This window comes from Deinococcus depolymerans, from assembly GCF_039522025.1.
Taxonomy (GTDB): domain Bacteria; phylum Deinococcota; class Deinococci; order Deinococcales; family Deinococcaceae; genus Deinococcus; species Deinococcus depolymerans.
This window is the reverse complement of sequence record NZ_BAAADB010000010.1, coordinates 1-54,818: the sequence shown is the minus strand read 5'-3', so window position 1 is coordinate 54,818 and position 54,818 is coordinate 1. Positions and strand designations below refer to the sequence as shown.

General features: G+C 71.2%; 55 protein-coding genes, 2 tRNA genes and 1 rRNA gene (1 of these 58 running past the window's edge). 26 read left to right on the top strand and 32 right to left on the bottom strand.

Going from position 1 to position 54,818, the window contains the following annotated elements; genetic code table 11:
* From ABDZ66_RS06200 to ABDZ66_RS06125, 16 genes are all read right to left on the bottom strand, one after another.
* Positions 1-522 carry the 5' portion of a V-type ATP synthase subunit D gene (locus tag ABDZ66_RS06200; RefSeq protein WP_088250127.1) on the bottom strand. The gene continues 153 nt to the left of window position 1, outside the view, so the window shows 522 of its 675 coding nt (coding positions 1-522); it begins with the start codon at positions 520-522; its stop codon lies beyond the left edge, outside the window.
* Positions 523-606: 84 nt separating this feature from the next.
* Complete coding sequence (locus ABDZ66_RS06195) at positions 607-2,016, bottom strand: V-type ATP synthase subunit B (RefSeq protein WP_078301214.1); 1,410 nt, start codon at positions 2,014-2,016, stop codon at positions 607-609.
* Entirely contained in the window at positions 2,013-3,761 is a 1,749-nt protein-coding gene (locus ABDZ66_RS06190; protein WP_343757203.1) for a V-type ATP synthase subunit A, read from the bottom strand. The genes ABDZ66_RS06195 and ABDZ66_RS06190 overlap by 4 nt, the downstream gene beginning before the upstream one ends.
* 122 nt (positions 3,762-3,883) lie before the next feature.
* Positions 3,884-4,228: a V-type ATP synthase subunit F gene (locus ABDZ66_RS06185; RefSeq protein WP_343757202.1), complete on the bottom strand. Its 345-nt coding sequence runs from the start codon at positions 4,226-4,228 to the stop codon at positions 3,884-3,886.
* Positions 4,225-5,202: a V0D/AC39 family V-type ATPase subunit gene (locus ABDZ66_RS06180; protein ID WP_343757201.1), complete on the bottom strand. Its 978-nt coding sequence runs from the start codon at positions 5,200-5,202 to the stop codon at positions 4,225-4,227. The genes ABDZ66_RS06185 and ABDZ66_RS06180 overlap by 4 nt, the downstream gene beginning before the upstream one ends.
* 8 nt (positions 5,203-5,210) lie before the next feature.
* Entirely contained in the window at positions 5,211-5,780 is a 570-nt protein-coding gene (locus ABDZ66_RS06175) for a V-type ATP synthase subunit E (RefSeq protein ID WP_343757200.1), read from the bottom strand.
* 1 nt (position 5,781) lies between these two features.
* Positions 5,782-6,093, bottom strand: a complete 312-nt coding sequence (locus ABDZ66_RS06170) for a V-type ATP synthase subunit K (RefSeq protein WP_343757199.1) — start codon at positions 6,091-6,093, stop codon at positions 5,782-5,784.
* A gap of 18 nt (positions 6,094-6,111) precedes the next feature.
* The gene (locus ABDZ66_RS06165) at positions 6,112-8,169 is read right to left on the bottom strand and encodes a V-type ATP synthase subunit I (protein ID WP_343757198.1); all 2,058 of its coding nucleotides are present in this window, start codon (positions 8,167-8,169) and stop codon (positions 6,112-6,114) included.
* Positions 8,166-8,483 (bottom strand): V-type ATPase subunit subunit G family protein, encoded by a 318-nt coding sequence (locus ABDZ66_RS06160; RefSeq protein WP_343757197.1) that lies wholly within the window; start codon positions 8,481-8,483, stop codon positions 8,166-8,168. The genes ABDZ66_RS06165 and ABDZ66_RS06160 overlap by 4 nt, the downstream gene beginning before the upstream one ends.
* 436 nt (positions 8,484-8,919) lie before the next feature.
* Positions 8,920-10,227, bottom strand: coding sequence for an ammonium transporter (locus ABDZ66_RS06155; protein ID WP_343757196.1), 1,308 nt, complete (start codon positions 10,225-10,227; stop codon positions 8,920-8,922).
* A gap of 23 nt (positions 10,228-10,250) precedes the next feature.
* The gene (locus ABDZ66_RS06150; RefSeq protein WP_343757195.1) at positions 10,251-10,622 is read right to left on the bottom strand and encodes a P-II family nitrogen regulator; all 372 of its coding nucleotides are present in this window, start codon (positions 10,620-10,622) and stop codon (positions 10,251-10,253) included.
* A 637-nt stretch (positions 10,623-11,259) separates the two neighbouring features.
* A complete protein-coding gene (locus ABDZ66_RS06145) occupies positions 11,260-11,817 on the bottom strand; it encodes a DUF4126 domain-containing protein (RefSeq protein ID WP_343757194.1) in 558 nt (185 codons plus the stop codon).
* 94 nt (positions 11,818-11,911) lie between these two features.
* Positions 11,912-12,778 carry a M42 family metallopeptidase gene (locus ABDZ66_RS06140; RefSeq protein ID WP_343757193.1) on the bottom strand — a complete coding sequence of 289 codons (867 nt, stop codon included), beginning with the start codon at positions 12,776-12,778 and terminating at the stop codon, positions 11,912-11,914.
* Positions 12,760-13,002, bottom strand: a complete 243-nt coding sequence (locus tag ABDZ66_RS06135; RefSeq protein ID WP_343757192.1) for a hypothetical protein — start codon at positions 13,000-13,002, stop codon at positions 12,760-12,762. The genes ABDZ66_RS06140 and ABDZ66_RS06135 overlap by 19 nt, the downstream gene beginning before the upstream one ends.
* Positions 12,977-13,687 carry an aminoacyl-tRNA hydrolase gene (gene pth / locus ABDZ66_RS06130; RefSeq protein WP_343757191.1) on the bottom strand — a complete coding sequence of 237 codons (711 nt, stop codon included), beginning with the start codon at positions 13,685-13,687 and terminating at the stop codon, positions 12,977-12,979. The genes ABDZ66_RS06135 and pth overlap by 26 nt, the downstream gene beginning before the upstream one ends.
* A 10-nt stretch (positions 13,688-13,697) precedes the next feature.
* Positions 13,698-14,102 (bottom strand): hypothetical protein, encoded by a 405-nt coding sequence (locus tag ABDZ66_RS06125; protein ID WP_343757190.1) that lies wholly within the window; start codon positions 14,100-14,102, stop codon positions 13,698-13,700.
* 151 nt (positions 14,103-14,253) lie between these two features.
* Between ABDZ66_RS06125 and ABDZ66_RS06120 the strand changes: the two genes are divergently transcribed.
* On the top strand, positions 14,254-14,829 hold the full coding sequence (locus ABDZ66_RS06120) for a hypothetical protein (protein WP_343757189.1): 576 nt from the start codon (positions 14,254-14,256) through the stop codon (positions 14,827-14,829).
* A 339-nt stretch (positions 14,830-15,168) separates the two neighbouring features.
* Here the strand turns inward: ABDZ66_RS06120 and ABDZ66_RS06115 are convergent, their stop codons facing one another.
* Positions 15,169-15,540 (bottom strand): HU family DNA-binding protein, encoded by a 372-nt coding sequence (locus ABDZ66_RS06115; RefSeq protein ID WP_343757188.1) that lies wholly within the window; start codon positions 15,538-15,540, stop codon positions 15,169-15,171.
* Positions 15,541-15,903: 363 nt separating this feature from the next.
* Positions 15,904-16,647 carry a HesA/MoeB/ThiF family protein gene (locus ABDZ66_RS06110; protein WP_343757187.1) on the bottom strand — a complete coding sequence of 248 codons (744 nt, stop codon included), beginning with the start codon at positions 16,645-16,647 and terminating at the stop codon, positions 15,904-15,906.
* Between the two features lie 54 nt (positions 16,648-16,701).
* Between ABDZ66_RS06110 and ABDZ66_RS06105 the strand changes: the two genes are divergently transcribed.
* From ABDZ66_RS06105 to ABDZ66_RS06085, 5 genes are all read left to right on the top strand, one after another.
* A complete protein-coding gene (locus ABDZ66_RS06105; protein WP_343757186.1) occupies positions 16,702-17,265 on the top strand; it encodes a glycerol-3-phosphate acyltransferase in 564 nt (187 codons plus the stop codon).
* Positions 17,262-19,379, top strand: a complete 2,118-nt coding sequence (locus tag ABDZ66_RS06100) for a hypothetical protein (protein WP_343757185.1) — start codon at positions 17,262-17,264, stop codon at positions 19,377-19,379. Before ABDZ66_RS06105 ends, ABDZ66_RS06100 begins: the two co-directional genes overlap by 4 nt.
* A 399-nt stretch (positions 19,380-19,778) precedes the next feature.
* Positions 19,779-20,345 carry a UbiX family flavin prenyltransferase gene (locus tag ABDZ66_RS06095; protein WP_343757184.1) on the top strand — a complete coding sequence of 189 codons (567 nt, stop codon included), beginning with the start codon at positions 19,779-19,781 and terminating at the stop codon, positions 20,343-20,345.
* Complete coding sequence (ispD, locus tag ABDZ66_RS06090) at positions 20,342-21,019, top strand: 2-C-methyl-D-erythritol 4-phosphate cytidylyltransferase (protein ID WP_343757183.1); 678 nt, start codon at positions 20,342-20,344, stop codon at positions 21,017-21,019. The genes ABDZ66_RS06095 and ispD overlap by 4 nt, the downstream gene beginning before the upstream one ends.
* Before the next feature lie 8 nt (positions 21,020-21,027).
* Positions 21,028-21,882: a 4-(cytidine 5'-diphospho)-2-C-methyl-D-erythritol kinase gene (locus tag ABDZ66_RS06085; protein ID WP_343757182.1), complete on the top strand. Its 855-nt coding sequence runs from the start codon at positions 21,028-21,030 to the stop codon at positions 21,880-21,882.
* A 153-nt stretch (positions 21,883-22,035) separates the two neighbouring features.
* Here the strand turns inward: ABDZ66_RS06085 and ABDZ66_RS06080 are convergent, their stop codons facing one another.
* Positions 22,036-23,211: an MFS transporter gene (locus ABDZ66_RS06080; RefSeq protein ID WP_343757181.1), complete on the bottom strand. Its 1,176-nt coding sequence runs from the start codon at positions 23,209-23,211 to the stop codon at positions 22,036-22,038.
* Positions 23,212-23,415: 204 nt separating this feature from the next.
* On the opposite strand from ABDZ66_RS06080, the gene ABDZ66_RS06075 reads away from it, so the two are divergent.
* From ABDZ66_RS06075 to ABDZ66_RS06025, 11 genes are all read left to right on the top strand, one after another.
* Complete coding sequence (locus tag ABDZ66_RS06075) at positions 23,416-23,784, top strand: hypothetical protein (RefSeq protein ID WP_343757180.1); 369 nt, start codon at positions 23,416-23,418, stop codon at positions 23,782-23,784.
* A gap of 351 nt (positions 23,785-24,135) precedes the next feature.
* The gene (locus tag ABDZ66_RS06070) at positions 24,136-26,547 is read left to right on the top strand and encodes a penicillin acylase family protein (protein WP_343757179.1); all 2,412 of its coding nucleotides are present in this window, start codon (positions 24,136-24,138) and stop codon (positions 26,545-26,547) included.
* Positions 26,548-26,612: 65 nt separating this feature from the next.
* Positions 26,613-27,212 (top strand): single-stranded DNA-binding protein, encoded by a 600-nt coding sequence (locus ABDZ66_RS06065; RefSeq protein WP_343757178.1) that lies wholly within the window; start codon positions 26,613-26,615, stop codon positions 27,210-27,212.
* 264 nt (positions 27,213-27,476) lie between these two features.
* On the top strand, positions 27,477-28,238 hold the full coding sequence (locus ABDZ66_RS06060) for a metallophosphoesterase family protein (RefSeq protein WP_343757177.1): 762 nt from the start codon (positions 27,477-27,479) through the stop codon (positions 28,236-28,238).
* Positions 28,239-28,331: 93 nt separating this feature from the next.
* Positions 28,332-28,407, top strand: a tRNA-Asp gene (locus tag ABDZ66_RS06055).
* 5 nt (positions 28,408-28,412) lie between these two features.
* Positions 28,413-28,488, top strand: a tRNA-Phe gene (locus ABDZ66_RS06050).
* Between the two features lie 199 nt (positions 28,489-28,687).
* On the top strand, positions 28,688-29,170 hold the full coding sequence (queF, locus tag ABDZ66_RS06045) for a preQ(1) synthase (protein ID WP_343757176.1): 483 nt from the start codon (positions 28,688-28,690) through the stop codon (positions 29,168-29,170).
* A 4-nt stretch (positions 29,171-29,174) separates the two neighbouring features.
* On the top strand, positions 29,175-29,585 hold the full coding sequence (locus ABDZ66_RS06040; RefSeq protein WP_343757175.1) for a 6-pyruvoyl trahydropterin synthase family protein: 411 nt from the start codon (positions 29,175-29,177) through the stop codon (positions 29,583-29,585).
* A 141-nt stretch (positions 29,586-29,726) separates the two neighbouring features.
* Positions 29,727-30,419 (top strand): 7-carboxy-7-deazaguanine synthase QueE, encoded by a 693-nt coding sequence (locus ABDZ66_RS06035; protein WP_343757174.1) that lies wholly within the window; start codon positions 29,727-29,729, stop codon positions 30,417-30,419.
* A gap of 272 nt (positions 30,420-30,691) precedes the next feature.
* The gene (gene queC, locus ABDZ66_RS06030; RefSeq protein WP_343757173.1) at positions 30,692-31,387 is read left to right on the top strand and encodes a 7-cyano-7-deazaguanine synthase QueC; all 696 of its coding nucleotides are present in this window, start codon (positions 30,692-30,694) and stop codon (positions 31,385-31,387) included.
* A gap of 97 nt (positions 31,388-31,484) precedes the next feature.
* On the top strand, positions 31,485-32,576 hold the full coding sequence (locus tag ABDZ66_RS06025) for an agmatine deiminase family protein (RefSeq protein WP_425544408.1): 1,092 nt from the start codon (positions 31,485-31,487) through the stop codon (positions 32,574-32,576).
* Positions 32,577-32,603: 27 nt separating this feature from the next.
* Here ABDZ66_RS06025 and ABDZ66_RS06020 read toward each other — a convergent pair whose 3' ends face one another.
* The 4 genes from ABDZ66_RS06020 to thrC all read right to left on the bottom strand — a co-directional run bounded on the left by ABDZ66_RS06020 (position 32,604) and on the right by thrC (position 36,765).
* Positions 32,604-33,485, bottom strand: a complete 882-nt coding sequence (locus ABDZ66_RS06020) for a VOC family protein (RefSeq protein ID WP_343757171.1) — start codon at positions 33,483-33,485, stop codon at positions 32,604-32,606.
* 81 nt (positions 33,486-33,566) lie between these two features.
* Positions 33,567-34,244, bottom strand: coding sequence for a DsbA family oxidoreductase (locus ABDZ66_RS06015; protein ID WP_343757170.1), 678 nt, complete (start codon positions 34,242-34,244; stop codon positions 33,567-33,569).
* A gap of 37 nt (positions 34,245-34,281) precedes the next feature.
* Positions 34,282-35,283: a potassium channel family protein gene (locus tag ABDZ66_RS06010; RefSeq protein WP_343757169.1), complete on the bottom strand. Its 1,002-nt coding sequence runs from the start codon at positions 35,281-35,283 to the stop codon at positions 34,282-34,284.
* A 36-nt stretch (positions 35,284-35,319) separates the two neighbouring features.
* The gene (thrC, locus tag ABDZ66_RS06005) at positions 35,320-36,765 is read right to left on the bottom strand and encodes a threonine synthase (protein ID WP_343757168.1); all 1,446 of its coding nucleotides are present in this window, start codon (positions 36,763-36,765) and stop codon (positions 35,320-35,322) included.
* A 125-nt stretch (positions 36,766-36,890) separates the two neighbouring features.
* Here thrC and aguB point away from each other — a divergent pair, with 125 nt between their 5' ends.
* On the top strand, positions 36,891-37,781 hold the full coding sequence (gene aguB / locus ABDZ66_RS06000) for an N-carbamoylputrescine amidase (RefSeq protein ID WP_343757167.1): 891 nt from the start codon (positions 36,891-36,893) through the stop codon (positions 37,779-37,781).
* 62 nt (positions 37,782-37,843) lie between these two features.
* On the opposite strand, the gene ABDZ66_RS05995 is transcribed toward aguB, so the two are convergent.
* Positions 37,844-38,491, bottom strand: coding sequence for a helix-turn-helix domain-containing protein (locus ABDZ66_RS05995; protein ID WP_343757166.1), 648 nt, complete (start codon positions 38,489-38,491; stop codon positions 37,844-37,846).
* Between the two features lie 82 nt (positions 38,492-38,573).
* Between ABDZ66_RS05995 and ABDZ66_RS05990 the strand changes: the two genes are divergently transcribed.
* Positions 38,574-39,833 carry a cytochrome P450 gene (locus tag ABDZ66_RS05990; protein ID WP_343757165.1) on the top strand — a complete coding sequence of 420 codons (1,260 nt, stop codon included), beginning with the start codon at positions 38,574-38,576 and terminating at the stop codon, positions 39,831-39,833.
* Here the strand turns inward: ABDZ66_RS05990 and ABDZ66_RS05985 are convergent.
* From ABDZ66_RS05985 to ABDZ66_RS05960, 6 genes are all read right to left on the bottom strand, one after another.
* Entirely contained in the window at positions 39,814-40,368 is a 555-nt protein-coding gene (locus ABDZ66_RS05985; RefSeq protein WP_343757164.1) for a hypothetical protein, read from the bottom strand. The two genes, ABDZ66_RS05990 and ABDZ66_RS05985, sit on opposite strands and share 20 nt — an antisense overlap.
* On the bottom strand, positions 40,365-41,159 hold the full coding sequence (truA, locus tag ABDZ66_RS05980; RefSeq protein ID WP_343757163.1) for a tRNA pseudouridine(38-40) synthase TruA: 795 nt from the start codon (positions 41,157-41,159) through the stop codon (positions 40,365-40,367). Before truA ends, ABDZ66_RS05985 begins: the two co-directional genes overlap by 4 nt.
* A gap of 4 nt (positions 41,160-41,163) precedes the next feature.
* Positions 41,164-42,141 (bottom strand): polysaccharide pyruvyl transferase CsaB, encoded by a 978-nt coding sequence (csaB, locus tag ABDZ66_RS05975; protein ID WP_343757162.1) that lies wholly within the window; start codon positions 42,139-42,141, stop codon positions 41,164-41,166.
* On the bottom strand, positions 42,138-43,988 hold the full coding sequence (locus ABDZ66_RS05970; protein WP_343757160.1) for a DUF5693 family protein: 1,851 nt from the start codon (positions 43,986-43,988) through the stop codon (positions 42,138-42,140). The genes csaB and ABDZ66_RS05970 overlap by 4 nt, the downstream gene beginning before the upstream one ends.
* A 128-nt stretch (positions 43,989-44,116) precedes the next feature.
* The gene (gene udk / locus ABDZ66_RS05965; protein WP_343757234.1) at positions 44,117-44,716 is read right to left on the bottom strand and encodes a uridine kinase; all 600 of its coding nucleotides are present in this window, start codon (positions 44,714-44,716) and stop codon (positions 44,117-44,119) included.
* An 11-nt stretch (positions 44,717-44,727) separates the two neighbouring features.
* Positions 44,728-45,798, bottom strand: a complete 1,071-nt coding sequence (locus ABDZ66_RS05960; RefSeq protein ID WP_343757158.1) for a Glu/Leu/Phe/Val dehydrogenase family protein — start codon at positions 45,796-45,798, stop codon at positions 44,728-44,730.
* Between the two features lie 316 nt (positions 45,799-46,114).
* Between ABDZ66_RS05960 and ABDZ66_RS05955 the strand changes: the two genes are divergently transcribed.
* Complete coding sequence (locus ABDZ66_RS05955; protein WP_343757156.1) at positions 46,115-48,175, top strand: E3 binding domain-containing protein; 2,061 nt, start codon at positions 46,115-46,117, stop codon at positions 48,173-48,175.
* A gap of 108 nt (positions 48,176-48,283) precedes the next feature.
* Here ABDZ66_RS05955 and ahbA read toward each other — a convergent pair whose 3' ends face one another.
* Positions 48,284-49,342 (bottom strand): siroheme decarboxylase subunit alpha, encoded by a 1,059-nt coding sequence (ahbA, locus tag ABDZ66_RS05950; RefSeq protein WP_343757154.1) that lies wholly within the window; start codon positions 49,340-49,342, stop codon positions 48,284-48,286.
* Between the two features lie 95 nt (positions 49,343-49,437).
* Between ahbA and ABDZ66_RS05945 the strand changes: the two genes are divergently transcribed.
* The 6 genes from ABDZ66_RS05945 to ABDZ66_RS05920 all read left to right on the top strand — a co-directional run bounded on the left by ABDZ66_RS05945 (position 49,438) and on the right by ABDZ66_RS05920 (position 54,430).
* Positions 49,438-49,731 (top strand): Lrp/AsnC family transcriptional regulator, encoded by a 294-nt coding sequence (locus tag ABDZ66_RS05945; protein WP_343757152.1) that lies wholly within the window; start codon positions 49,438-49,440, stop codon positions 49,729-49,731.
* A 107-nt stretch (positions 49,732-49,838) separates the two neighbouring features.
* Positions 49,839-50,753, top strand: a complete 915-nt coding sequence (locus tag ABDZ66_RS05940; protein WP_343757150.1) for a glycine betaine ABC transporter substrate-binding protein — start codon at positions 49,839-49,841, stop codon at positions 50,751-50,753.
* A gap of 40 nt (positions 50,754-50,793) precedes the next feature.
* Positions 50,794-51,993: an ABC transporter permease gene (locus ABDZ66_RS05935; protein WP_343757148.1), complete on the top strand. Its 1,200-nt coding sequence runs from the start codon at positions 50,794-50,796 to the stop codon at positions 51,991-51,993.
* Positions 51,990-52,934, top strand: coding sequence for an ABC transporter ATP-binding protein (locus tag ABDZ66_RS05930; RefSeq protein ID WP_343757146.1), 945 nt, complete (start codon positions 51,990-51,992; stop codon positions 52,932-52,934). Before ABDZ66_RS05935 ends, ABDZ66_RS05930 begins: the two co-directional genes overlap by 4 nt.
* 32 nt (positions 52,935-52,966) lie before the next feature.
* Complete coding sequence (locus ABDZ66_RS05925; RefSeq protein ID WP_343757144.1) at positions 52,967-53,653, top strand: ABC transporter permease; 687 nt, start codon at positions 52,967-52,969, stop codon at positions 53,651-53,653.
* A 270-nt stretch (positions 53,654-53,923) separates the two neighbouring features.
* On the top strand, positions 53,924-54,430 hold the full coding sequence (locus ABDZ66_RS05920) for a CarD family transcriptional regulator (RefSeq protein WP_343757142.1): 507 nt from the start codon (positions 53,924-53,926) through the stop codon (positions 54,428-54,430).
* A gap of 319 nt (positions 54,431-54,749) precedes the next feature.
* Here the strand turns inward: ABDZ66_RS05920 and ABDZ66_RS05915 are convergent.
* Positions 54,750-54,818 (bottom strand): 16S ribosomal RNA (locus tag ABDZ66_RS05915); the annotation flags it as partial.

The following is a 54,818-nucleotide window of genomic DNA, read 5'->3' as shown; positions in this document are numbered from 1 at the left end:
AATGCCCGGAATGCGGATCTGTTCCAGGGCGTTCACGCGGCGGCTGGTCTTCTTGATTTCCTCGCCGATGCGGCGCAGTTTCGTCTCGGTCGCGGCGACCTTGACGATGGCCTCCAGCACCCCGCCGAAGTCGGTGGCGGCCTGGATGGTGCGCGCGCCGACGTTGATGGGGCTGAACGTGGCGGCGTTGCGACGCTCCGGGATCTCGATCTTGGGGACCTTCACGCCGTAGATGCTCACGATCTGCATGTCGACGGCGTAGTCGCCGCTGCCGGCGAGGCTGAGGCTCTCGACGGCCTCGGGGCTGTCCCAGGCTTTCGCGCCGAACAGGCTGGTGTACGCGCCCTTGCTGACGCCGGCGAGTTCCTCGCGCGCGGCGAGGGCGTCCTTGACGAGCGCGAAGAATTCGCCGATGAGGGCGTCACGCTTGCGTTTCAGGAGGTCCGCGCCGCTCTGCGCGGTTTTCAGGCTGGCCTTGCTGGCCAGCATGGCGCTGCGGGTGGGGCTGATCTGTTCTGCCATAAGTATTCACCTCCCTGGTCGGTCGGTAATGACGGAAGGCGGGAGTTCCGGGCCACGCGGGCCGGGCCGCCTTCCGTCAGGGGGTCACATGCGGTTGCCTTTCCACATCTCGTCCATCTTGGTGCCGTAGTACTTGTCGATGGAGTCCTTGCCGAGGCGGGTCAGCTGGCTCTGGGGGAGTTTGCTCAGGATGCCCCAGGCGACGGTGAGGCTGTCGTCGATGGAGCGGTCCTGGTTGCCCTGGCCGATGAAGTAGTTCTCGAAGTCGTCCGCGAAGCGCAGGAACAGCTTGTCGGTTTCGCTCAGGGCGTCTTCACCGGTGATGGCGACCAGTTTGCGCAGGTCCAGGCCGTTGGCGTACGCGGCGAACAGCTGGTCCGAGACGTTCTTGTGGTCGGCGCGGGTCTTGCCCTTGCCGATGCCGTTGCCCTGAAGGCGGGACAGCGAAGGCAGGGGGTTGATCGGGGGGAACACGCCCTTGGCGTTCAGCGCGCGGTCCACCACGATCTGACCTTCGGTGATGTAGCCGGTCAGGTCGGGGATGGGGTGCGTGATGTCGTCGTCGGGCATGGACAGGATCGGGATCTGCGTGACCGAGCCGGGCTTGCCCTGCACCACGCCGGCGCGTTCGTACAGGCTCGCGAGGTCGGTGTACATGTAACCGGGGAAGCCACGGCGACCGGGGATCTCCTCGCGGGCGCCGCCGATTTCACGGAGGGCCTCGCAGTAGTTCGTCAGGTCGGTCAGGATCACCAGCACGTGGTAACCGTGCTCGAAGGCCAGGTACTCGGCGGTGGTCAGGGCCATGCGGGGGGTCAGCAGACGCTCCACGGCGGGATCGTCGGCCTTGTTCAGGAACAGCACAGAGCGGGCAAGGGCGCCGGTCCGCTCGAATTCCTGCGTGAAGAAGCTGACTTCGCGCTGGGTCAGGCCCATCGCGGCGAACACCACGGCGAAGTCACCCTCGTGGCCGGGCACCTTGGCCTGACGGGCGATCTGGGCGGCCAGTTCGTTGTGCGGCAGACCCGAGCCCGAGAAGATCGGGAGTTTCTGACCACGGATCAGGCTGGTGTTCACGTCGATGGTGCTGATGCCGGTCTGGATGAACTCCTCGGGCTTGGCGCGCGCGGCGGGGTTCATGGCCTGACCGTTGATGCTCAGGCGCTTCTCGGCGATCACCTCGGGCAGCCCGTCGATGGGGCGGCCCAGGCCGTCGAAGCGGCGGCCGATCATTTCCTTGCTGACGCCCAGGCGGGCCACGTCTTCGACGAGGCTGACGCTGGCGGTCGCGAGGTCCAGACCACGGGTTTCCTCGAACACCTGGATCACGGCGTTCTGGTCGGTCACGGAGATGACCTGACCGCCGCGCAGTTTGCCGGTGGCGTCCTTGATGTTCACGATGGCGCCGTACGCGAGGTCCGAGGCTGCGTTCACGAACAGCAGCGGCCCGGAGATGTACGCGACGTCGTTGTATTCCTTCTGGAGAAGGGTCACGCTTTCACTCCCTTGAAGGTGGTGTCGAGTTCGCTCAGCACGTCGTCGCGGTACGCGGCGAAGTCACCTTCGGCGGTGTAGCGGGCGCGGGCGAGTTTCTCGATGACGGGGCTCTGGACGATCTCGTCGATGGTCGCGCCGTCCTTGAGGGCCAGTTCGGCCTGGTCGTAGAACTTCAGGAACATCTGCATCAGGCCGTAGTTCTTGGGCATGCTGGCGCTGGCGTCGACCGGGTCGAAGCCGTTCTGCTGCAGGAAGTCCTGGCGCAGCATGCGGCCCGCCTCGATGATCAGGCGTTCGTTGTCCTGCAGGGCGTCGGGACCGACGAGCTGCACGACTTCCTGCAGCGCCGCTTCCTGCTGCAGCAGGTTGCCGATGCGCTGGCGCAGTTCCGGGAAGTCCTCGCCGACGTTGGCGCGGTACCAGGAGTCCAGGATGGGCGTGAACAGGCTGTAGGAGCCGTTCCAGTTGATGGCGGGGAAGTGACGGCGGCGGGCGAGGCCGGCGTCCAGACGCCAGAAGGCCCCCGTGATACGCAGGGTGGCCTGCGTGACGGGCTCGGACATGTCACCGCCGGCGGGGCTGACCGCGCCGATCACGCTGACCGCGCCGTCGTCGCCCGCGAGGGTCTTGACGGCCCCGGCGCGCTCGTAGAACGCGGCGAGCTTGGCGCCCAGGTAGGGCGGGTAGCCTTCCTCGGCGGGCATTTCTTCCAGGCGGGAAGAAATTTCGCGCAGCGCCTCGGCCCAGCGGCTGGTGGAGTCGGCCATCAGGGACACGGAGTAGCCCTGGTCGCGGAAGTACTCGGCCAGCGTGATGCCGGTGTAGACGCTCGCTTCACGGGCGGCCACGGGCATGTTGGAGGTGTTGGCGATCAGGATGGTGCGGTGCATCAGGGGCCCGCCGGTCTTGGGGTCTTCCAGTTCCGGGAACTCGACGAGCACGTCCGTCATCTCGTTGCCGCGCTCGCCGCAACCGACGTACACGACGATGTCGGCGTTGCCGTACTTCGCCACGCTCTGCTGCGTCACGGTCTTGCCGGAGCCGAAGGGACCGGGGATCGCGGCCGCGCCACCCATCACCAGGGGGAACAGGACGTCCAGGATGCGCATGCCCGTAAGGAACGGCAGGCTGGGGTCGAGTTTCTTGGCGACGGGACGGGGCGCACGCACGGGCCAGTAGTGGGCCATGCGCAGTTCGGTGCCGTCCTCGAGTTTCGCGATGGTGTCGTCGATGGTGTACTCACCGGCGGGCGCGATCCAGGCGAGCTTGCCGCTCTTGTCGGGGGGCGTCAGGACCTTGTGGGTGAAGGAGAACTCCGGCACGGTGCCCAGGATGGCGCTGCCCGTGACGGTGTCGCCGACCTGCACGGTGGGCGTGAAGCTCCACTTCTTGGTGCGGTCCAGGGAAGAGACCTCGATGCCGCGCGCGATGAAGTCGCCCGACGCCTCGCGGATCTTGTCCAGGGGGCGCTGAATGCCGTCGTAGATGCCGTTCAGCATGCCCGGCCCGAGCTCGACGCTCAGGGGCAGGCCGGTGGTTTCCACGGGCTCACCGACGGTCAGGCCGCTGGTGTCCTCGTACACCTGCACGAAGGCGGTGTTGCCGTCGAGGCGGATGATCTCGCCCACGAGGCGCTCCTGGCCCACGCGCACGATGTCGTACATTTTCGCGCCGTACATGCCGTCAGCGATGACGGCCGGTCCGGCGATGCTCTGCACGACGCCAGTCTTGTTCTGCGTCATTTGGTACTCCTTGGGAGGGGCAGAAGGCGGAAGGTCGATGGCAGAAGGCCGCGAGCGAGAACGCTCAGGTTTCTTCTGTGTTGTTGCCATCTGCCTTGTGCCATCTGCCTTCAGCCTCCGTCTTACAGTTTGATGTCGAAGCCGATGGTGTCGCGCACCAGTTTGCCCATGTAGGCCTTGGCGTCGACGGTGTCCGGGTTGAACGCGTCGCGCAGGCTGGGGATGGGCAGCAGGATCGGCAGGTCGCGTCCGCGCATCACGCGGGCGGTGGCGGTGGCCGGGTCGGGGATCAGGCCGGTGTCCACGGCGATCAGGCCGTAGGTGCCGCTGATGATCACGCGTTCCAGTTCTGCCAGGGCCGTCTCGGGGGTCGCCTCGATCACCTCGGCGCCCGCGAGGCGGTAGCCGGTGGCGGTCTCGGCGTCACTGAGAACGGCGACGCGCTGGGTGGAGGTGCTTTTGGTCATGCCTGCACCTCGCGGCGGATCTGGTCGGTGGGCAGGTCGTAGAACTTGCCACGGCCGATCAGGCGCAGTTTGGCGATCTCGATTTCCTTGCGGCGCAGGAAGTCGAGGATGATGCCCACGCCTTCGGGGTCACCGGCGGCGACGTTGCGCGCGGCGGTGTCCAGGGCGGTGCGGGCGGCGACTTCGGCTTCCTCGAGGCTGGGGGCGTCCAGGATGGCCGAGACGTCGCTCAGGCCGCCCGCGTCCCCGCCGGCGAGGCGGGCGTACCCGGCGGCGTCGAGTTTCCCGCCGGCCACGAACAGGTTCGGGTCGAGGGGTTGTCCGGCGCTCGCGCGGGCGATCAGGGCGTTGGTGACGTCGATCTCGCGGCTGAGGTAGCGGCGCAGGCTGGTGTTGCGCGCCACGCTCAGCGCGTAGCGGTAGTAGCCCTGGTCCAGCGCCACTTCGAGGTCGAGCAGGCGGTTGCTGGCGGCGTAGGCCTGCGCGCCGGCGCGCATTGCCGCGGCGAGCGGGTGTCCGCTGACGGCGATGGCGGCGGCGGCGCCCGGCAGGTCGCTGCTCTGCGCGGCGGCCTGCAGGGCGCTGGCCTTGATGGTCCCGCCGGGGATCAGGCTGGCCAGGATGGCGTCCGCGCCCCGGCCACTGACCACACCGCGTGCCACGGTCTTGAGGTTCACGAGGTCCCACTTCATCAGCAGGGCCTGGATCTCGCGTTTGGCGTCACCGTCGGCGAAGCCCAGGACCTTCTGGGTGGTGTCGAACAGGTTGCGGCTCAGGGCCTGGTCCAGTTCGGTCAGTCCGGCGGTCTCGTTGGTGGTGTCGCGCAGGTTCGCGGCGAGGTCGGTTTCGCTCAGGACCCGCAGGAACTCCTGGTAGCTGCCCGCGGCGAGCGCCGAGTCAAGCGAGCGTCCGTCGAGCAGTTTGGTCCGCATGATGCGGACGCGCGTGTTGATGTAAGCGTAGTCGTCGGGCATGTCGGTCCTTACTCGGCCAGCAGTCGGCTGATCTGCGGCGCGAGTTCACCGCGCACGCGGTCCAGTCGGCCGGTGAGGGTGTTCTGGATGCTGGACTTGCCGCCGGGGCCGACCAGGCGCACGCCGGTCTTGACCTGATCGTTCACGCGGATGTCCAGGGTGCGGCCCAGCTGGGCGAGCGCCTGACGGACGGCGTCGTGTTCGTTCAGGCTGGCCTCGACCGCCTCGGCGTTCGGCAGGACCTGCAGGGCCTCGCTGATCAGTTTCGCCAGGATCTGCGGGTACTCGGGCGAGGTGACGCTGGAGTGCAGGTACTGCTCGGAAACCTGGAAGGCCTGGGCCTGCAGGGTGTCGGAGGAGGTCAGGCGCTGGGCGTTGCTGTCCAGGTCCGCGGCGCTGCGGGCGCGCACGAGTTCCGCCTGCCGCTGGTTGTCCAGCTGGCGGGTGCGGCTCTCGATGAGCGTCCGGGCGCGTTCGTGGGCGCCGGCGACGATCTGCTCGGCGCGGGCCTGCGCGTCGGCGCGGATGCGCTCGATTTCGGCCTGGGCTTCGTTTTCGAGGAGCTTGTCGAGCGCCATATCAGTTCAGGATGAACAGCGCAAGGAAGCCGAAGATGACCAGGGTTTCGGGCAGCAGGAAGTACAGCAGCAGGCTGCCGGCCTTGCTGGGGTCCTCGGCGACGGCGCCGACGAGGCTGGAGCCGATGCGGGCCTGGGCGATGCCGGTGCCGATGGCGCCGAGGCCGAGGGCCAGGCCGGCGCCGATGGCGCGCAGACCCTGGTACATGTTGTCAGCGTTGCTGCCGGCGGCTGCAGCGCCTTCCTGGGCGAGACCGCTGGTGGCGAGGGCGAGGACGAGGGAAGCGACGACGATCTTGTTGTACTTGGTCATGGTGAACACTCCTGAAGGTTATTTAACCTGCCCCTGGGTGGGGCTGAGGCGACGAAGGGGGTTGTAGCGGGGGCTGGAATCAGCGTTGAAACCGGTCGGGTTGAGGAACTCGACCATGTGAAGACGCAGGGGTTGCAGGATGTGGCCGATCAGGGTCAGGGCCAGCACGAAGAAGTGCAGGACGATGCCCAGCAGCACGCCGATCAGGATACCGATGAAGCCCAGCGTCTCGCCGAGGCTCCAGCCGAGGTCGGTGCAGAGTTTCGCCAGGATGGCGGACACCAGGCCGACCGCGAAGATACGGGCGTAACTGACCACCGCGCCGCCCTGCGAGAGCAGTTCGACCGGCAGCAGCGGGTAGTGCTTGATGACGCGCAGCCAGCCGACGATGAACGCGGCGAAGCCGGCGTACATGACCAGGATGCGGGGGTCACTGAAGTCCGTGAAGGCGCTGAAGTCCTTCCCGGCCTTGGTGGCGAAGGCCAGCATGATCAGGGCCAGCACGCCGCCGAACAGCGCGACGCCTTCCCAGGTGTGGGTGCTGTCCTTGTGCTTGACGCCCTGCTGGATGCGGATCGCCCAGGCCCACAGGACCTGCAGGATGCCGAAGCACAGCGCGAACACCAGCGCGACGTTGCTGAAGTAGCCGGTTTCCAGGCGGGGGAACACGATCGGGATCACGCCGTAGTGCTTGACGCCTTCCTCGATGGGGTAGGTCACGCCGGTCCAGCTCCACAGGGAGTTGAGCAGTTCGGGGTTGATGTAGAAGAAGTGCAGGTGCTCGAGCAGGGTGCCGAAGAACTCGCCGGTCAGGAAGCCCCACAGGATGGTCCAGGCGGCCATGACGTTCGTCACGAAGCCCAGGTCCTTGAGGGTGGCGGGCGGCACGAACGCGCCGAAGAAGCTGAGGTTCCAGCCTTCGTTGCGCCGGGCCTTGCCGAGCAGCCACATGCCGAACCACAGGAACAGCAGGCCGTAGCCGATGTCGGCCATGATGATCCCGAAGAACAGCGGGAAGAACAGCGCCACGACCCAGGTGGGGTCGAAGGTGCCGTACTTGGGCGGCGTCATCAGGCCCATCACGGTCTGGAAGGGCTTGACGTAGCTGTTGTTCTTCAGTTCGACCGGCACGAGCGCGTCGTGGTGATCGTCGACCGGGTGCAGTTCGTAGCTGACGGCGTCACCGAAGGTCCCGAGCGCGCCTTTCAGGGCAGCGATCCGGTCTTCCGGGACGTAGCCCTGCAGCGCGAGGCTGTACTTGCCACGGGCGGACACGGCGCGGACGTCGTGAATGGCGACGCGGTCTTTCAGGGCGTCGCGGATGGCGTACAGCGTGGGGGCGTGCGCCTGCGCGAGCCGGTCGCGTTCGGTGGTCAGTTCACGCTGGCGGGTCTCCCCGGTCTGGGTGATCTGGTCCATCTGCGCGGCGGCGTCGCTGAGGCTCATGCTGTCGAAGCGGCCCGGGAGGCGCAGTTCGCCGAGGCGGACCTTGCCCAGCGCGGCGCGCGCGGCGTCGCGGTCCGAGCGGAGGGTCGCGATCAGGCCCACGCGGTTCTGGCCGACCGTCTCGGTGGCCAGGGCGTGACGGTCCCGCAGGCCCTCGTTCAGCGCCGCTTCGAGTTCAGCGACGTTGTCGGTGGGTTGCAGCAGGAACGGCACGGTCGCCACGCGGTGGCTGCGGTCCAGGCCGCCGGCCAGGCGTGCCAGGGCGCGCACGGCCTGGCCGTAGGCTGCCTCGGCGTCCAGGTCGGCCTGCAGTTCCTGGCGGGTGCGGGCCAGGGCCGAGACCGGCACGGCGGCCTGTTCGATCAGGTCGGCCCAGCTGCCCTCGGCGGGCAGGGGCGCGGGGGCGGGTCGGTAGCTGCCGAGTTCCGCGATGGTGCTCTCGGCGCGGGCGAGCAGGCGCTCGTCCTCGCGGCGGCTCTGGGCGTCTGGTCCAGCCAGGGTCCCGGTGTTCAGTGGACCGCCCGTGATGGGCTTGAGGTGCAGCACCCCGGCGTTCTGCAGGGCCGCAATGACGGCTTCGCTGTCGCGTTTGCGCGTGGCGATCACGACCTGCTGCATGGGGTTGATCACGGAAGCACCGCCCTCATGATGGTGTCCACGGCCTGGCCCAGTTTGGCCTCGGCGCGGGCGCGGATGGCCTGCGCCTGCTGCTGTGCGCTGGCGCTGGCCTGGGCGCGGATCTGCTGCACCTCTGCGGCGAGCGTCTGCTCGTGCTCGGCCTGCATGGCTTTCGCGCGGGCCTCGGCTTCGCGGAGGATGCCGGCGGCTTCCGCTTCGGCTGCCTCCACGGTCGCCTGCGCCTGTGCGCGGGCGGCTTCGATCTGCGCGTCCAGCGCCGCTTCACGGCTGGCCAGTTCACTTAAGACTCGACTTGAGACGTCCAAAACTCACTCCTCCTTTCCCTTCGTGACTCAAGCACCCCGGTCAAGACGCCCCATGAACGTCATGAGGTGTGGCGGGGGTGCGGTGAGTTTTGCGGTGGCCCGACCCTTTGTGATAGTTGCGTCAGACTCGTAATCCATCCTAACACAGCCCCTTCGGGGGTCCGGGAGGGCAAGCGTCCCTCCCGCACGCGGCGGCGCGTCACCCCGGGCGGCCCACGCAGAAGGCCTGCCCCCGGGGATGCGGTCGGAGGCAGGCGGACGTGGAGGGTCGCGGGTTGTGGTGCGGGCCGGCAGGGCCCCGTGAAGGTCATGGGTTGGGGGATTTCAGCGGGGCCGCCCGCTTTGAGGGGTCTGCAGGCCGTTCAGGCGGCGTCCGCACCGGTCGTATCGGGTTGCGTTCACGGTCCTCTGGGCTCCCCCGCTCTCCGGGTCCGTATCAGTCGCCGCCGACGAAGACGGGCGCACCCAGGCCGGTCTCGCTGTCGGAGTATCCCTGCTCGCTGTGGGCGCTGATGTCGATCCCGGCGATCTCCTGACTGACCGGCACGCGCAGCGGCGTGACCAGCCCCACCAGTTTCAGCAGGACGAAGGTCCCCAGCCCGGTCCAGGCGACGGCGGCCGCGACCCCGATGATCTGGATGACCAGCTGCTCTCCCACGGGCTTGCCCGCACCGGTCGTCCAGGCCAGCGCGCCGGTCAGCAGGGCGCCCACGATCCCGGCGACGCCGTGGCAGGCGAAGACGTCCAGGGCGTCGTCGGCCTTCATGCGGTTTTTCAGCTGCACGGCAGCGAAGCTCGCGGCGGCACCCAGCACCCCCACGATCACCGAGGCGGCGGGGCTGACATAGGCGCAGGCGGGCGTGATGGCCACCAGCCCCACGACCAGGCCGGTGGCGGCGCCCACGGCGGTGGGTTTCCCGTTGCGGACGCTTTCCAGGCCCAGCCAGGTGAGCATGGCGGCGGCCGGGGCGACCAGCGTGGTCATGAAGGCCAGCGCGGCCGTCTGGTTGGCGGCCAGTGCGCTGCCGGCGTTGAAGCCCATCCAGCCGAACCACAGCAGGCCCGCGCCCAGCAGCACGAAGGGAACGTTGTGGGGCACGTGCGCGGTCCTGGGGAAGCCGAGGCGGGCGCCCAGCACCGAGGCGGCGACCAGGCCCGACACCCCGGCGGCGATGTGGATGACGGTGCCGCCCGCGAAGTCCAGCGCGCCCATCTTGAACAGCCAGCCGTCCGCGTTCCAGACCCAGTGGGCCAGTGGGGCGTAGATCAGCAGGCTCCACAGGCCGCCGAACAGCACGAACGCCCCGAAGCGCATCCGCTCGATCACGGCGCCGCTGATCAGGGCGACGGCGATGATCGCGAACATCGCCTGGAAGGCCGCGAAGATGTAACTGGGGATGGTGCCGGTCAGCTGCCCTGCCAGGCCGTTGAAGCCCGCGTTCGCAAGTCCGCTGAAGAAGGCGTTCCCGCCGCTGGCGAAGGCGATCGAGTACCCGCCGAGCATCCACAGCACGCCGATCAGGCCGATGCACACGACGCTCATCATCATGGTGTTCAGGACGCTCTGGGCGCGGCTGAGGCCGCCGTAGAAGAACGCGAGGCCCGGGGTCATCAGCAGGACCAGGGCGGAGGCGACGATCATCCAGGCGGTGTCGCCGGTGTCGAGTTTGGGCGCCTCGGTCTGCGCGAGGGCCGCGCCGCCCAGCAGCAGGGCCAGCGGGAGGGTCTTGCGGAGGTGGGTCATGGGTGCACTCCTGGGGGTCCGCCTCAGGCGGGCGTGAGGCGGGTCTCGGTGACGGGGGTGAGGGCGGCGGCGTCCTGCTCGCCGGTACGGATACGCACGACCCGTTCGAGCGGCTGCACGAAGATCTTGCCGTCACCGACCTCGCCGGTGCGGGCCCCGCGGCAGATGGCGTCGATGGCGGCCTGCACGAAGGGTTCGCTGACGGCCATGCGGACCTCGACCTTGTCGCGGAATTCCACCATGACCCGCGTGCCGCGGTAGTGCTCGACGATCTCCTGCTCGCCGCCGTGCCCGCTGACGCGCGAGAGGGTGATGCCGCTGATGCCGGCCTGGAACAGCGCCTCCTTGACCTGCTGGACCCGTTCGGGCCTGATGACGGCCGTGATCATTTTCATGGCGTCTCCTTTTTACCGCTCAATTTGCAGTGGTCGCATCCCTGCATACCCCGAGCTTAGGGAAGGCTTTGCAGAATGTCAAAGTAAATCTTGACAATTGGCTAGATTTCCCTGCGCAACCTACACACGCACCCGTCCGGGGCTGCGTGGCGTGCGGCGAACCCCGGACACCGCGTCTCCTCTCCCCTCCCCCCCGCCCGAATGAGCGGTGCGTGCCTTCCCTGCAAGCGGCGTCCACCTGACCGGACTCCGGTTGCATGCATTGCCAACGCCGGTCAGTCCGAGCGGGCGCGACCCGCAGCGAGGAGGATTCCGGGCGTGGCGTCAGAGCCGTTCACCGAAGGGAGGCACCGGACGTCTGGTCTTCCGATGCCTCCCCTCTCCGCTTCGCGGCTGTTCCAGTCTGTCCGGCCCGTCAACAGTCACCCGCTCAACACCCACCCGCTCTCCTGCGGAGCGTGACAAGTCCGACCGGCCAGTCATACGGATTCCGTTTGTCTCGCCAACAATCCGGAACTTCACCGGATGGCCGGCTCCACGTCCGGAATCCGTTTCTCTCCTTCTCTGCGCAGCAGCTCTCCGAGTCGCATCCGCTCGGATTGAACGGTCTTTGCAGCCCATTCAATCGGAGTCCGTATCAGAGGACGCGGCGGCCGCGCACACCCAGCCAGAAACGCACGCCCAGCACGCCCAGCGCCGCCAGGGCCAGCGCCCCCAGCACCGGCACGAACACGGCCAGCACGCTGAGCAGCAGGCTGGTCCCGTCCTCGACCCCGCTGACCACCGGGTTTCCCAGTCCGCCGGTCGTGGCGGTCGCGACCGGGCGGATCGCGGTGCGCGTGGCGTGCACGCCGCCCGCCACGATCAGGCCCAGCGCCATGCTCAGGGCCGGGGGCACGTCGGCCACGCCGGACTGGGCTGCGAACAGCACCGCGCCCGCCGCCGTGTTCACCACGCCGCCCAGCAGGTGCAGCGCGTGGTCCACGCCCGGAATCTTGTCACCCACGAAATCCAGCAGGCCCAGCACGCCGACGCCCACCAGCACCCAGGTGTTGCCCAGCAGGTCGAACGGCTCGTTCAGGCCCAGCACCCCGAAGCGTGAGAGCAGCCCCACCAGCAGCAGCGGCACGAAGGCGTTCAGGCCCGCCGCGCCCGACAGGCCCAGCGAGGACAGCAGACCGGAGAGCAGTTCCATACGCCCCACAGTACGCGCCGCCGCGAGGGGGCGTTTCACCCCCCCCGGCTTCCGGCCCCAGTGGGGGCAGTGAAGACCGGAGGGGGCGGGCCGCTCAGCGCAGGTACGCGACCAGCAGGTCCACGCCGGCGCGCAGGTCGGTCTCGTGGACGGCCTCCACGACCGTGTGGATGTAGCGGGTGGGGAGGCTGAGGGTCAGGGTGGGCACGCCGCCCCGGCTGCGCTGGATGGCCGCGCCGTCCGTGCCGCCCAGGGACAGCACTTCCAGCTGCGCGGGAATGCCCCTGGCCTGCGCCAGGTTCCAGAAACGGTCGACGAGCGCGCGGTGCGAGATCATGGTCGAATCGAAGACCTTGATGCCGATGCCCTGACCAAGCTGCGTCACGGCGTCCTCGGCGGGCACGCCGGGCGTGTCCACGGCCAGCGTCACGTCCAGGCCGATCCCGACCGTGGGTTCCACGGCGTACGCGGCGGTGACCGCGCCGCGCAGCCCGACCTCCTCCTGGGTGCTGAACACCGCGATCAGTTCGTGCCGCAGGTCCTGGCCGCGCAGGGCGCGCAGCGTCTCGAGCAGCAGGAACACGCTGGCGCGGTCGTCCATGGCCTTGCCGCACACCAGCCGCCCGACCCGGCGGGCCGACTGGTCCAGCGTGACCATGTCCCCGATCCGCACCTGCGCGCGGACCTCGTCGGCGTCCAGGCCCAGGTCGATGAAGAACTCCTTGACTTCCGGGATCTTCTTGCGTTCCTCGGGCGTCGCGATGTGCACGGGCTTCCCGCCGGGCGTCAGGATGCCGGGCAGCGCCCCGCCCCGCGCGTGGACGGTGACGTCACGCGCGAACAGGTTGCGGGTATCGAAGCCGCCCAGCGCCTGCACGCGCAGGAACCCCCGGTCGTCGATGAAGCGCACCAGGAACCCGATCTCGTCCATGTGGGCGCTGATCATGACGCGCTCGGCCACCTCGCCCTTCCCGGGCGGGCGGCGCGGCGGGCGATCACGTTGCCCATGGCGTCCACGCGGACCTCGTCGGCCAGTCCCTGCAGTTCGGCCAGCACGAAGTCGCGCACGGCGTCCTCCTGTCCGGGCACGCCGGGCAGGTTCGACAGGTGCGTCAGGACGTCCAGGCGCAGGTCCGTCACGGTCGCGGCGGGGGCCGCGTCAGCCTTCTTCTGTTTTTTCGACACGCCCGCCAGTATGCCCCGCTCCCGCCGCTCCATCCGGCACGGCTGACCGCGTGGTCCCCGTGGCCTGGACAGGTGCCGGGGCCGCGGGTTTCGGAGGGGGCGGCGGGCGCAGGTCCGTGCCGTTGAACTGCCCCTGCGCCTCGGCCAGCCCGGACGCCGCCCAGACCTCCACGGCGTTCGCGCCCAGCCGCACGAGTTCGTTCAGGTCGCCCTTCTCCTCGTCCCGCCAGCGGCTGAGCACCCAGTCCGGCACCGCCCAGCCGGCGGGCGGGCGCGAGATGCCGATCTTCAGGCGCGCGAAGGCCTCGTGGCCCAGCAGCCGGATGATGTCCCGCACGCCGTTCTGCCCGCCGTGCCGCCCGCCCATGCGCAGCCGCAGCAGCCCGAAGGGACTGTCCAGGTCGTCCTGCACGACCAGCAGGGCCGCGCCCTCCAGTTTGTAGAAGGACATCAGCGGCGCGACCGCCCGGCCGGAGGCGTTCATGAACGTCAGCGGCCTGACCAGCAGCACCTTCTCGCCCGCCCCTGGCCCCAGGCGCACCTCGGCCACCTCGGCGTCCTTGCCTTCCCTGCGCCACGCGGCCCCGGCGCGGCGGGCGACCTCGTCGATGACCAGCCAGCCCACGTTGTGCCGCGTGTGCGCGTACCCACTTCCCGGATTGCCCAGGCCCACCACGAGTTTCACGGGCCGATCCTCAGGCTTCCAGGCTGTGCAGGATCTCGCGCCACTTCGCCTCGGTCTCGCGGACGCGCAGGTCGCCGCGCGCGCGGACGTAGCCGCCGCGGAACTCCGCGAAGCGCGTGTCGGTCTCGGCGAACAGCAGCCCCAGCGCCTGGCGGATGTCCGTGACGTTCCGTTCGGTCAGGGTGGTGTCCTTGGCGTCCAGCACCTCGTCCAGCGTGGCCATCAGGCCCGACAGGGGCCGCAGCCACTGGAACTGCGGGTGGTTCATCACCAGCGAGTACAGCTCGAACGGTCCCCCGACCGGTCCGTTCATGAATTCGTACTCGCCCTTGGCGAAGTCCAGCAGCGCGGAGTGAAAATGCCGCAGCGCCGGGACCAGGGCGGTGAGTTTCGCGCGAACAGCAGCGTCAGTCATGCCCCCAGCGTAGCAAGGGCCGCCCCGCCCGACTGAACACCGCCTCCCACTCCGGCCGGCCGGTCCGCGGCGTGTCAGGATGGAGGCACCCCACCCGACCGTTCACCCCTGCTCCCGAGCCGCCACGGCTCCCGAGTGCCGGAGGCCCCCCATGACCCAGTTCCCGCCGGACCCGGAAGCGTCCGGGCCGTCCCGCCGTCCCCTCCTGCGGCTGACCGCCGCCTTCTCTGCGCCGCAGGACGCCGCCGAACTGCGAGGCGCGCTCCTGGGCCGCCTGGACGCCCGGCTGCTGCACCTGCATGCCCGCCTGCCAGCGGCCACGCTGCGCGCCGTGCTGCACGACAGCGCCCGCCTGCTGGGCGCACACCTGAACCTGCGCGGCGAGACGCTGGACCTGCGCGCCGATCCCTGGAGTGGCGGCGGTGACCTGCGCGGCGAGACGCTGGCCGCCGCCCGCCACCACCTGATGCTGCCCGGCACGCCCCGCCGGCTGGACGGCCCGGCGCTGCGGACCCTGACGGACCGCTGGCCGCGGGGCACGCTGCTGCTCGTGGAGGGAGGCGTGGTGGGCGAGCAGCTGAACCTCGCGGACGAACTGGACCGCCTGACGCTGCAGGACGCCCTGCGTGACTGGACCGCGCGGCCCGGCCCGGCCGCGCGGGTGCACGTTCACCGGCTGCTTCCCGGCGGCCGGCTGGAGCAGTGGCTGGCGCCGCGCGGGTGGTGAACCATGAGAGGGGGGTGGTGGGCCCTCGCCCACGTCACTCCCCCTCCAGTCAGGCCACGCGGGTGGGTGTTCCCCGGGTGGCGGCGGCTTCGTTCACCGCCCGGACGGGCGTTTCTCTCCTGCCCGCTCTGCGAGTCCGCCCGGGCTGAAAGCCTTTACGGGCCCCTTTCAGCCGGACTGCCAGCCATACCCGGAACCCGTATGATACGGATTCCGTTTATTTCGTTGACAGATCGGAACACCACCGATCTGCCAACTCCACGTCCGGAATCCGTTTCTCTCCTCCTCGCATCCGCTCGGATTGAACGGGCTTTGCAGCCCATTCAATCGGAGTCCGTATTACAGGCTGCCCTTGAGGGTCGTGGCGACCTTGAAGCGCACCTTCTTCCCGGCGGGAATGGTGATGCGCTCGCTGGTGCCGGGTTTCACGCCGGTCCGCGCGGCGGTCTGCGCGATGCTGAGGGTTCCCAGGCCCGGCAGGCCGACGCTGTGACCGCTGCGCAGCGCGTCGATCACGCAGTCGACCATGGTGCCCACAGCCTCGCCCGCCTGTTTCTTGTTCAGGGTGGTGCGTTCGGCGACCATGTCGATGATCTGCGTCTTGGCGATCTTCCCGGCGTCGGCGGGAACGGCGCTGGCCGCCGCCTTGGTGGCCTTCGCGGCGGGACGGGTGGCGGGCTTCTTCGCGGCGGGCTTGCTGCTCTTGGCCATGCGGGAACCTCCGGAAACTGAATTGAGCGATGAATTTTTGGCTCAAATGCACACTAACACACCATTGCGCCGCGTCAAGCGAAGAACGGCGACCCAGTCGAAGCGCAGCCCACCCACACCGGGCACGGACATCCAGAAAAACCCGCTGGATGCGAAAAAACCCACACTTCCTCAGGCAGGGGCGCCCGCCCGCACCCCCCCGGATTCCCCCAGCGGGCCGGCCGCCCCGCTCATACGGACTGCCGTTTGTTTCGTTAACACGGAACATCACCGATCTGTTAACTCCACGTCCGGAACCCGGTTTTCTCCCACTCGCTTCGCTCGGATTGAACGGCTTTGTAAGCCATTCAATCGAAGTCCGTATCAGGCCGGGCGCAGCGCCAGCGTGCGGGTGCGGCCCGTCAGGGCGTCCAGGGTCCACAGCCGCCCGCGCAGCGGCTCCCCCACCCCGCCCAGCACCTTCAGGGCCTCCAGGGCCATCATGTTGCCCACCACGGTCGGCACCGGCCCGATCACGCCCGCCTCGTCGCAGGACAGTTCGTCTCCCGGCTCCGGGAACACGTCACGCAGCCCCAGGCCGGGACCGAACACGCTGACCATACCGCTCGCGCCACTGGCCGCGCCCCACACCCACTCGCGGCCCAGCGCGGCGCAGGTGTCCGCGATCAGGTACCGCGTCTCGAAGTTGTCGGTGGCGTCCACGGTGAGGTCCGCGCCGACCAGAAGCGCCCGGACGTTCCCGGCATCCAGGCGCGGCGCGGTCCGCACCGACACGAAGGGATTGATGGCCTGCACGCGCGCGGCCGTCGCGGCGGCCTTGGCGCGGCCCACGTCCGAGAGCGTGAACTGCGTCTGCCGGTGCAGGTTGCTCAGGTCCACCGTGTCGTCGTCCGCGATGACCAGTCCACCCACGCCCGCCCCGGCCAGCGCCAGCGCCACCGGCCCGCCCAGCCCGCCCGCCCCGACGATCAGCACCGTCGCGGCCCGCAGGCGCTCCTGCGCGCCGGCCTCCAGCCACTCGGGCACCAGCAGCTGCCGGGAGTACCGGCGCAGTTCGGTCCGCCCGATCACGCTGACGGGCGGCCCGGGAATCGGTCGGTCGGTCATGCCCCGAGTGTAGTGCGCGGCCCGGCCCGGCCTTCGCCGTAGAATGCCGCGCGTATGCCCGCGCTGATCCTGCTGACCTCCTACCTGCTGGGTTCACTGGTCTCGGGCGTGCTGTACTCACGCGCCCGGGGCACGGACATCCGCGGGCACGACCTGCCGGGTGCCAGCGGCGCGTACCGGCAGTACGGCGCGGCCGCGGCGGCCCTGGTCACGGGCGGCGACCTGCTCAAGGGCGCGCTGGCCGCCCTGGGCGCGCAGGCGGCCGCGCCGGAGCTGGCGTGGCTGGCCGCGCCGGGCGTGGTGCTGGGCCACTGCTACCCGGTCTTCTTCGGGTTCCGGGGCGGGGCGGGCATCGTGCCGCTGATCGGGGCGCTGCTGGTCCTCGCGCCGGTGACGCTGCTGGTCACGCTGGGCGTGGCGGCGCTGGTGATTCCCGCGTACCGCGCCTGGGGGCAGCGGCGCGTGGGCCTGAACGCCGTGCCGTTCGCGGCGGCGGTGGCCGTCCCGGCCGGCCTGCTGTTCGCGGCGCGCTACGGGGGCCTGCCGGAACTGCTGGGCGGCGGCGCGGTCATGGCGCTGCGCAGCCTGCACCTGCTGCGCCGCGGAGGTCCGGCTTGAACCGCGCCGGGCCGCGGGCCTGGCGGCTGGCCCTGGCGGGCCTGACACTCGGGCTGAGCGCGCAGGCCGGCGCGGTTCTCGAGGGCCGCACCCTGCGCGCCGAGGACGGCCCACGCCTGCTGTGGTCCCGGACCTTCCCGGACGGCGTGGGCAGCCTGACCGACCCGCTGGAGGTGGGCGGCACCGTGTACCTGGGCGTCGGGCCGGTCGTGTTCACCTTCGGGCCGGGCGGCAGCGTGCAGGGCCGCGCGGACCTGCCGGGCACCGTCACGTCCCTGGACGCCTCCGGGGGGGTGGTGCGCGTGACGACGCAGCTGGGCGGCGTGAACGAACGCTTCACGCTGGGCAGCGAGGGCGGGGTCCTGAGCGTGCAGGAGCGCGTGGTGTTCCCGCCCGACCCGGACGTGACCGGCTGGCTGGCCCACGCCGCCGACGCCGTGCCGCCCGGCGAACTGGCGCGGGCGGCCGCGCAGGACCCGCTCAATCCCTTCCTGGCGCTGCGGCAGGCGCAGGCGTCCCGGGACGCCTACGCCGCCCTGAGCGCGGTGCGCCGCGCCCTGAACGTCAACCTGCCCTTTCCGGCCTGGGTGCAGCTGGCCGCCCGCCTGGACGGCGCGGGGTTCCCGGCGGCAGCGGACCTCGCGCTGGACCGCGCCCGCCGGGACGCCGCCGCACGCGGCCTGGACCCGGACGTGCCGATCTCACGCGCGGCGCTGGGCGCGTACGGGAACCCCAGCGGTTACGTCGGGACCCTGCTGGAACAGAACCGACTGGCCCGCGCCGGCGCCTGGATGAGCTACCTGCGTGACCTGCACCCCCGCTTTCAGGGCGGCACGGCGCTGTACACCCGTTACGCCCGCATCCTGGACCAGCAGGGCCGCGAGGGTGAGGCCGAGGAGTGGCGGCAGTTCACGCGGTCCCTGAGCAGCGGCACGCTGTACAACCTGGGTCCCGAGGGCCTCGATCAGGTGCGCGGCGCGGCCCGCCTGAGCGCACTGGCCCTGCTGCTGATCCTGGCCGCGGCGCTGCTGACCCTGGCCGCGCGCGCCTGGCCCGCCCAGCGGGAAGACACCCGCGCGCTGGGCGGCCGCTACCGTTCCTGGCTGCGGCACCCGCTGTCCCGCGCCCGGCGGGTCTTCGTGGGCTACGCCTCGCCGAGCGAACGCCTGATGCTGACGCTGCTGGGCGCGGCGCTGCTGGGCGCGCTGGGCGGGCTGCACTGGGCGGCGCACACCGGCGCGGCGCTGCAGTCCCCGGCGCTGAGCAGCGGCACCTACGGCGGCGGGTGGGGGAACGCGCAGCTCACCACCCTGAACCTGCGGCCCGGGCCGGACTCGGCGTTGCTGACCGGGCTGGCCGCCCAGCTTGACGGCGAGAACAGCCTCGCCCGGGACCTGTACACCCGGGCGCTGCCGGACGCCTGCGCCCGCAACAACCTCGGCGTGATCGCGCAGGCGCGCGGTGACGAACCGCAGGCCCGCGACCTGTACCGCGCGGCGCTCTCCACCCGCCCGGACCTGAGCGCGGCGGCCTTCAACCTGGGCCTGAATCCCGCCGCGGCCTCGCTGGCGTTCCAGCGGGCCAGCCGGCCGGACGAGCCGCGCCTGTGCTACCCGGACCAGCGCAGCGTGACGCGCGCCGTGACCGGCGACCTGAGCGTCACCCTGCGCGCCGCGCTCGCCAACCCGGCCGCGCTGCTCGCGGACCCTTCGGTGGGCCGCCGGGTGGCGCTGGGCCTGCTCGGCTCGGCGGTGCTGACGGCGCTGCTGGCGCTGTCGCTGCTGCTGCCGCGCACGCCGCTCCCGCCGCGCCTGTCACGCCCGGCAGGCTTCCGGCTGCTGGCGCTGCTGCTGCCCGGCTCGTCCCTGATCGACAGCCCGTGGGGGGGCATGCTGCTGCTCGCCTGGGGGGCCGCGGCGGCCGGCCTGGCCCCCGCGACCGGGCTGATCAGCTTCCCGACCCTGCCGAACCTGACCCTGGCCGGCGCGCAGGCGGCGCTGACCGGCGCCCTGATCCTCACGTACCTGCTGAACACCCTGGCGTTCGTGGCGGCCGAGATCCGGCACGCCCGCCGGGTGCGGCGCGCCGGGCCGGACCAGACCGGCCCCGCCTGATACGGACTGCCGTTTGTTTCGCCGACAATCCGGAAGTTCACCGGATTGCCAGCTCCACGTCCGGAACCCGCCCGGCTCCTACTCGCATCCGCCCGGATTGAATGGCCTGTGCAGGCCATTCAATCGGAGTCCGTATGATCAATAGTGCGGACACTTTTCAAGCGCTAGAGGGAACAAGCATGGAAAACGTCTTCTGTAACGCCATTCCTGCTCACCCCCTCCCAGCCTCCCCCCTCAAGGGGGAGGGGGAAACACGGCGTGTTCATCGCTGGTCTGCCCTGAAGGTATGAACCTGTCCGCACCATTGATGATACGGACTCCGCCTGTCGCGTTGGCGACGGGGCGCGGCTGGGTGGAGGGGTACAGCGCACCCGGCGGCGGCCCTGCTAGGGTGCGCGCATGAAGCTGGTGGTCGGTGTTTCCGGTGGAAGCGGTATTCCGTACGCGCACGCGGTCCTGCAGGCCCTGCATGACCTGCAGGTCGAGTCGCACCTGATCGTGTCCAGCGGTGCCAAGCGGGTCATGACCGCCGAGGGGAGCGGCCCGCAGCTGCCGGACCTGACAGCGCTGGCCTCGCACGTGCATGACGACCGCGACCTCGCGGCGGGCGTGGCGAGCGGGTCGTTCCGGACGGACGGCATGCTGGTCGTGCCGTGCAGCGCGGGCACGCTGGCGAAGGTCGCGCACGGCTTCGCGGACAACCTGCTGGCCCGCGCGGCGCACGTGACCCTCAAGGAGCGCCGGCCGCTGGTGCTGGTGCTGCGCGAGGACCCGCTGCCGCGCCCGGCGCTGCTGAACATGCTCGCCGCGCACGACGCGGGCGCGACCGTCATGACCGCCAGCGCGGGCTTCTACCACGCGCCGCGCAGCGTGGACGAACTGCTGCACTTCGTGACGGCGCGGGTGCTCGACCAGTTCGGGCTGGACGTGCCGGGCTTCCGGCGCTGGCGGGAGGACGGGGCATGAGGGGGGGGCACGTGAGGGTCGCGGCGCTGATCCCGGCAGCCGGGTCCGGCACCCGCCTGGGCCTGGGCCCCAAGGCCTTCGTGCCGGTCGAGGGCCGCACGCTGCTGGGCCGCTCGGCCGCCGCGCTCGCCCCACACGTGCACGAGGTCCTGATCGCCCTGCCGGCCGGGCTGGACCTGCCGGGCGACGTGCCGGGCCGCGCCGTGGTGGGCGGCGACACGCGGCAGGCGAGCGTGCTGGCGCTGCTGCGCGCCACGGACGCCGACGTGGTCCTGATTCACGACGCCGCGCGGCCCTTCCTGCCCGCGCGCGTGATCCGCGACCTGCTGGCCGCCGTGCAGGACACGGGAGCCGCGACCGCCGCGCTGCCGGTCGCCGACACGCTGGTCCGCGCCGGCGAGACGGGCGGGTGGGGCCAGGGCGTGCCGCGCGAGGACCTGTGGGCCGTGCAGACGCCGCAGGCCTTCCGCCGCGCGGCCCTGATCGCCGCGCACGAGGCGGCGCTGGCCGACGGTCACGCCGCCACCGACGACGCCGGCCTGATCGCCCGTACCGGGCAGCCGGTCGCGCTGGTGCCGGGGGACGCGCGGCTGCTGAAGGTCACGACGCCCGGCGACCTGCTGATCGCGCAGGCGCTGGCGCGGGTGTGGGACAGCGCGGGTGTGGAATGCTGAGCGGCGACATGAGCCACGCCGATCCCGCCGCCACGCCCGTCACGTACTTCGCGCCGGCGAAGGTGAACCTGGGCCTCAGCGTCCGCGACCTGCGGGCCGACGGGTACCACGAACTGCACTCGCTGATGGTTCCCCTGAACGTCGGCGACGACCTGGACATCGCCCCGGCCGCCACCCTGACCCTGCGCGTGCAGGGCGCGGACCTGCCGGGCGACGAACGCAACCTGGTGTTCCGCGCCGCCCGCGCGTACCTGGACGCCGCCGGCGTGGACGGCGGGGCGGCCATCACGCTGCACAAGCGCCTGCCGCTGGCGTCCGGGCTGGGGGGCGGCAGCAGCGACGCCGCGACCACCCTGATGGCCCTGGCGCGCCTGTACCCGGCGGGCGTGGACCTGCCGGCGCTGGCGCTGAAACTCGGCGCGGACGTGCCGTTCTTCCTGCTGGGCCGCGCCGCCGTGGCGTCCGGGGTGGGCGAGATCCTGGCGCCGCTGCCGGTGCCGCCCGTCTCGCTGGTCCTCGTGAACCCCGGCGTGGAGGTCAGCGCCCGCGACGCCTACGCCTGGCTGGACGCCGAGGAGGCCTTCACGCCCGCGCTGGACGTCGAGGCGATCCTGGCCGCCCTCACGAACGGCCGCCCCGCGCCGTACCTGAACGCCCTGCAGGGTCCCGTCGCCGCCCGCCACGCCCCCATCCGCGAGGCGCTGGCCGCGCTGGAGGCGGCGGGCCTGCACTCCCCGCTGATGAGCGGATCGGGCAGCACCTGTCTCGCCCTGGCCCGCGACGACGCGCACGCGCACGACGCCGCCCACGCCCTGGCCCGGCAGTACCCGCAGTGGTGGGTGCAGGCCACACGCACGCTGTAGGGGCGCACCTCATACGGACTCCGGTTGAATGGGCTGCAAAGCCCGCTGGGTCCGAGCGAAGCGAGTGGGAGCTGGGCGGGTTCCGGACGTGGAGTCGGCAATCCGGTGAAGTTCCGGATTGTAGGCGAAACAAACGGCAGTCCGTATCACTTCCTACCCGCGCCCCGCTTCCCCGACCGTCCCGCCCGGCAGGCGACCTGTGCGGGCGCGGCCCAGGTCGTACAGCAGCGCGCCGAGGAACACGGCCGCGCCGAGCCCGAACACGCCGCTCACGCCCGCCAGCTGCCACGCCGCGCCGCCCAGCACCGGCCCGGCCGCGTACCCGAGCGCCTCGACGGCCATGACCGTGCCCCACGCGGCGGCCCGCTGCCCCTCGGGCAGGGTGCGGGCCACCAGGCCGTTCCACCCGGTGATGAACGCCCCGTACCCGACGCCCAGCAGGGCGCCCAGCAGGGGAAGCAGGGCGGTCATGCCGGGCAGGGCCGCCAGCGCGAAGGTCACGGCCAGCAGCAGCAGGCCCGGCAGCAGGGCGCGGCGTGGGTGGCCCCGGTCGGCGCGGCGGCCGATCAGCCAGACGCTCAGGGCGAAGGTGATCACGGCCAGCAGGCCCGGCAGCCACAGGTCACGCAGGGTCAGGGTCAGGCGGTCCAGCAGCGGGTACAGGACGGTGCTCAGCAGGGCGGGCGCGAGGGTCTGCACGAACGCGGCGGGCAGCAGGGCCGCCACCGGGCGCCAGTCGCGCCACACGTGCGCCGCCCGCTCCGGGGCGGGCAGCCGCAGGCGCGTCAGGCTGAGGGCCAGCAGGACGGTCAGGGACTGCGTGACCAGCAGCGCCGTCCAGGTCAGGTCCGGGTGAGCCTTCATGAGTGGCCCGACCGCCAGCGCGCCGGTCAGGATGGCGGGCGCCACACTGAGGTTGCTGACGGTCAGGGCGCGGGCGGTGCGGCCCGGCACGGCCAGCGCCTGCGAGGCGCTCATGACGCCCGGCCACAGCGCCGCGTAGCCCAGGCCCCAGGCGGCGCAGGCCAGCACGCCGCTCGCCGGGTGCGGCCAGTGCCGCGTGAGCAGCAGCGCCAGCAGGCCCAGCAGCGGGCCCGGCAGCAGCGCCGCCCCCAGGCCCCAGCGGCCGATCAGCAGGCCGCCCGGTCCCTTGGCAAGCGCGTCGGCGAGGTAGTGCGCGCCGGCCATCGCGCCGATCGCGGCGGCCCCCAGCGGCAGGGCCGGGCCACTGACCGGCAGGGCCGACACGAAGAACCCGGTGCGCACGGTTTCGCACAGGGTCAGCAGCGCCAGGAGCCGCAGCATGGTCAGGGGCCGCAGCCACAACACAGCGCCGATTGTACGGCCCACCGCCGGGCATCTCCCCCGGATGGGGGCCGCGGGGTCTGAAGGTCACGGGTGGTAAGTGACCCGTAAGGCCGCGCGCCGTACGGTGCCGGTCAGAGGCCCAGACGTTCGCCCGGAGGCCGACGATCCGACGTTCTGCCGATCTGAACGCTGCCGGCGCTCAGCTGCGGCCCCAGGAGTGCGCCCATGACCCTGCAAGACCCAGCCTTCAGTCTCTCCCCGGCGCTGCTGACGCCCCGCACGTCCTTCCCGGCACTTCTGCACGAGCCGGAGCGGCACGCGCTGCCGCACGGGGAACTGCTGGTGTTCCGCTTCACGAACGGGTACGGCGCGGCCGTCACCTGCCCGGCCGGGCCGGACGCCCAGCTGGACTTCTGCGTCCTGGACTGCACCGGCTCGGTCCCGCAGCCGTGTTTCGACACGCCGGTCAGCGGGCAGTTCCTGAGCGGCCTGACGCACGCGGGCACCCAGGGCCTGCTGATGCTCACCGAGCGCCTCCCGGTGCATCCGCGCCGCGCCGCCGCGAACGCCGCCCTGCTCCACGAGGAATTCTGATACGGACTGCCGTTCGTTTCGCTGACAATCCGGAACCTCACCGGATGGCCAGCTCCACGTCCGGAACCCGCTTCTCTCGCACTCTGCGGGGCGTTGACAGAGCGGCGGCGTTCCGGTCTGTTCACGAGACAACCGGCGTCCGTCTGACCCGCCTGCCGCCCACCCGGCGCTGACCCCGCCCCGGTCCATCCGGGAGCGGGGTTCTGCACGCCGCTCCGGCCGGACCGGGCGCTATGCTTCACGGACCATTCATCAGACAACGCAGGGAACAGGCGCTGCCAGAGGCGCGTGAGCTGTGCAGGGGTGCAGGGACCGCTCCGGCACCGGGGCGGACGTCAGGGAGGGGGCAGCGTGAGGCAGAAACGGCAGGCGGACGGCGTGAGGAAACGGTCAGGGTGGGCGGTCGCGGGGCGCGGGGCGCTGGGAGTCACGGCGGCCCTGCTGCTGTCCCTGGGAGGCGCGGCCGGATGGCTGCACGTCTCGGCGTCCCCGCAGCGCGGCGGGACGGCCGAACTGGAGGGCCTGTCCGGCCGGGTCACGGTCACCCGTGACGCCTGGGGCGTGCCGCACATCCGCGCCGCGACCGACGCGGACGCCGTGTTCGCGCTGGGTTTCACGCACTGGCAGGACCGCGCGTGGCAGATGGACTTCCAGCGGCGCGTGGCGCAGGGCCGCCTGGCCGAGGTGCTGGGCGGGGCGGCCCTGCCGCAGGACCGCTTCCTGCGCACCTGGGGCTTCGAGCGGGCCGCCGAGGCGGCGCTGCCGGCCCTGTCGGCGCAGTCCCGCGCACTGATCCGGGCGTACACGGCGGGCGTGAACGCCGCGCAGGCGCAGGGGAAGGTGGCGCTGGAGTTCCGGATCCTGGGGCACACGCCGGAACCCTGGCGGGACGTGGACAGCGTCTCCTGGAGCAAACTGATGGCCTTCGACCTGGGCGGCAACTACGAGGAGGAGGTGCTGGGCGCGCAGGTGGTCCGCCGGCTGGGCGAGGACGGTCTGGATCAGGTGATGGCCCCGTACCCGCAGGGCGCACCGACCATCTTGAGCGCCGACGAACTGACCGGCGCGGCGCAGTCCCTGACCGGCGGCGCCCGCGCCGGGACGGACGGCCCGCAGGCCGCCGCGCCCGGACTGCCGCACGCGACCGTGCAGGCACTGCGCTCGCACCTGCTGGCCGCGCGGACGCTGGGCCTGCAGGCCGTGCCGGGCAAGGGCAGCAACGACTGGGTGATCGCCGGGCGCCGCACCGCGAGCGGGAAACCCATCCTGGCGGACGACCCGCACCTCGCGCTGACCGCGCCGATGCTGTGGTACCTCGCGGACGTGCGCGGCGACCGCCTGCGGGCCATCGGGGCGAGCATTCCGGGCCTGCCGGCCATCGTGATCGGCCGGAACGACCGCGTGGCGTGGGGCGTGACGAACGTGAACCCGGACGTGCAGGACCTGTACATCGAACCCGAGGACGCGCCCCTGACCAGCCGCCGCGAGGTCATCCGCGTCAAGGGTGAGGCGGACGTGACCCTCACGGTCCGCAGCAGCGCGCACGGCCCGATCATCAGCGACGCCGGGGCGGGCGCCGTGGGGCCGCGCGTGGCGCTGAAGTGGACGGCCCTGCAGGGCGGCGACACGACCATGGACGCCTTCCTGGGCCTGAACTACGCGCAGACCTGGGCGGACTTCACGGGCGCGCTGCGCTCGTACGTGGCGCCCAGCCAGAACTTCGTGTACGCCGACGTGGACGGCAACACCGGGTACTACGCGCCGGGCCGCATTCCCATCCGCAGCGGCTGGGACGGCAGCCTGCCCGTCAGTGGCGACGGCAGCCGCGAGTGGCAGGGCTTCATTCCGTTCGAGGAGTTGCCGCACACCCTGAACCCCGCCGACGGGCTGGTCGTCACCGCGAACAACCGCGTCGTGCCCGGCAGCTACCCGCACCTGCTCGGCAACGACCGCAACTGGGCCGAACCGTACCGCGCCCGGCGCATCACGGACCTGCTGGGCGCCGCCGGGAAGCTGACCGTGCCGGACGTGCAGCGCGTGCAACTGGACACCACCAGCCTCGTCTGGGCGGACCTGAAGGGCCCGCTGCTGGCCACCCGCCCCGGCAGCGACCGGGCCCGGCAGGCGCTGGCGCAGCTGCATGGCTGGGACGGGAACGAGACGACCGGCAGCGTGCCCGCCACGCTGTTCGAGGCGTGGCTGATGCAGCTGCAGGAGATGGCGCGCGACGAACTGGGCAACGACACGGTCATGAACAGCCTGTCCGTCCTGAACCAGCTGCGCGGCAACGGGGAACTGTGCGCCGTGAACGGCAACGGCGACTGCCAGGCCCTGCTGACCCGCACGCTGGACGCCGCCCTGAACGACCTCGAACGCCGCCTGGGCCCCGACATGAAAGGCTGGACGTACGGGCAGCTGCACACGGTCGCCAGCAACCACCGCGCCTTCGGCAGGGTGAAGGCCCTGGCGTGGCTGTTCAACCACTCGGCTCCCACGCCCGGCGGGACGAACACCGTGAACGTCGCCCGGCCCGAACACGGCACCTTCCGGCAGACGCACGGCGCCAGTTACCGCCAGATCGTGGACCTCGCCACCCCCAACCGCAGCGTGTACATCGGCAGTCTGGGGCAGGACGGCCACCCGCTGGGCGCGCACGCCGCCGACCAGCAACCCCGCTGGATCGCCGGGCAGTACCTCCCCATGAGCACCGACCCCGCCGACTGGGGCCGCACCCGGCAACTGACCCTCACGCCCCGCCCCTGAACGGGCGTCCACCGTGCATTCACACAGCCCGGTTCCCTGCCCGGCAACCCGGTACACTCCGGAACATGGCTGACCTTCACCGCGTGCGCGACGCCCTGCGCGCCAGCATGACCGCCTGGGCCACCCTGGACCTGCGCGGCGACCAGGCCCGCGTGGCCCTCGCCCCGGACCTCGACGTGCTCGCCCCGCAACTCGACCAGCTCGACCCCGCCTGGAGTCTCACCTGGGCCTGCGACAGCGTCACGCCGCCCGTCGTACGCGCCCGCCTGACCGTCCACGGCGCCGTGCGCGAGGGACTGGCCACCGCGCACTCCCTGCAGGACGCCAAACGCGCCGCGCTGGCCGACCTGGCCCGCACCTACGGCGTGCGCCCCACCAGCGACCCCGTCTGGGTCGAGTACGACCCGGAAGACGGTGCCAACACCACCGAACTCGAAACCGACACGCCCGCCCCCACCGAAACCCCGGAACGCCCCCTGCCTCCCGAACCGCCCCGCGACCCGCAGATGGAAAAGGCCCGCCGGCACATCGAGGACCTCCTCGAACAGCTGAAAGTCGCCGGACGCGGCGGTGAGGCCGCCCGCATCCTGATGCGCGGCTACGGCGAGACCCTGGAAGAAAGCCGCGCCATCTACAAGGAACTGCACGCCATCCTCAAGGGCTGATACGAACTCCGATTGAATGGGCTGCAAAGCCCGTTCAATCCGAGCGGATGCGACTCGGAGAGCTGCTCCGCAGAGAAGGAGCAAAACGGATTCCGGTCTGGTTGCCCACCCGCCAACGCAGCGGAGTGCCGACGCCACGCCCGTCAGTCCGCCTGACGCCCCCGCCGGGCACCCCCCCACCGCCCGAAACGCAAGGAAACCGTAAAGGGCCGCCCCTCCCGCAGGGTGCGGCCGGCTGCCCGGCATCCCGTACACTGACACGCGATGCGGAAGTTCCTGGCTTTCGGTGACGTGCACGCCGACTTCGATACCCTGTGGTCCGCGCTGCGCGCCGCCAGCTGCGCCGACGCGGACGGACACCCCACCCCGCCCGTCCAGGCCGGCCTGTACCAGGTGATCCTGATCGGGGACCTCGTGCATCCCAAGAACGAACGCGAGTACGCCCGGCTGACCGGCGTGTCCCGCTTCGACCCCAAGAACCCGGACCACCTGTTCCTCGCCGCGCGCGAGCAGGTCAAGCACCTCGAACGCCTGCGCGACTACCAGCGGGCCGCCCCGCACGCCATTCACATCCTCCTGGGCAACCACGACGACGCCGTCCTGAACACCTCCTTCGTGCTGGGCACCAGTGGCGGGCTCGTTCACACCGAGTTCGACCCGGAGCACGGCGGCATCCACCTGCCCGACCACCTGAAACACTGGATGCGCCGCTTCCCGCGTGAACTGAGGGTCGGGAACGTGCAGTTCGCGCACGTGTCGCCCCTGCCGGCCCACACGCACTACGACGACCTGTTCTACGCCGACCGCAGTCCCAAACGCTGGTTCCGCGAGAGCCCCGAGTACGTCCGCATGGCCGGCCTGGCCTTCGGCGTGTACGGCCACACCCAGATCGAGACCGGCATCCTCATCGACGAGACGCACGGGCTGGCAATGATCGACGCCCTGCACGCCCGCGAGTACCTGGAACTCATGCTGAACCCCGAGCAGCCCGACCCGCTGGTCAGCGTCCGCGCCGTCCCCTTCTGACCCCAGCCCGCGGCACCCGGTTGACAACCGTAACTGCCGCCGCTATCCTTAACCCCGCTGCTTTTACAGCAGCATACCAGTAACTTCCACCATGGTCCGGTAGTGTAGCGGTTAGCATATCTGCCTGTCACGCAGAAGGTCGCGGGTTCAAATCCCGTCCGGACCGCCAAGGAAGGCTAGGTAGCTCAGCTGGTAGAGCAAACGACTGAAAATCGTTGGGTCGCCGGTTCAAGTCCGGCCCTGGCCACCATACAGAAAGCCCCCACTCCAGCGGTGGGGGTTTTTCGTTGCGCTGTCCGCCGCCGGGCGACGTGACCCTAGGCAGCGGGACGGCCGGCGCCGATAATGCCCGGAGAGTCTGCCTCAGGGCGGGCTTCCCCACCACTGGACGACCTGTGCTGTCGTCCCGGCCTGTCCGTATCAAGCGGCGGGACCGTCAGGGAGAGACCATGACGAACACTGTGAACACGCCGGCCACCGCCGGGGCCGACTGCGGCCCCCAGAACCCCGGGTTTGACCGCCGCTACGACGTGCAGGGCTTAGACGCGATTGACGTGGCGGTGCTGGGCACCTTCCCGCACGTGCGCGAGGACGACCCGGTGCGTTACCCGGGCGAGCCGATGCAGATCGAGATCGTGACGGACGAGTTCAGCCCGGTGTGCCCGTGGAGTGGCCTGCCGGACTTCGGCCGCCTGGAGATCCGGTACCTGCCGCGCGAGGCGTGCGTGGAACTGAAGAGCCTGAAGTACTACCTGACCAGCTACCGCTTCGTGGGCATCTACCACGAGCACGCGACGCGGCGGGTGCTGGCGGATCTGGTGAACCTGCTGAACCCGCTGAGTATGGAGATCCGCTGTGATTACGGCATGCGTGGGGGCCTGAACACGATCTGCACCGTGCGGTACGTGGCACCCGATCACCAGGGGGCGTAAACGGATGCCGTGGAAACTGAGTTCGGAGTTCACGTTCGATTCGGCGCACGTGATCACCGGGTACGACGGGCCGTGCGGGAGGCTCCACGGGCACACGTACCGCGTCCGCATGGAACTCAGCAGTGACAAACTCCGCCCGAGTGCGCACGTGGGGCGCGCCATCATGGTCGCCGACTTCAAGACGCTCAAGTGGGCCAAGAAGGACGTCGACGCTGGCGGCCTGGACCACGCCTACCTGAACGACCTCCCGGACCTCGGGAACGACACGACCGCCGAGGTCATCGCCGCGTACATCCACCGCAAGACCATGGACCGCGTGCGGGCCGACCTGCCCGACGGGGACGACGGCGCGGACCTGCGCCTGCACGTGACCCTGTGGGAAACCCCGGACAGCTCCTGCGAGTACTGGGAGTGAGACCATGATCCGGATTCCGTCTGTTCCATTTGCACCTCGGCACCCCACCGAGGTCCAAATTCCACGCCCGGAATCCGCTGGGCTCCTACTCGCATCCGCTCGGGTGGAGCGGTTCTGGCGAACCACCCCACCGGAGCAAGCGTGAAATACCCGGTGTACGAGCGCTTCTACACCTGGCAGGGCGAGGGCGTGCACCTGGGCCGCGCGGCGTACTTCATCCGCCTGTACGGCTGCCCGCAGGCCTGCCCGTGGTGCGACAGTGCCGGCACGTGGCACCGCGACTACCGCCCGGACGGCGTGACCCTCATGAGCGAGGGCGAACTGGCGGACGTGGTGCGGGCCGAGAGTCCAGACGGTGCGGTGGTGGTGGTCACGGGGGGCGAGCCGATCCTGTTCGACCTCGCGCCCCTGACGGACGCCCTGCACGCCCTGGGCCGCCGGGTGCACCTCGAGACGAGCGGCATCGCGCCGCTGCGCGGGGCGCTGGACTGGGTGACGCTGTCGCCCAAACCGTTCGGGCAGCCCCCCCTGCCGGAAGTCGTGGCGGTCACCGACGAGGTGAAGATCATCGTCCACGAACCCGGTGATATTCAGGCGGGCCTGGACACCCTGAGCGGCCTGCCGGACGGGGCGGTGATCTGGCTGCACCCCGAATGGAGCAAGGCGCGCGAGCGGGATCCGGGGGTGCTGAACGCGATCACGCAGGCGGTGAAGGAGAACCCGCGCCTGCGGGCCGGGTACCAGATGCACAAGCTGTACCGCGCCGACGACCTCGACGCGCACAGCGACAAACGCCTCATCCCCCTCGGCGGGAACGCGGAACTTGGGTACTGATACGGATTCCGTTTGTTTCGTTAACAGATCGGAACATCACCGATCTGTTAACTCCACGTCCGGAACCCGCTTTGCTCCTCCTCTGCGGAGCAGCTCTCCGAGTCGCTTCGCTCGGATTGAACGGCTTTGTAAGCCATTCAATCGGAGTCCGTATGAGCGGGGGTGGGGGTCGTAGGGTGTGGGCTGTGGGAACGGCAGCCCGCACCACGCTTTTTCTCCTCCCCCTTCCGGGGGGAGGTCGGGTGGGGGTGAATCCCACCGGAGGAATGAACATGACTGAGGGCAAGAAGCGCGCGGTGGTGCTGCTGTCGGGCGGGCTGGATTCGAGCACGGTGCTGGGCATGGCGACCCGGGACGGGTATGCGTGTACGGCGTTGTCGTTCCGGTACGGGCAGCGGCACACGGTGGAGCTGGAGCGGGCGGCGACGGTCGCGGCGCATTTCGGGGCCGTGCACCGGGTGATCGACATCAACATCGGGTCGTTCGGGGGAAGTGCGCTGACGGACGAGTCGATGACCGTGCCGACGGACGGGACGGAGGACGGCGTGATTCCGCCGACGTACGTGCCGGGGCGCAACACGGTCTTCATTGCCGTGGGTCTGAGTCTCGCGGAGGCGATCGACGCGGAGCGGGTGTTCCTGGGGATCAACGCGGTGGATTACAGCGGGTACCCGGACTGCCGACCGGAGTACCTGTCGGCGTACCAGACACTGGCGGACCTGGCGACGAAGGCGGGCCTGGAGGGTCGCGGGGCGGTGCTGACGGCGCCCCTGGCGGAGATGACGAAGGCGGACATCGTGCGCGAGGCGCTGGCGGTGGGTGTGCCGGTGGGCGTGACCTGGAGCTGCTACCAGGGGGGCGAGGAGCCGTGCGGGGTGTGCGATTCGTGCCGCATCCGCGATAGGGCGCTGATCGAGGCGGGCCGCCCGGACCTCGCCACCCGCTACGCCCAGGCGCGGCTGGCGTAAGGCGGCGGCTGGCGGAAGGCGGGACTTCCTCTCCCGTCCTGCCCCCATGCCGCCTCATCAGACAATCCGCACACCGGGGTCTGTTTTAATGGCGGGCATGTCCGACCTCTCCCCTGCCGCCACGCCGCACGACGCCCCGCACGACCCCACGCCCCGCGAACTGGGGTTTGGCATGCCCGCCGAGTGGGCCGAGCACGCCGCCACCTGGATGAGCTGGCCCGCCGACGACGACCTGTGGTTCGGGCACCTGACCGGCGTGCGCGCCGAGTTCGCCGGGCTGGTGCGGACCATCGCGCGTTTCGAGCCGCTGCACCTGCTCGTGCGGGACGAGGAGAGCGAAGCCGACGCCCGCGCCCGCCTGGACGGCGCGAACGTCACCTATCACCGCGTGCCGCTGGACGACGTGTGGGTGCGGGACAACGGCCCGATCTTCGTGCGGCGCGCCCAGTCCGGGGGGAGCGGCGATCTGGCCCTGACGGACTGGCAGTTCAACTCGTGGGGCGGGAAGTTCAACTGGGAGAACGACAACCGCGTGCCCGAGTACGTGGCCGCGCGGCTGGGCACGCAGCGCTGGGCGCAGCCGTTCGTGCTGGAGGGCGGCGGCCTGGAAGTGAACGGGCTGGGCGTGGGCCTGACCACCCGGTCGTGCTTCCTGACCGACACCCGCAACCCCGGCCTGACCGAGGAAGGGTACGCGGCGCTGCTGGCCGACACGCTGGGCGTGCGCAAGCTGCTGTGGCTGGACGGCGGCCTGGAGAACGACCACACCGACGGGCACATCGACACCATCACGCGCTTCACGGACGAGCGGACCATCGTCACCAGCGTCGAACCCAACCCGGCCGATCCCAACCACGCGGTCATGGCGAAGAACCTCGCGGACCTGCGGGGCATGACCGACCAGGACGGCCAGCCGTTCCGCATCGTGGAGTTGCCCCTGCCCGCCACGTACCTCGAAGGCGCCGAGGGCCGCCTGCCGCCCACGTACGCGAACTTCTACATCGGAAACGGCTTCGTGGTCGTCCCGCAGTACGGCGACCCGAACGACGCCCGCGCCCTGGAGGTCCTGACGCCGCTGTTCCCCGGCCGCGAGGTGATCGGCCTGAGCAGCCGCGCGATCATCGAGGGGGGCGGCAGCTTCCACTGCGTCACGCAGCAGCAGCCCACCGGGACGCCCTGGCAGCCCTGAACCGCTGAACACACCCGCGCCCCTGGCCTACCCCTGCGGCGCGGGGCGAAACACGAACACGTGCCCTTCGGGGTCGCGCACGGCGAGGCGACCGGCGTCAGTGACGCAGGGCAGCCCCTCGGCCTGCACGCGGGCGGCCACGGCGGGTACGTCCGCGTAGAACTCCAGCAGGGCGTGGTCGCCGCCCAGCATGTCGGCCAGCCCCACCTGCGGGTCCCAGGCGTACAGCCAGCGGCGGGGGGTGCCGTTCCCGTCGGGTTCCGGCCAGGGGCCCAGCGTGAACTGCGCGAAGTCCCGGTCGTCCTGCTCCTTGGCGAACGCGAAGCCGTACGCGCGGGGCAGCCGTTCCTTCATGGCCGCGTAGTCCCCGAAGGCGATGGCCGCCTCGCGCAGGCCCAGGACCGGCAGGGCGTGCGGGTCGGGCGTCAGGGGGTGGTCGGGGACCGCGACGTGCGGCTGGCGCGGGTCGTGGCGGTTCACGGTCCGCAGTTCCAGTCCGTGCCCGAACGGGTCGAAGAAGTACAGGGTGGGGTCCGGGGCGTCCGGGGTGCCCAGGTCGATCTCCTGCCAGGGCAGGGCGTGGGCGTCCAGCAGGGTCCGGCAGCGGGGCAGGTCCTCGGGCCGCACCTGGAAGGCGAGGTGCAGGTGCCCCGCGCCGCGCGCCCGCAGCGGTGCCAGCCAGGGTTCGTTCGGCTGGCGCGTGACGGGCTGCCAGAGCGTCAGGGTCTGGGCGGCGTTCACGCCGAGGCGGGCGGTGCGGCGGTCCTCGTCCAGGTGTTGCAGGGGCAGGCCCAGCACCTGCGCGTAGAAGCGCACGCCACGCGCCAGCGAGTTGACTTCCAGGGTCACGCCCGCGAGGTCCAGGATCGGGGAGGGGCCGCCGGTGGCGGGCTGGGTGCGGAGGGTCATGCCCCGAGCGTAGGCAGGGGCGGCCGGTGGCGGGTGGGGCGGCCCTTGGGCGTCCGGTCACGCAGCGGCCCCTGCCCCGCTTCAGGCGCGGCGGGCGGGGCGGTTCCGGGCGCGTTTGATGGTCGCCACGCCCGCCCCGTCGCGCAAGACGGTCACGTACAGGTCCCACCACGCGCGGGCCTGCGCGGGGTCGCGGGTGAGGTTCTCGAAGCGGTAGTACGCGGCCTCGCCGGTCGGGAGGACGAAGGTGGGCGTGCCGAACACGCCGATCTCGGCGGCGTCCTGCAGGTCGCGGCGCAGCGCGGCGCGCAGGCCCGCGTCGTCGCTCAGGTCGGCGGCGAGGCGTTCCGGGTCCAGCGCGGCCTGCGCGGCGGCGGCCTGGATGGTGTCGGCGTTCAGCGGCTGGCCGTGTTCGTGGCGGGCGCGGAACAGCGCCAGCGTGAAGTTCCAGGCGGCGTCCTCACCCTGGCGGGCGGCGGCCTGCGCGGCCAGGAACGCGGCGAGGCTGCCCCGCTGGTACTCGCTGCCCTCGTGGGCGGGCTGGTCGGTCAGCCACCACACGGGGGTCGCCTGCCCGGCGTTGTCAGCGTGGTTGCCCTGCACCAGCGAGAAGTGCCGCAGCGTGAACGCCTCGCCCTCTGCGCGCAGCGCGGCGGCCAGTTCCACGCCCCGCCACGCGTAGGGGCACAGGAAGTCGATGAACACGTCGGTGGGCTGGATACCGGCGGCCTGGGTGCTGGCTGTCTGGGGGTCGGTCATGCCGGGCACGCTAGCACCCGCCGCCCCACCCGGAAGGTCAGGTGGGCTGCACTCGCGCCGTGGCCTCCCGCCCGTCCCGTCGGCCCTCGACGGCGTCCACCTCGGCGGCGGCGCCGGCCACCAGCACGGTGTCGTCGGCCTGCAGTTCGTCTCCGGCGCGGCAGCGGATGGGTTGTCCGCCGCGCCAGATCGCCACGATCAGCGCGCCCGTCTCGCGGCCCAGCGCCTCGACCGTCTGCCCGACCAGCGCGTCGGGCACGCCGATCTCGCGGATGATGAAGTGGTCGCTGGTCACGTCGCCGCTCAGCAGGCGGCTCAGGCGCGGGGCGAGCATCATGGCGGCGATGCGGTTCCCGCTGAGCTGGTAGGGGTTGACGACCTCGTCCGCTCCGGCGCGGCGCATCTTCTGCGCGGCGCTCTCGTCACTGGCGCGCGCGATCACCCGCAGGGCCGGGTTCAGGCCCTTGGCGGACAGCACCACGTACAGGTTGCTGGGATCACTGTTGATGACCGTGACGAGCGACTCGGCCCGTTCGGCCCCGGCGCGGCGCAGCACGTCCTCGTCGGTGGCGTCCCCGACGAGCGTGTGAATGCCCTGGGCCTCGGCCCACTCCAGGTGTTCGGGCCGGTGATCGATCACGACCACGTCGCGCCGCGCGCCGCGCAGGGCGACGCACACGGCCTCGCCCACCTGCCCGTACCCGCACACCACCGTATGTCCCCGCAGGTGAATCAATTTGCGCTCCTTTCGCCGCCGCACGGCCAGTGGGTCGGTCAGGCCGCGCACGACCGTCTCGGCCAGCAGGGTCAGCAGGTACAGCATCAGGCCGATCCCGACCAGCATCAGCAGGGTGCTGAACACCTTGCCGTCCGTGCCGAGCGGACCCGGCGAGCCGTACCCGACGGTGGTGAGGGTCATGACCGTCATGAACACGCAGTCCAGCCACCCCCAGCCTTCCAGCACCCGGTACCCGAGCGTGCCGAACAGCACCAGCCCCGCGATCAGGGCCAGCAGCAGGGACAGGCGGCGGCGGTCCACGGACACCAGTGTAGGGCGGGGCAGGCGGGGTGGTGGTCAGTCGGTGGTGCGCGTTCCGGTCAGGTTCGCCGCGATGAAGTCCTTGAGGGTCTGCACGTCGTTCGGCAGGACCTCGAAGTGCTTCGGGGCGTGCTCGATGCCCTCGAAGCGCGCGGGGCGCTCGGGCAGGCGGCCCACGGCCTCCTGCACGGTCTCCTCGAACTTGGCGGGCAGCGCGGTTTCCAGGCAGATCATGGGCACGCCGGGGCGCCGGTAGCGCTCGCCGACGAGGACGCCGTCGGCGGTGTGCGGGTCGATCAGGCGGCCGTGCTCACGGTCCACGCGGCGGATGGTGTGCAGGCGGTCGGCGTGCGTGCTGCGCCCGGACTTCAGGCCGCTGGCCTGCACGGCGTCCCAGTGGGGCGTGCCGCGCAGGTCCACCGGGCGGCCCGCGCCGACGTCCTGCCACCAGCCGTGCGTCTGCGGGGCGTCGCGGCCCGTGATCAGGTACAGGTAGCGTTCGAAGTTGCTGGCCTTGCCGATGTCCATGCTGGGGCTGCTGGTGACCGCGACCCGCTCGGCGGGCCGGACGTGGTACACGCCGTCCGTGAAGAAGTCGTTCAGGACGTCGTTCTCGTTCGTGGCGACGATCAGCTGCCCGACGGGCAGGCCCATGCTGCGGGCGAGGTACCCGGCGAACACGTTCCCGAAGTTCCCGGACGGCACGCTGAAGTCCGCCTCCTGTCCGTCGGGCAGGTTCAGGGTCAGGTACGCGCGGAAGTAGTACACGGCCTGCGCCAGCACCCGCGCCCAGTTGATGGAGTTCACGGCCCCGATCTCATAGCGGGCCTTGAAGTCGGCGTCGGCGTTCACGGCCTTCACGAGGTCCTGGCAGTCGTCGAACACGCCCTGCAGGGCGATGTTGAAGATGTTGGGCTCGTGCAGGCTGAACATCTGCGCCTGCTGGAAGGCGCTCATGCGGCCGTGCGGGGAGAGCATGAACACGTTCACGCGGGCCTTGCCGAGCATGGCGTACTCGGCGGCCGAGCCGGTGTCGCCGCTGGTGGCACCCAGGATGTTCAGTCGCCCGTCGCGCGCCTCCAGCACGTACTCGAACACGTGGCCCAGGAACTGCATGGCCATGTCCTTGAACGCCAGCGAGGGGCCGTTCGACAGTTCCAGCAGGAACAGGCCGCCCCCGTCCGGCCCCACGTCACCCAGGGGGGTCAGGGGCGTGATCGCCTCGCTGTGGAACGCCTCTGCGGTGTACGTGGCGCGCAGCAGGCGGCGCAGGTCATCCTCGGGAATGTCGCTGATGAAGGGCCGCATGACCTCGAACGCCAGGTCGGCGTAACCCAGGCCGCGCCACGCTCCGATCTGCGCGGCCGTGAAGGTCGGAATGCGCTGGGGCATGGCCAGCCCGCCGTCCGGGGCGAGTCCCGAGAGCAGCACGTCCGAGAAGCTCCCCAGGTCCTGCATGCCGCGCGTGGAAACGTACTTCATACGGTCACTCTAAAGGCCGCCCGCGCCCCGGACGGCGCCGGGGGCTAGCCAGACCGGGGCCGGTCATGGCTGCCTGAAGGCGGGGCGCACCATCCTCACCCGGCCCATCCGGTAGCGTGGGGGGCATGAGAGCCCCCGACACCGTGAAGCTGGCCGTCGTGCAGATGCACGTCACGGATCAACTCGAAGACAACGTCAGCCGCGCCGTCCAGCACGTGCGCGACGCGGCCGCGCAGGGCGCGCAGGTGATCCTGCTGCCGGAACTGTTCGAGAACCTGTACTTCTGCCAGGTGGAACGCGAGGAGTACTTCGCGCTGGCGCACCCGCTGGAGGGCCACCCGTTCATCGGGCGTTTCCAGGAACTGGCGCGCGAACTGGGCGTCGTGCTGCCCCTGTCGTACTTCGAGAAGGCCGGGCAGGCGCACTACAACAGCCTCGTGTGCATCGACGCGGACGGCACCATCCTGGGCAACTACCGCAAGACGCACATCCCCGACGGGCCCGGCTACGAGGAGAAGTACTACTTCAACCCGGGCGACACCGGCTTCAAGGTCTGGGACACCCGCTATGGGCGCGTGGGTGTGGGCATCTGCTGGGACCAGTGGTACCCGGAGACGGCCCGCGTGATGATGCTTCAGGGCGCGGACTTCCTGCTGTACCCCACCGCCATCGGCAGTGAACCGGCCGAGGTGGAAACCCCGAACAGCCACCACATGTGGCAGCGCGCCATGATCGGGCACGCGGTCAGCAACTCCACCTACGTGGCCGCCGCCAACCGCATCGGGACCGAGGTCGTGGGCGACCTGACCCAGACGTACTACGGGCACACCTTCGTCAGCGACTACACCGGCGAGATCGTCGCGGAACTGGCCGAGACCGAGGAAGGCGCCCTGATCCACACCCTGAACATCGCCGAGGCCCGCAAGTTCCGCGCCGGGATGGGCTTCTTCCGCGACCGCCGCCCCGAACTGTACGGCCCGCTGCTGACCCTGGACGGCGTGACCCGCAGAGGGTAAGCGGGCAGCAGGGAGTGGGAAGTGGATCGGCCTCCCCGCCTCCACCTCCTGCTCCCTATTCTCTACTCGCCGGGATCGGGTGCGAGGTTCACGCGGTACAGGTACGGGTGCGGGCCGCCCCGCCCCGCGTACCGGGCGATCAGGTCGTGCAGGTCGCGTTGCAGGGCCTTGGCGTCCTCGCGGGTCAGGTGCAGCACGCCCCAGTCGACGGTCAGGGCGGGCGCTTCCGGGCGCAGCAGGTCGCGCAGGTCGAAATGCTCGGCGGTGGGCGTGACGTCCATGACCACGCCGCCCGCGTGGCGGTACAGGCGCACGGCGATGTCCTCCTCACGCCGGACCAGCGGCACCCCGGCCTGCACGACCGCGTGCCGGAACCGGTCGCTGAAGGTGTCCTCGTGCAGCGAGATCAGGTCCTCCAGGCTGCCCAGTCGCGTCAGGTGGTACGGGATCAGCAGGGCCTCACTGACGGCCCGGTAGTGCCGCAGCGGGCGCCCCCGGCGGGGTTCCAGGCGCGTCACGCGCACCAGTCCGGCGGCCAGCAGGCGGCCCAGACGGTGGTGCGCGGCGTTCAGGGGTTGCCCGGCGGCGGCGGCCAGCGGGGCGGCCGTCCACTCGCGGGTCATCAGGAGGCGCAGCAGGTCGGTGTACGCGGGGTTCAGGGCCAGCCGGGCGGCGTGCGGGTCGTCCAGGCGCGTCCAGGCTCGCGGCATGTCCGCAGCGTAGCGCAGTGGCGGCCACGTCTACTCGACGCGGGTGCTTGAGGGTCGAGTAGACCGGGGCGCACGCTGGGGCATGACCAATCCGGTGGCGACCCAGGTGGCGTTCACGCCCGAACAGCAGCGCGTGCAGGAGGCCGTGCAGGCCCTGTGGTACCCGCAGACCATCCCGGACCCTTACCCGGCGTACGCGGCGCTGCGCGACCTGAACCCGTCCGGGGTGCTGCCCGTGCCGGAGTGGGGCATGACCTTCGTGACGTCGCACGCCGTGAACAGCGCCGTGCTGCGCTCCCCGCTGGCCCGTTCGGGGGCCGTGATCTCGCAGATGCCGGCCGACACGCAGGGCACCCGGCTGCTGCAACCCATGATGCTGTTCCACAACGGCCCCTCGCACGCACGCCTGCGCGGGCTGGTGCAGGCGGCCTTCACGCCGCGCGTGGTCGAGGCGCAGCGCGAACTGGTGCAGGCGGTCCTGAACGATCTGCTGGACGCCCTGCCCACCGACCGGGACGTGGACCTCGTCGCCGGACTGGCCGCGCCGCTCCCAGCCCGCGTGATCATGCGGATGCTGGGCCTGCGCGGCGACGACGAGGCGAAATTCATGCGCTGGACCCAGAGCGTCGCGGACCTGCTGGGCGGCGCGGAAGGCAACCCGGACCTCCTGGCCCGCATCGAGGCGGACGCGAGCGAGATGCGCACGTACTTCCGCGACCTGGCCGACGAACTGCGCGCCCAGCCGCAACCCGGCCTGCTGAGCGCCATGGCCGCCGCGCAGGACGGCGGCGAACGCCTGAGCAGCGACGAACTGCTCTCGAACGCCGTGCTGCTGCTGGCCGCCGGGCACGAGACGACCAGCAACCTGATTCCCGGCGGCCTGCTGGAACTCGCCCGGCAACCCCAGGCGTGGGCCGCCCTGGTCGCCCGCCCCGACCACCCGAACGTCGCGGACGAACTGCTGCGCGTCGTCTCGCCCGTGCAACTCGACGGGCGCACCCTCGCCGGCGACCTCACCACCACCGGCGCGGACGGCCAGCCCCTCACCCTCCCCGCCGGCACGCACGTTCAGACCCTGCTGGCCGCCGCCAACCGCGACCCCGGCGTGTTCCCCGACCCCGACCGCCTCGACTGGGACCGCCCCAACAGTGCCCGGCACCTCGCGTTCGCCGCCGGCGCGCACTACTGCCTGGGCGCGTCCCTGGCCCGCCTGGAAATCGCGGAAGTGTACGCCGCGCTCGCCCGCCGCTTCCCGAACCTGACCGTCACCGACCCCCACCCCCCGTTCAAGGCGAACCTCGTCCTGCGCGGCCCGCAGGAACTCAGGGTCCGGCTCGGGTAGGCCCACCCTCCTCGATCCAGAACACGCCGCCCACGCCGACGCGGGGCGCGAGGTGCAGGTCGCTGCCGTCCACGAGCAGCGTGGCGCGCAGGGTGGGGCCGGGCTGGTAGGCGCTCAGCAGGCCGTAATGCTGGAGGCGCGGGCTGAATTCCAGGCCCACGGCGGGCGTCCCGGCGGTGAACAGGCGGTGCAGGTGGCGTTCCAGCGCGTCGGCCCGGCGCACGCCCCACAGGCCGCGTGCCCGCAGCGGAAGGCCCTGTGCGCGCAACCAGTCGTTCGTGCCGCTCAGCCAGTCCCACGGGAGCACGGCGCGTTGCCCGCCGGTCGCGGGGACGATGAAGGCCCGCTGGGCGGTCAGCAGTTCGGCGGCCAGGGCGTCGCGCGGCGGCAGGGGCCGGTCCAGCCGGGCGGCGTGCCACCGCAGCAGGCACGCGGCGCTCAGGGGACCGCAGCCGACCAGTCCGCCGCGCACGGTGCCCTGGCCGCCGTCGTGCGGGGGGCGCGGGCCGGTGAAGGCGTGCGGGTCATGGGTCATGCGGACCCGATCTCCGGAAAGCCCTCATAGCGGGCGCCGGTGAAGGACAGGCCGTGCGCGGGCACGTTTGCGCCCGCCTGTGACCGCTGCCGCGAGTGCAGGATGCCCTCGGCCTGCGTGGGGCTCAGGCGGCCCTGCCCGGCCAGCAGCAGCGTGCCGACCAGTCCGCGCACCATGTGCCGCAGGAAGCTCTCGCCGTGCACATGGATTTCCCAGATCAGCGGGCCGGGCTGCACGCGCAGCAGCCTCAGTTCGCGCACGGTCTGGCGGTCCTCCTGGGTGGCGAACGCCGCGAAGTCGTGCGTGCCGGTCAGGGTGGCGGCGGCGGCGTTCATGGCGTCCGGGTCCGGGGGTTGCGGGACGTGCAGGGCGCGGCCGTGCCAGTGCGGGTGCCGTTGCGGGTGGACCAGCAGGCGGTACACGTACTGCCGCTCGGTGCACGAGAACCGCGCGTGGAACCCGGCGGGCGCGTCGGCGGCGTGCAGGACGGCCACGGTGGGGGGCAGGTGGGCGTTCAGGGCGCGGGCCAGTTTCGGGGCGGGCACCCGGAAGGTGTCCGGGACGTCCACATGGGCGGGCATGGCCTCGGCGTGCACGCCGGCGTCGGTGCGGCCGGCCGCGACCGGCCGGAACTCCCCGCCGCCCAGCCGGGCCAGCGCGCCGTGCAGGGTGTCCTGCACGCTGGGCAGCGCGGGCTGGGACTGCCACCCGGCGTAGGGTGCGCCGTCCCAGGCGACGTGCAGCAGCAGGCGGCGGTGCCCGTCGGGGGGGCGGTAGTCCGGGCGGATCATGGGCCTAGCGGTTCAGGGCGCGGCCGAAGCTCTGCGCGGCCCTGAGTTTCATGTCCTCGACGGCGTTCCAGTCGGGCACGACGCGCCGCAGGGCTTCCTCGGCCACCTGTTCGGCGTTCAGGTCGGTGGGGTGGGCGGGCGCGCCGGCGTCGGCGCAGAAGCCCTGCACCTTGGGGTCGTAGGCGACGCCGGTGAAGGGCGTGCCGGTCGCGGCGGCCAGGATCACGGCGTGCAGGCGCACCCCGATCACGTACCCGCTGGCGGCGATGGCGTCCAGCGCGACCTGCGGGTCGCGGGTGCTGATCACGTCGTTCGCGCCGAGGCTGTGGGCGGCCTCGTCGTCGTGGTCGGGCATGAAGCTCAGGGCGGTGACGTGGCGGCCCTCGGCCTGCAGGCGGCGGATGACGTCCCTGAGTTTCTCGGTGGCGTCGGTCACGTCGCCGCGCGGGGCGACGATCACGCGTTTCAGGTCGCGGGTGGCGGGCGCGGCACTCAGCAGCAGGGCGGGGTCGCCGCCCAGTTCGGCGCGCACGCCCAGGCTGCCCAGGGTGTCCAGGCTGCCCTGGTCGCGCACGATGACGGTCACGCCGCGCAGCGCGCGGGCCACGCGCCGGCCGCCCTGTTCGCTCAGCGGGCCGACGCTCTGGTTGAACACGACCACGCGGCGGCCCATGAGTTTCGCGAGGCGGATGATCGCCAGGTAGTACGTGAGGGTGCGGCTGCTGGTCTTGTCCTGCAGCAGGCCGCCCCCGCCGGACAGCAGCACGCGCGAGCGCATCAGCGCGCCCAGCACGGCGGCGGGTTTCATGCGTTCGGCGCTCAGGCAGCCGTAGGTGCGGGCGGTCTCGGCGGGGGTGTTCGACAGCAGCAGCGGCTCGGCGCTGTACTTGCGCAGTTCGCGGGTGATGGCCAGGGCGATGGCCTCGTCGCCGGTGTTCCCGAAGCCGTAGTAGCCGCTGACGGTGACGGTGGTGCGGGTCATGCGTTCACCGGTCGCGTGCCGTACGTGTGCCACAGGCGCAGCGCCGTGCGGACGACCCAGATGCCGATCAGACCGGCGATCAGTCCGACGCCCAGGCCCAGGAAGCAGCGGGTGGCGCTGATCAGCAGCGGCGTGTGGAAGTGCGAGAAGGTGTTCAGGATGCTGGCCTGGCCGACCACGCCGCCCAGGATCAGCATCGCGCCGAAGTAGCCGGGCAGCGCGCCGCTCAGGCCGATGAGGCCCAGCGGGTGCCCGGCCATCTCCTTGAAGCGCGGACGCACGAGGCTGTCCTGCAGGTCCTGACGGATCTTCGCCTCGGTGTCGCTGACGCTGGCACCGGTGGCGTTGCCGCGCCGCAGGAACACCAGCGCGAACACGGCCAGCGCCAGGCCCATCACGACCACGTCACCCAGTTTGATGGGCGCGTTGTAGATGTCCCGCGCGGTCTGGCGCAGGTCCTGGCGGGGCAGGAAGCTCAGGGCGACCAGCAGCAGTGGCAGCGCCAGGGTCAGGCCCACGCCCCGGAACGGTTCGAGGCCCAGCACGCTGTCGCGGTTCGCGCCGAGCGCCGAGACGAACAGCACGCCGCACAGGCTCAGGCCGGTCGCGATGAACCAGTCGGTGACGCGGGCGCGGCGCAGCACCAGGCCCAGTGCGGGGAAGGTCACGGCGGCGATCAGCGCGCCGCCCGCGAAGGGATCGAAGCGGTTGAGGCCCAGCGCCAGCGCGCCGCTCGCGGCGGCGACCAGCAGGCCCAGGCGGACCAGCGGGAAACTCAGGCCCAGCAGCAGCAGCGCCGCGAGCGGCCCGATCAGGCTCAGGACGCGCAGCGTGACGTTCTCGGTGAAGGGCGTGATGACCGGCTCGGTGATCTTCACGCCGGACTTGCCCAGCAGCGTGACGGTCCGCGTGAGCAGCGCGTCGGTCTCGTTGATGGTGGGGTAGGGACGCAGGTACAGCAGGCGCATGGAGCGTTCGCGGGCCGCGAGGTTGTACTTGCTGGCCAGCGTGATCGGGTCCAGGCGCGTCTGCCAGGCGGGGTTCACGCTGAAGGTGCGGGCCGCGCCGTGCGTGGCGATCAGGGTGTCCAGGCCGCGCTGCGGGGTCGCCTCGATCAGCGCGGGAATGCGCCGGCCCATGCGTTCGTTGATCTTCTCCAGCAGCTCCGGCGTGCGCGCCCCGATGATTTCCTCGCCGTTGAAGGCGATGAACGGCACGTCCGGCCAGTCCGCGCCGGGGTCGCGCAGGGCGTCGTCGGCGTAGGGGCGGTACACGATCATGAACCCCCTGGCCTTCAGTTCGCTGATCAGCGCGGCGTTCGGGCCGGTGGGCAGGAAGGTGGGGTCGGTGGGCCACTCGGTCCAGGTGAACCCGCCGGCCTGCACCTGCCGGGTGGGGATGGTGTACCGGGCGGGCAGCGCCTCGGCCACGCCGGGCGTCAGGGACCGCAGGTAGATGCTCTGCGGGTTGACGGGTGCGTCCGGGAAGTCGGCTTTCAGGTCCGCGCCGCTGCGCTGGTACACCTCGCCGCGCTGCACCAGGTTGCCCACGACGTCCTCGTACACGGCGACGCTGTTCACGCCCAGTTTCTGGTAGTGGTCGAGCAGGGCCTGCGGGGTCTGCCCGAACCGGTGGGCCTGCGACACGACCGCCGGGTAGTCCATGACCAGGGCGGCGGTCTTCTCGCTGCGTTCGTAGTTCACGCGCCCGGCGGCCAGCAGCAGCGCCGGGATCAGGGACAGCAGGATCAGGCCCAGCAGGGCGGGCGTCCAGGGGTGCCGCGACGGCGGCGGGACGGTCATGCCGCTCTGGGCGGGGGCGTCGCGGGTGGGGGCAGCGTCGGTCACAGGCACATCCTAAGGGGAGGAATGGGGGCGGGGCGGTGGACGTTCGGGCGGGGCGCGGCCCATGGTGCGCGGCGGTCGGGGACCGCGTCGTCCACCGGAAGGCGGACGACGGGCCGCGCCCGCCGGCTTCAGATGGTGCTGCGGATGCGGGCGGCGAGCATGTCCAGCGCGGGTTCGTTCATGCCGCCGTGCGGGATGATCACGTCCGCGTAGCGTTTGGTGGGTTCCACGAAGCTCAGGTGCATGGGGCGCACGTACTCGAGGTACTGTTCGATCACGCTCTCGGGGGTGCGGCCGCGTTCCTGCGTGTCGCGCAGCAGCCGGCGGATGAAACGGACGTCCGCGTCGGCGTCCACGAAGACCTTCAGGTGCATGCGGGCCCGCAGCGCCTCGTCGTACAGCGCGAAGAACCCCTCGAGCACCACGACCGGGCCGGGCAGGACGGTGGTGGTCTCGCTGGAGCGGGTGTGGCGCGTGAAGTCGTACTCGGGCATGTCGATGGGCACGCCGGACAGCAGCGCGTCCACGTGTTCCCGCAGCAGCGCCCAGTCGAACGCGGCCGGGTGGTCGTAGTTGGTCTTCAGGCGCGACTCGAAGGGGATGTCGTCCTGGTTGCGGTAGTAGTTGTCCTGGTTCAGGACGGCCACGCCCTCGCGCCCGACCGTCTCGATCACGCGGCGGGTCACGGTGGTCTTGCCGCTGCCGGAGCCGCCGGCCACGCCGATCATGAAGGGCACGCTCACGCGCGGCCTCCCAGGCTGCGGGGGCCGCTGCTGGCGGCGCAGGCGCCCAGGCTGCCGATCAGGTCGATGCGGCGCTCGGCCATGCGGCGCGCCACGACGTGCGGGGCCTTGCCGTACTGCTCGGCGACGGCCGTGATGCGGTTGACGGTCTGGTAGACGCGCTCGGCGGCCTGCCCGGCGTCCAGGCCGGTGGCCGCGGCGATCAGCCCGGCAGAGTTGATCGCGAAGTCCGGCATGTACACGATGCCGGCCTCCTTGACGGCCTCCTCGCCCCGGCGGGTCAGGGGGTGGTGCTCGCCGCCCGCGATCAGGCGGCACTGCAGCCGGGGCACGTCCTGGCTGCGGATGGTGTGCCCGTACCCGCAGGGCGCGAGGATGTCGCAGGGCACGTCGAGCAGTTCCTGGCAGCCGACGACGGTCACGCCGCTCAGCTCATCCGCCAGGGCCTGCGCGCGTTCCGGGCGGTCGTCCGCGACGGTCAGGCGTGCGCCCTCGCGGTGCAGGTGCCCGGCCAGGGCGCGGCCGACCGCGCCGACACCCATGATCGCCACGCGCACGCCGCGCAGGCTCTCGGAGCCCAGGGCGTGGCGGGCCGCGGCCTTCATGCCCCGGTACACGCCGTAGCCGGTGACGGAACTGGTGTCGGTGTGCATGCCGAGCGTGGACCGGGTCTCCTGGGCCACGAAGGCGATGTCGGACGGACTGACCCCGATGTCCTCGGTCAGCACCACGCGGGACTCCATGGGCCGCACCTGCCGGCCGAGTGCGCGGAACAGCGCTTCTCTGGCGTGGGGGTCCTCGACGCCGCTTTCCGGCATCAGCAGCACGCAGGCGCCGCCGCCGTAGTTCAGGCCGGCCAGCGCGGCCTTCAGGGTCAGGCTCTCGGACAGGGCCAGGGCGCCCCGGATGGCCAGTTCCTCGTCCTGTTCACGCAGGCGCACGCCCGCGATGGCGGGTCCCAGCACGGTCGAGTGGATGGCCAGCGCGGCGCGCAGGCCGCTGGGGGCGTGGTGCAGCAAGGTCAGGGCCTCGTGCCCGCGCGACTGCATCTCCTCAAGTATCAGCATATGACTCCTGTGTTCTGCCGCACTTCCGGGCCGCCCGGACCCGGCCGGAGCGGGGGGGCGGGGGGCGCCGGGAAGCGCGGTACCGCCCACCAGCGTAGCACCGCCACGCATCTGTTCACCAGCGGCAGATGGCCCCGGCCCGCCCGGCCCTGTGGGGCGTGAAAGAACGCTGTCAGAAGCGATTCGTCACCCTGCAACAATGCTCACGCTGGTCTCTCGCCCGGCCTCCGCGCCGCCCCCCTGTGGGGCGGTGCCGAACCGTGGCGTCGGGGCGCACAGGCGTCCCTTACAATGGGGCGCACAAAGGGGGAATTGAATGGATCGGATTGCTCCGCTCGCCAAAATTCTGGCGGAAGCGAACGGGATTGACTGGCAGAACCTCAAGGGGACCGGGAACGGCGGCATGATCGTCGAACAGGACATCCTGAATTACCTGTCCCGCGTCATGAGTGGCGAGGAAGACCCGCCCAGCACCCCGGTGGACCCCACCCCTGCCGACTGGACCGGCGACGAGATTCCCAGCGCCGACATGCTGAACAGGGCCGGCATGAACGCCGACATGCTCAGCCGCGCGGGTGTGGATACTGACATCACGGCCTTCGTCGAGCAGGCCCGCACGGCCACGTCCCCGCAGGTGCCCGCCACCCCGGCCGGCAGCAGCCTGGAGGACGAGGACCTGGAATTCGAACTGGAAGACGAGGACAGCGCCGCGCCAGTTGAACCCGTGCATGTCGCCGCGCCGGTGACGATGGACGCGCCCGGCGTCACGCCGGCGTTCGGGACGCCGGCCGAGAACGCCCCCCGCTTCGAGGCCCCGCAGGCCGCCGCGGCCCCCACCGAGCCGCCCGCCGAGGCGCCGCAACCCGCCGCGACCGCCGGCAGCTGGAACTGGGGCACGCCCGCCCACACGCCCGAACCGGCCCCGGCACCCCTGGCCGAGTCGGCACCCCTGCCGGACGTGAGCCCGGCCGCGCCGGAACCCACCCTGCCGGCCTTCACCCCGGCAGCGGGGACGGCCGGGGAGACGCCCGCTCCCGCGCCGACCCCCGCCCCGGCCCCTGTGGCCGAGGCCGCCGCGGCGACCGGGCTGGCCGCCGGGCTGGGCAGCCTGCTCTCCCGCCTGTACCAGAAGCCGGCGCCGGAGGCCGCGCCCGTCACGCCGGAACCCGCTGCACCTGTGGCGGCCGAGTCCACCATGCCCGAGCCTGCCCTGACCGAACCGGTCGCGGCCGAACCGGCGCCGGAACCCGCCCCCGCGCCCGACGCCGCGCCCGACGCCGCGCCCGCCTGGACGGACGGCCGTCAGGCGCAGGATCACGCCTGGACCGAGCCCGCCGCGTCGACCGGGCTGTCAACCGAGCCCGGGAGCCTCTCGGCGGACACCGGGGAGCCCGTTCCGGTGACGGCCGAGGCGGCGGACGCCGTGGAGGCCCCGCAGACCGAACCGGCGTTCGTGGAGGCCCCGCAGGCCGACCTGCCCGCCCCTGCCGAACCAATGGCCGAACCGGTGGCCGAACCGGACCACGCGGACCACGCGGAGCCCGCCGTCGTCCCGGCGTACGAGGAACCCGCTGGGGAGCCTGTGCCGGCCGAGGTCGAGGAGACCGCCACGACCCCGGACACGACCCCGGACGAGGCGGCCGCAGCCACGGCGGAACCCGAAGTGGCCGCAGCCACTGAAGTTGCCGCAGGGTCCGAAATCGCGGCGGAACCCCAGGTGACGGAACCCGGGGTCGAGGAGACGCCCGCCGTCGCCGCGCCCGAGCCCGAAGTCACCGCCGAGGAGCCGGTCGCCCAGGCAGAGCCTGTCGGCACCGTCAGCGAGGCCACCGAACCCGACGTCACCGAACCCGACGCCGAACCGACCGTGCTGGTCGCGCCGGTCACGGCCGTCGCCCACGCGCCCGCTGCCGCCCCGGCGAACGCCGTGTGGTTCGGAGCGTACCTGCGCCGCGACGCCGACGTGGCGGCGCTGCGTGACCTGCAACGTCAGGTGAGCGCCGCGCTGGAACAGGACCTTCCGCTGGGCCTGCTGGTGGCCCGCGCCGCACAGCGTCACGCGGATACCCTGGGCCTGGGCAGCGTGGCCGTGCAGGGCGACAGCGACGCCCGGACGGTCGGGACCGGCAGCCTGCGCGACGCGCTGGCGCAGCTGGGCACCGCGCATGACGGCACCCCGGACCTGCTGGTCGTGGACGCCGGCGCGCACGGCCTGGACGACCTGCACTTCCCGCACACCCTGACGCTCAGCGTGGGCCGCGTGCAGGACGGCCGCGCCGCCCTGACCCTGAACGGCGACGTGAACCCCGCCCACGCCGCGCACTTCCTGGCGCAGGTGGCCGGGACGCTGGAACAGCCCATCCTGCTGGTGCTGTAAGCGCCCGCACGGCAAAAGAACCGCCCCGTAACGTGGGGCGGTTCTTTGCGTTGTGCCTGAGCGGGCAGTGGGTCAGGGTCGTGTACTGACCGCCACCCGTTCCCCTGGTTACGCCTCGGTACCGAGGTGTTTTTTCGCCCAGTCGTAGAATTCCGGTTTGTAGAATTCCAGGCGCACCTTCTTGTATTCCTTGGTGGAGTACAGGATGGCGTGGTCGACGCCCTGCGCGACTTCCTGCTCGATGGCACTGATCTTCCCGAAGGCTTCTTCCTTGCTGCGGCCGTGGACCATCGTGAAGATGGTGTAGGGCCATTCGGGGTAGGTGGGGCGCAGGTAGCAGTGCGAGACGGCCTTGAACTCGGCCATCTGGCGGCCCACCTCGGCCACATTCTCCTGCGGGACGGCCCAGACGCCCATGGCGTTGAAGGTGAAGCCGGCCTTCTGGTGGCGGAACACGGCGGACACGCGGCGCAGCGCGCCGGCGGCCTTCATCTTCTCGGCGTGCGCGGCGACCTCCTCGATGCTCAGGCCCAGCGCGGCGCAGGCGTCGGCGTAGGGTTCCTCGGTGACGGGCAGGTCCTTCTGGAATTCCGTGACGAACGCCCGGTCGAGGTCCGTCACCTGGTAGCCGATGTTGCGCTGCTCGCTGGTGTACTGGGGTTTGGCCTTGGCGTTCCAGTCTTCCTTGCCGGTCATGTCGAATTCCACGCCGATCTTGAACAGGTGCAGGGTGGGCATCAGGCGGGTCAGGCGCGCGCCGCTGAGTTCGTGGAGTTTCTGCACGTGCGCCTCGAGGTCACTCTCGGGCGGCACGGCGATGGTGTACCAGAGGTTGAAGTCGTGGTTGCGTTTGTAGTTGTGGCTGACGCCGGGGTGCGCGTTCACGATCTCGGCGCCGGCATCGAGCTGGTCCTCGTCGTGCACGGCGGCCACGAGGCTGCTCTGGTAGCCCAGGGTGCGGGTGTCGAAGATGGCGCTGACCTGCCGCAGCACGCCCTCGGCCTTCACCTCGCGCAGGATGCTCAGGGCCTCGGCCTCGCTCAGGCCGACGTCCTGGGCGATGACGGCGTAGGGGCGCCGGGTGATGGGGATATCGCGCTGGATGCGGTTCAGGAGCTGCTCGCGTGGCGTGGGGGCAGGCTTGGGCGCGGCGGCGGGTGCGGTCATGTCTGCACAATACGCGCCGGCGGGGCGGCGGAACGTCCCCGAACGAACGGTCAGGCAGGTGCGGCGGGGGCCGGTGTGGGCGCACAATGGCGGGCATGGTAACGGCAATCGTGATGGTGCAGGCAGAGCGGCAGCGGGTGCAGGAGACGGCCGAGGCGCTGGCGGGCGTGCCCAGCGTGCGTGAGGTGTACTCCGTGACGGGCGAGTGGGACATCGTGGCGATCCTGAAACTGGCCCGCTACGAGGACCTGGACGACGTGGTGACCGGGCACCTGCGCAAGGTCGAGGGCATCACGCGCACCCAGACGATGCTGGCGTTCCGCACGTACAACGAGGCGCTGCTGGATCAGGGCTTCGGGGTGGGCCTCGATGAAAGCCAGGGCCGCTGAGCGGCGCGCGGGCCGTGGGCGGACAGGTTTAAGAAGTCTTTAGATGCCCGCGGGTTTTGTGACCTGCCCTACCGGTGATGACCGGGAGCGGCGGGTACGTTGACCGTATGACCCGCACCCTACTTCTGCCGGCCCTCCTTCTCGGCGCCGCCCTGTCCGGCGCTGCCGCCGCGAAATCCATCGTGGTGGGCAGCAAACTGGACCCCGAAGCGCAGATCCTGGGGCAGATGATCGTCCTGACGCTCAAGAACGCGGGGCTGGACGTGACCGACCGCACGAACCTCGGCGATACCGGCGTGAACCGCAAGGCGCTGCTGGCGGGCGAGATCGACGTGTACCCCGAGTACACCGGGAACGCGGTGTACCTGTTCCCGAAGGCGAAGATCACGGCCAAGCAGGCGGGCAACACCGGCACCATCTACGGGCTGGCGCGGCAGCTGGACAGCCGGAACGGCGTGACGTGGCTCAAGCCGGCCGCCGTGAACAACACCTGGGTGATCGCGGTGCCCGAGGCTCTGGCGAAAAGCGCGCGGCTGAACACGGTCGCGGACCTCGCCCGCTACGTGAACGGCGGCGGGAAACTGAAACTGGCAGGCAGCCCGGAGTTCTTCAACCGCCCCGACACCATGCCGGCCTTCGAGGAAGCGTACGGCTTCAAGCTGAAGGCCGATCAGAAGCTGATCCTGGCGGGCGCCACGCCGCCCCAGACGCAGCAGGCCGCCGCGAACGGCACGAACGGCGTGAACGCCGCGATGGCCTACGGCACGGACGGCACGCTGGCGGCGCTGAAGATGGTGGCCCTGAAGGACCCCAAGGGTGCGCAGGCGGTGTACCAGCCCTCCCCGATCATCCGCACGGCGACCCTGAAGGCCAACCCGCAGATCGAGGCGCTGCTGAACAGGACCTTCGCCACGCTGTCGCAGTCGACGATGCAGGGACTGAACGCCAAGGTGGCGCTGGAGGGCCGCACGGCGCAGGCCGTGGCGCAGGAGTACCTGAAGGCCAAGGGCCTGATCAAGTAAGCGCCGTGACGTACGTCTGCGGTGCAGGGCCGCTCCGTTCATGAGCGGTGCCGGACGTGGGGGGGTGGGTGACGCAGGGCAGCCCGCCCCCTCTGCTGCCAGCCGCCCAGGTGGCGCGCGGGGTGACGTGCAGGCGGTGCTGGTGCTGGCGGCCCTGCCGGTCCTTGCGGGCGCGTGGTTGCCGTGGGTGCTGCTGCGGCCCAACCGTCTGGCGCCGGGCGAGTACCTGCGGCTGCCCCTGGCCTGGACGGCTGCGCTGCTGGTGCTGGCGCTGCTTCCACTGGCGGCGGCCCGCTGGCGGCCGGCGCTGACCTGGGTGCCGGCCACGCTGGCGCTGCTGCTGGCCGTGTGGTTGCTGGGTACGCGCACGGGCGCGGCGCTGGTCGGTCAGGCGGAGTTCGCGCGGGCAAGTGCCGCCAGCGGCGCGTGGCTGACCCTGCTGGGGGCGGGCGTAGCGGTGTACGGCGCGCGGCTGTGCGGCGGTCCACGCGCGGCCGGATGGGCGTGGTTGCCGGGGCTGGCGGCGCTGCTGCTGACCGGCACCCTGGCGGACTGGTCCGTGCTGGTCGAGGGCCGCAGCGAGGGGCCGCGCTGGGTGCAGGAACTCGCGCAGCACCTGCGGCTGGTGGGCACGGCGCTGGGACTGGCGCTCCTGATCGGGGCACCGCTGGCCGTGTGGGCGTCCGGGCGCGAACGGGTGGCGGGGGCGGTACTGGGCGCCGCGAACGCCATTCAGACCATTCCCAGTCTGGCGCTGCTGGGCCTGCTGATCGCGCCGCTCTCGGCGCTGGCGAACGCCTTCCCGGCCCTGCGTGAGGCGGGGGTCAGCGGCATCGGGGTCGCCCCGGCCCTGAGTGCCATGACGCTGTACGCGCTGCTGCCAGTGCTGCGCAACGGTGTGGTGGCGCTGCGGGGCGTGCCGGCCGGCGCGGTGGACGCGGCGCGCGGCATGGGCATGACCGCCTCGCAACGCTTCTGGCGGGTGCAGCTGCCGCTGGCACTGCCGGTGTGGCTCAGCGGGGTGCGGCAGGCGGCGGTACTGCTGGTGGGCGTGGCGGCCGTCGCGGCGCTGATCGGGGCGGGCGGGCTGGGCACGTACATCTTCAAGGGCCTCCAGAGTGCCGCGACCGACCTGATCCTGCTGGGGGCCGTGCCGGCGGCGCTGCTGGCCGTGGCGGTCGACGCGGCGCTGCGCGGCCTGGAGAGCCTGCTCGCACGGCGCCTGGGGAGGGCCGCATGATCGAACTGCATCACCTTGAAAAACGTTTCGGCGATTCGTTCGCCGTGCAGGACCTGAACCTCACCTTCCCGGACGGGGAACTCACGGCGCTGCTGGGGCCGTCCGGCTGCGGCAAGACGACCACGCTGCGCATGATCAACCGCCTGATCGAACCCAGCGGCGGGCAGGTGCGGCTGAACGGCCAGGACACCCGCGCCCTGAAACCCGAGGCGCTGCGCCGGGGCATCGGGTACGTGATTCAGCAGGTGGGGCTGTTCCCGCACCTGAACGTCGCGCAGAACGTGGCAACCGTCCCGGACCTGCTGGGCCGCGACCGGCGGGCCACCGCCGCGCGCGTGGACGAACTGCTGGACCTCGTGGGCCTGGACCCGGACACCTTCCGGCACAAACGGCCGGGCGAACTGTCGGGCGGGCAGGCGCAGCGGGTGGGCGTGGCGCGTGCGCTGGCGGCCGATCCGCCGGTGCTGCTGATGGACGAGCCGTTCGGGGCGCTGGACCCGCTGGCCCGCGACCGCCTTCAGGACGCCTTCCGCGATATCCAGCGGCGGCTGCGCAAGACGGTCGTGATGGTCACGCACGACATCGACGAGGCGCTGCGGCTCGGGGACCGCGTGGCCCTGATGAACGCCGGGCGACTGGAGCAGTTCGGCACGCCCGACGACCTGATTCACCGGCCCGTCAGTGACTTCGTGCGGCAGTTTCTGGGAGAGGACGCCGCGCTGCGGCAGCTGGCCGGGCAGCCGGTGGGCCGGTTCATGGCGGCGCTGGACGGGGCCTCTCCCCTGCCGGCCGTGGCGGTGGAGGACACCCTAAACGCCCGCAGCGCCCTGGCCGTGCTGCTGCGCGAGGGCACGGACCGGTTGACCGTCACGCGCGGCGGACAGCCGGTCGGGACGGTCGGCTGGGCCGACCTGCGGGCGTCCGGGCCGGAGCGTCCTTGAGGGGCGGCCGGGGTGGGCGGTGGGCGGCGCTCATGTGGCCCGCGCTGCTGCTGCTGTGCCTGATTCCCGGCGTGCTGCCCGCCCTGATCGACCCGCTCGGTCTGGGCGAGGTCGGCACACCCGAACGCCCGCTGTGGCAGCTGACCCTGACTCACCTGGGGCTGGTGCTGCTGTCCAGCGTGGTCGTGCTGACACTGGGGTTGCCGCTGGCCGTGGCCGTCACCCGCCCCGGCCGGGACGCGCTGCGGCAGCTCTCGGAAACGCTGGTGGGCCTGGGGCAGACCGTCCCGACGTTCGCGGTGCTGGCACTGGCCGTGCCGGTCCTGGGCTTCGGCTGGGCACCCACGCTGCTGGGCCTGATCGCCTACGGACTGGTGCCGGTCGTCAGCAACGCCGTGGTGGGCCTGCAGGCGGTGTCGCCGGGGGCGCTGGACGCCGCGCGCGGCATGGGCATGAGCGCGGGGCAGCGGCTGTGGCGCGTCGAGTTGCCGCTGGCCCGCCCGGTCATCCTGGCGGGCGTCCGGACCAGCGCGGTGTACAACGTCGGGACGGCCACGGTCGGCGCGGCCCTCGGGGCGGGCGGGCTGGGCGAACCGATCATCAACGGCCTGTCGCAGCAGAACACGGCGCTGGTGCTGAGCGGGGCGGTGCTGGCAGCGCTGCTGGCCCTCAGCCTGGACGCCCTGATGGCCCTCCCCGGGAACCGTGACGCGGCCTGAGGTGCGTGCAGGGCCGCATAAAAGTGACCTTACGTGCATTTCCGGGTGATTTTCGGTATGATGGCCGGTATGCAGCCCCGGAGGCTTCCACCCCAACCCGTGACTGCACGCGCCCTTGGCAGCAGCTTCCTGGAACACCCCTGAACCGACACGGCCCCGCTTTCATGCCGGGCCGGTTTGCGTTCTGGTGACTGTTCCGCCGGCCCCACGCCGCCCGTGGGTACAGAGCAAGCTTCAGAGCACGGCCAGCACGCCTCAAGAGGTGACACCTTGAAGCAGACCGCCTTTCAACCCGGTGACCGCGTCGTTCTTCCCCCCTACGGTATTGGTGTGGTGCGTGGCACCTGCCTGCGTCCCCTGTCCGGTCAGGCGCACGCCTACTATCAGGTCGAGTTCGCGAATACCACCAGCAAGGCCTTCGTGCCGGTTGCCGCGCCCGACATCGCCGGAATGCGCGCCGCCCTGACCGCCCGTGACATGCCGGCGCTGCTGGATTCACTGAAGACCAGCAGCCTGAACCTGCCCCGGCAGTGGGCCGCCCGTCACCGCCGCGTCACCGAGATCCTGGTGAGCGGCAACCCCTTCGAACTGGCAATCCTGACCTGCGAACTGCGCCGCTGGAACGTGGAACGCGGCCTGCCGGACCTTGACCGGCAGGCCTTCCGCCGGGCGATCAAACTGCTCGAGCAGGAGGTCAGCGGCCTGCAGGACCAGGGCGCGCAGGACGTGCAGAGCCTGCTGGTCCACGCCTGGAACGAGACCCCGCAGGGCACCTGATACGGACTCCGATTGAATGGGCTTTGCAGCCCGTTCAATCCGAACGAAGCGAGTGGGAGCTGGGCGGGTTCCGGACGTGGAGTCGGCAATCCGGTGAAGTTCCGGATTGTAGGCGAAACAAACGGAATCCGTATGACCCGGAGCAGCACCTCCCCCGGACGTGACGTTGGCAACCCGGAAACACGCCGGGTTGTCGACGAAACCGAAGGGAAACGCGGCAGCACAAAAGACGCTGGCCCGGTCTTGGAAGACCGGGCCAGAGGAGAGCAGCGCTTGCCAGCCACGCGTGGCTGGGTGGGAAGAGATGTGGAACCTATAGAAAGGAGGTGATCCAACCGCACCTTCCGGTACAGTTACCTTGTTACGACTTCACCCCAGTCATGAACCA

Bases quoted from the DNA above. Each gene is read 5' to 3' on its own strand.
- ABDZ66_RS06190 (WP_343757203.1), bottom strand. From the start codon at position 3,761: ATGACGCAGAACAAGACTGGCGTCGTGCAGAGCATCGCCGGACCGGCC.
- ABDZ66_RS06185 (WP_343757202.1), bottom strand. From the start codon at position 4,228: ATGACCAAAAGCACCTCCACCCAGCGCGTCGCCGTTCTCAGTGACGCC.
- ABDZ66_RS06180 (WP_343757201.1), bottom strand. From the start codon at position 5,202: ATGCCCGACGACTACGCTTACATCAACACGCGCGTCCGCATCATGCGG.
- ABDZ66_RS06175 (WP_343757200.1), bottom strand. From the start codon at position 5,780: ATGGCGCTCGACAAGCTCCTCGAAAACGAAGCCCAGGCCGAAATCGAG.
- ABDZ66_RS06170 (WP_343757199.1), bottom strand. From the start codon at position 6,093: ATGACCAAGTACAACAAGATCGTCGTCGCTTCCCTCGTCCTCGCCCTC.
- ABDZ66_RS06155 (WP_343757196.1), bottom strand. From the start codon at position 10,227: ATGACCCACCTCCGCAAGACCCTCCCGCTGGCCCTGCTGCTGGGCGGC.
- ABDZ66_RS06150 (WP_343757195.1), bottom strand. From the start codon at position 10,622: ATGAAAATGATCACGGCCGTCATCAGGCCCGAACGGGTCCAGCAGGTC.
- ABDZ66_RS06145 (WP_343757194.1), bottom strand. From the start codon at position 11,817: ATGGAACTGCTCTCCGGTCTGCTGTCCTCGCTGGGCCTGTCGGGCGCG.
- ABDZ66_RS06125 (WP_343757190.1), bottom strand. From the start codon at position 14,102: ATGACTGACGCTGCTGTTCGCGCGAAACTCACCGCCCTGGTCCCGGCG.
- ABDZ66_RS06120 (WP_343757189.1), top strand. From the start codon at position 14,254: ATGACCCAGTTCCCGCCGGACCCGGAAGCGTCCGGGCCGTCCCGCCGT.
- ABDZ66_RS06115 (WP_343757188.1), bottom strand. From the start codon at position 15,540: ATGGCCAAGAGCAGCAAGCCCGCCGCGAAGAAGCCCGCCACCCGTCCC.
- ABDZ66_RS06110 (WP_343757187.1), bottom strand. From the start codon at position 16,647: ATGACCGACCGACCGATTCCCGGGCCGCCCGTCAGCGTGATCGGGCGG.
- ABDZ66_RS06105 (WP_343757186.1), top strand. From the start codon at position 16,702: ATGCCCGCGCTGATCCTGCTGACCTCCTACCTGCTGGGTTCACTGGTC.
- ABDZ66_RS06095 (WP_343757184.1), top strand. From the start codon at position 19,779: ATGAAGCTGGTGGTCGGTGTTTCCGGTGGAAGCGGTATTCCGTACGCG.
- ispD (WP_343757183.1), top strand. From the start codon at position 20,342: ATGAGGGGGGGGCACGTGAGGGTCGCGGCGCTGATCCCGGCAGCCGGG.
- ABDZ66_RS06085 (WP_343757182.1), top strand. From the start codon at position 21,028: ATGAGCCACGCCGATCCCGCCGCCACGCCCGTCACGTACTTCGCGCCG.
- ABDZ66_RS06075 (WP_343757180.1), top strand. From the start codon at position 23,416: ATGACCCTGCAAGACCCAGCCTTCAGTCTCTCCCCGGCGCTGCTGACG.
- ABDZ66_RS06065 (WP_343757178.1), top strand. From the start codon at position 26,613: ATGGCTGACCTTCACCGCGTGCGCGACGCCCTGCGCGCCAGCATGACC.
- ABDZ66_RS06060 (WP_343757177.1), top strand. From the start codon at position 27,477: ATGCGGAAGTTCCTGGCTTTCGGTGACGTGCACGCCGACTTCGATACC.
- queF (WP_343757176.1), top strand. From the start codon at position 28,688: ATGACGAACACTGTGAACACGCCGGCCACCGCCGGGGCCGACTGCGGC.
- ABDZ66_RS06040 (WP_343757175.1), top strand. From the start codon at position 29,175: ATGCCGTGGAAACTGAGTTCGGAGTTCACGTTCGATTCGGCGCACGTG.
- queC (WP_343757173.1), top strand. From the start codon at position 30,692: ATGACTGAGGGCAAGAAGCGCGCGGTGGTGCTGCTGTCGGGCGGGCTG.
- ABDZ66_RS06025 (WP_425544408.1), top strand. From the start codon at position 31,485: ATGTCCGACCTCTCCCCTGCCGCCACGCCGCACGACGCCCCGCACGAC.
- ABDZ66_RS06020 (WP_343757171.1), bottom strand. From the start codon at position 33,485: ATGACCCTCCGCACCCAGCCCGCCACCGGCGGCCCCTCCCCGATCCTG.
- ABDZ66_RS06015 (WP_343757170.1), bottom strand. From the start codon at position 34,244: ATGACCGACCCCCAGACAGCCAGCACCCAGGCCGCCGGTATCCAGCCC.
- thrC (WP_343757168.1), bottom strand. From the start codon at position 36,765: ATGAAGTACGTTTCCACGCGCGGCATGCAGGACCTGGGGAGCTTCTCG.
- aguB (WP_343757167.1), top strand. From the start codon at position 36,891: ATGAGAGCCCCCGACACCGTGAAGCTGGCCGTCGTGCAGATGCACGTC.
- ABDZ66_RS05995 (WP_343757166.1), bottom strand. From the start codon at position 38,491: ATGCCGCGAGCCTGGACGCGCCTGGACGACCCGCACGCCGCCCGGCTG.
- ABDZ66_RS05990 (WP_343757165.1), top strand. From the start codon at position 38,574: ATGACCAATCCGGTGGCGACCCAGGTGGCGTTCACGCCCGAACAGCAG.
- ABDZ66_RS05985 (WP_343757164.1), bottom strand. From the start codon at position 40,368: ATGACCCATGACCCGCACGCCTTCACCGGCCCGCGCCCCCCGCACGAC.
- truA (WP_343757163.1), bottom strand. From the start codon at position 41,159: ATGATCCGCCCGGACTACCGCCCCCCCGACGGGCACCGCCGCCTGCTG.
- csaB (WP_343757162.1), bottom strand. From the start codon at position 42,141: ATGACCCGCACCACCGTCACCGTCAGCGGCTACTACGGCTTCGGGAAC.
- udk (WP_343757234.1), bottom strand. From the start codon at position 44,716: ATGATCGGCGTGGCCGGCGGCTCCGGCAGCGGCAAGACCACCGTGACC.
- ABDZ66_RS05960 (WP_343757158.1), bottom strand. From the start codon at position 45,798: ATGCTGATACTTGAGGAGATGCAGTCGCGCGGGCACGAGGCCCTGACC.
- ABDZ66_RS05955 (WP_343757156.1), top strand. From the start codon at position 46,115: ATGGATCGGATTGCTCCGCTCGCCAAAATTCTGGCGGAAGCGAACGGG.
- ahbA (WP_343757154.1), bottom strand. From the start codon at position 49,342: ATGACCGCACCCGCCGCCGCGCCCAAGCCTGCCCCCACGCCACGCGAG.
- ABDZ66_RS05945 (WP_343757152.1), top strand. From the start codon at position 49,438: ATGGTAACGGCAATCGTGATGGTGCAGGCAGAGCGGCAGCGGGTGCAG.
- ABDZ66_RS05940 (WP_343757150.1), top strand. From the start codon at position 49,839: ATGACCCGCACCCTACTTCTGCCGGCCCTCCTTCTCGGCGCCGCCCTG.
- ABDZ66_RS05935 (WP_343757148.1), top strand. From the start codon at position 50,794: ATGAGCGGTGCCGGACGTGGGGGGGTGGGTGACGCAGGGCAGCCCGCC.
- ABDZ66_RS05930 (WP_343757146.1), top strand. From the start codon at position 51,990: ATGATCGAACTGCATCACCTTGAAAAACGTTTCGGCGATTCGTTCGCC.
- ABDZ66_RS05925 (WP_343757144.1), top strand. From the start codon at position 52,967: ATGTGGCCCGCGCTGCTGCTGCTGTGCCTGATTCCCGGCGTGCTGCCC.